Below are 57671 nucleotides of genomic sequence, written 5' to 3'. Positions count from 1 at the left end.
GTTTTCTCCACGCATACTCACCGTAAAACATGAGGAGAATACATGAACGAACTTTCCATATTGGCCACATTGGCTGGCGTACATTTTATGGCATTATTAAGCCCCGGCCCAGATGTGGCACTGGTGGTACAAAATGCCACCCGTTACGGTCGCAGAACCGGAGTTTTTATTGCGCTAGGGTTATCATGTGGCATTGTCATTCACTCATTGCTTAGCCTCACAGGGATAAGCTATTTGGTGCATCAACAACCCGCACTGTTTGCGATGGTGCAACTGGCCGGCGGGGGGTATTTATTCTATTTAGGCTTGGGCGCACTCAAATCCATCTACGCCACCTGGCGATCGCCACAAGCTGTCGGAGTCAACAATGAGCGCTACAAGCTGATCGAAAATCAACGCCAAGCCTTTTCCCGCGGTTTTATCACCAATATTTTTAATCCAAAAGCTTTGGTCTTTTTTATCAGCTTAATGTCGAGTTTAGTGCCTGTGGGGATGTCCTTTTCAGGTAAAGGTATCGCCTTGCTGATTCTTTGGGGGCTCTCTTTTATGTGGTTCTCAACCTTGGCGTGGATGCTCTCCACCGCCCGCCTACAAAAACGTTTGCAATCACTAACTGTGTATATTGATGCGGTATGTGGCATCATTTTTACGCTCATCGGTGGACTTATTTTATTGCAAGCGCTGCTTAGCCTTAGCTATTGATGCAGCGATTCGCGCCCATTTTTGTGCGAGATCTCTTACAAACGAGTGAGCAAATATCGCTTTTTGAGTAGGAAAATCAACACCAAAAAACCTAAATACTTGATTTTAAATAAAATAATAACCAACTAGAGAAACCCTTTGCGGAAAAAGCGTTTCTCTAGCATTGCCGATAAATTAGAGATGGGTAATATGAACCTTGTCGGAAGGATTCTGACACGGAACAGGAAAGCACCACGGATTGGTCATCTTCAGGATGAAGAGACGACTGCTCAGGATGAATGGTCGGCACGGAAAGCAAATTGGACATTGAATGGACGCAATAGTAGCTAGGATGGTTACTACTAAGGAAAGACGATGGACACCTCTGGACGAGGCAAGGACTGAACATCAGGATGATGTAAAGGACACCGCTCAAGGAACAAGTGAAGCGCGCTAACGTGGATGGTTAGCAGACTAGGAAGTCACCAAGGACACCGCTAGGAAGGCGAAGAACGGATTAAGCTGACGGAATTCAGCCACTATCATGGATTTGATGCATGGAGCACTTTCGTAGCTGGATTGCTGCAAGTAAGACTATAACCCCGCAGGGCGCAAGCCCTCGGGGTTTTTCTTTTGGATCGGATAAGCATATGAGTTATCCAGCTTTCATATCTTGAACGGCTAGGTTAGGTATTTGGTTTAAACAACGCCATAAACACCCCTCCCTGCCTCCCCCTCAAAGAGGGAGGAGAACAATCCAACCATCTCAGCAAAGAAAAGTACCCTTTCTTTGTACAAGGAAGATCATAGTTTCTCTAGCTTGGCATAAGCAGTCACTAGCCATTTAATGCCTTCACCGTTAAAAGCGACTTGCACTCGACTTTGGGGGCCACTACCTTCGAAATTAATGATGGTGCCTTCACCAAAAATAGGGTGTTTCACGCGTGCGCCCAAACTAAAGCCCGTCTCGTTAAAGTTCTCTTTGACCGCTGTTTGACTAAAACGCCCAGCACTGCTTGGTCGGCTCACTTGCGCTTTCATGCGCACTTCATCAAGGCAGTTTTCTGGCAGCTCACGGATAAAGCGTGACGGCTTATGGTATTTATCCTGACCGTATAAACGGCGAATTTCAGCGTAAGTAATGTAGAGCTTTTGCATGGCGCGCGTCATTCCGACGTAGCACAAACGGCGCTCCTCTTCCAATCGCCCCGCTTCTTCGGCCGACATTTGGCTGGGGAACATGCCCTCTTCAACGCCAACCATAAACACCAACGGGAACTCTAACCCTTTCGCGCTGTGCAGTGTCATTAACTGTACGGCATCATCAAATTCGTCAGCCTGCCCTTCGCCCGCTTCCAGCGCTGCGTGGGTTAAAAAGGCCGTCAACATGCTCATCTCATCCGCTTCTTCTGGCTTTTCAAATTGACGTGTTGCGGTGACTAGCTCTTCCAAGTTTTCAATTCTGGCTTTAGACTTTTCACCCTTTTCAAGCTGATACATCTCAAACAAACCTGAGGTTTTGATTACATGGTCGGTTTGACTGTGTAACGGCATCTCAGCGCTATCATCTTCAAGGGCATTGACCAGTTCAATAAACCGGCTTAATGCGCTTGCCGCACGTCCTGTGAGCACTTTTTCTTCCAACAGCACAAGGCTCGCTTGCCACAAGGTACAACCGCGATCTCGCGCCGCAAAACGAATGGTTTCCAGCGTTTTATCACCCAAACCACGCGGTGGCGTATTTACGACTCGCTCAAAGGCCGAATCATCATTGCGGTTAGACATCAAACGCAAGTAACTTAACGCATCTTTTATCTCTTGGCGCTCGAAGAAGCGCATGCCGCCGTAGATACGGTAGGGCAAGCCTGCTTGAATCAAGGCTTCTTCCAAAACACGAGATTGAGCATTGTTGCGATAAAGCATCGCACAATCCTCTAATGCGCCACCTTTATCTCGCCACTCTTTGATTTTATTGACGGTAAAACGCGCCTCATCAAGATCGTTGTAGGCCGAATAGATAGAAATTGGCTCGCCTTCGCTGCCATCTGTCCAGAGCTCTTTACCCATTCGCTCGGTGTTGTTCGCGATCAGTGCGTTCGAGGCTTGCAAAATGGTTTTGGTTGAACGGTAGTTTTGCTCTAAACGAATGGTATTAACGCTCGGAAATTCCTGCGTGAATTTTTCGAGGTTTTCAATTTTGGCACCACGCCAGCCATAAATGGACTGATCATCATCACCGACGATCATCAAGTGGCAATCGCGCCCAGCCATCATGCGCAGCCACGCGTATTGGATGTTATTGGTGTCTTGAAATTCGTCGACCAAGATGTGTTTAAAGCGCGCTTGATAATGTTCACGAATGTGCTGCTTATCACGCAACATCTCGTGGCAACGCAGCAAAATTTCGGCAAAATCAACCAAACCTGCGCGATCGCACGCCTCTTGGTACGCGGAATAAAGCTGCAAATAGGTTTGAGTCACGGGATCGCGGTACGCATCGATGTGCTTCGGACGAAGACCTTCATCTTTTTTACCATTAATCCACCAGCACACCTGGCGTGTAGGCCACTGCTTCTCATCTAGGTTTTGTGCTTTGATTAAGCGACGCAGCAAACGCAGTTGATCTTCAGAATCGAGGATCTGAAAATCCTCAGGCAGGCGAGCGTCAAGATAGTGAGCGCGTAAAATACGGTGGCAAATACCGTGGAAGGTACCATTCCACATGCCCGATGCACTGCCCATCATCAACTCTTCAATTCGGCCACGCATTTCCGCCGCCGCTTTGTTGGTAAAAGTCACCGACATAACTGAAAAAGGCGAGGCGTTTTCAACCGAGATAAGCCAAGCAATGCGATGCACCAATACTCGGGTTTTACCACTCCCCGCTCCGGCAAGCACCAGCAAGTTTTCTAAAGGCGCGGCAACCGCTTCGCGCTGTTTATCGTTGAGACCGTCGAGTAAGAGAGAAGGATCCATCATGGCTAAGCTACTGGTTATTTATACATAATTGCCCAGATTATAACCTCAAATCGCGGCAAGATGCTCGTCTCTATCACATTTTTCTGGGTATTCAAAAATGAAAAGCCCACCGCAAAGGTGGGCTAATTCGAGCTTCATCGCATTTTAAGCGCGTGACTACGCGGCGATCCCCGCATGACGCAGCAACGCATCAATTTGCGGCTCGCGGCCTCTAAAGCGTTTAAATAACTCCATCGGCTCTTCACTACCACCCATTTCAAGGATGTTGTTCAAGAAACTTTGCCCAGTCTGCGGGTTAAAAATCCCCTCTTCCTCAAAGCGAGAAAACGCATCCGCCGAAAGCACTTCTGCCCATAAGTAGCTGTAGTAACCTGCGCTGTAACCGCCAGCAAAGATGTGGCTAAAGCTGTGTGAGAAACGGTTCCATTCAAGACTTGGTAACACGGCCACTTTCTTTTTCACTTGAGCGAGAGTTTCCAACACTTGCGGGCCTACTTCGGGATCGTAAGTGGTGTGCAAGGTGAAATCGAACAAACCAAATTCAAGTTGGCGCAAAATAAACATCGCTGACTGGAAGTTTTTCGCCGCGAGCATTTTATCGAGCATTTCTTTCGGTAGCGGTTCACCCGTTTCGTAATGACCTGAAATAAACGCTAACGCCTCTTCTTCCCAGCACCAATTTTCAAGGAACTGACTTGGCAGTTCAACCGCATCCCACGGTACACCATTGATGCCAGATACCGCACCCACTTCAACTTGAGTCAACATGTGGTGGATCCCGTGTCCAAACTCATGGAACAAAGTGACCACTTCATCATGAGTAAATAACGCAGGTTTATCACCGATTGGGCGATTAAAGTTACAGGTCAAATAAGCCACTGGTGTTTGTAGCTCGCCATTTTGAGTGATACGGCGGCCACGGCAATCATCCATCCACGCGCCGCCACGCTTATGTTCGCGTGCATACAGGTCGAGATAGAAGCTGCCACGCAGTGATCCTTTCGCATCAAAAATATCGAAAAAACGCACCGATGGATGCCAAGTATCAACCCCAGAGCGCTCTTTGACGCTCATGCCAAATACGCGGTTGAGCACTTCAAATAGGCCGCTCACCACTTTCGACTCTGGGAAATAAGGGCGCAGCTCTTCATCTGAAATATCAAACAAGTGCTGTTTCTGTTTTTCGCTGTAGTAAGCGATATCCCACAACTCTAGCGTGGTCACGCCAAACTCTTGCTGCGCAAATTGACGCAACTCTTCTACTTCACGCTCACCTTGCGGTTTCACTTTGGTGGCTAAATCATTTAAAAACCCTAACACTTGATCGGGCGTTTGCGCCATTTTGGTCGCCAGTGATTTTTCACTGTAGGTATTAAAACCGAGCATACGGGCTATTTCATGACGCAGTTTGAGCTTCTCAGCGATGATTTCGCTGTTATCCCACTTGCCCGCATTTGGCCCGCGATCCGAGGCACGCGTAACATACGCTTCATAAAGCTCTTTGCGCAGAGCTTGGTTATCACAATAAGTCATCACTGGCAGATAAGAAGGAATGTCGAGCGTTAATAAATAACCATCGAGCTCTTTGGCTTGCGCCGCCGCTTGTGCAGCTGCCAACGCCGATTCTGGCATGCCCGCTAATTGATTGGCGTCGGTAATGTGCTTGGTCCAACCCATCGTGGCATCCAGTACATTGTTAGAGAACTTAGAACCCAACTCAGATTGACGTTTACTGATCTCGCCGTACCGTTTTTGCTCTGCCAATGGCAAGCCGATACCCGATAGCTCAAAATCACGCAGTGCATCATTGATGGTTTTTTGCTGCGCTTGAGAGAGCGAGGAAAAAGTATCGCTGGCTTTCATGCTCTTATAGGCTTCAAACAGGCCTTTATGTTGCCCAACCCAAGTGCCGTATTCAGACAGCAGCGGCAAACAACTTTCGTACGCATCACGCAGTTCATCGCTATTGAGCACGGAATTAAGGTGGCTCACTGGCGACCAAATGCGGCTTAAGCGATCATCCACCTCTTCAATGGGTGCAATCAAGTTTTCCCACGTTGGGGTGCTATTGCCAGCAAGGCGTTTTTCAATTTCGGTGCGGCAATCTTCTATCGCTTTCTCAACCGCAGGCTTCACATGCTCTGGCTTAATGGCGGAAAACGGCGGTAAATCCGTGAAAGTGAAAAGTGGATTAGACATAAAACATTCCTTTTAAGTTAAGACGCGCCTGCACGTTGATGCATTTCTCTGCAACAGTCACTGATTGTTTCACGGCAACCGTCGATTTTGTTTATCTGAAATAGTAAATATAGGTAGGTTCAGCAATTTTCAATAGTGGCGTATAATCAGCCAATACGTTTGATTGATGAAACACACTCCATTTGGGGTGTTTTGAGAGCCTATTTTGCTAAGTTATCGCCACAGTTTTCACGCGGGCAACCACGCGGATGTATTAAAGCATATTGTACAAAGCCTTATCCTCAATGCATTACAGCAAAAAGAGAAGCCTTTTGTTTATCATGACACCCACTCTGGCGTGGGCCGTTATGACTTAACCCATGAATGGTCAGAAAAAACCGGTGAATATAAACAAGGGATTGCTCGTATTTGGCAACAAAATGTAACGCCACCAGCCATTCAAACCTACCTTGAGGCAGTAAAAGCGCTCAATGAAAGCGAAGAGTTACGCTACTACCCCGGCTCACCGCGTGTGGCGCGTGCTCATCTACGCGCGCAGGATCGTATGGTGCTCACTGAATTGCATCCGAGCGATTACCCTTTGCTCGAGCAAGAGTTCCACCGAGATCGTCAGGTATCGATTTACAAAGAAGATGGTTTCCAACGCTTAATCGGTAGCCTGCCACCGAAAGAGCGTCGCGGCTTAGTGTTGATCGATCCCCCTTACGAATTGGCCAAAGAGTACAGCGATGTCGTAAGAGCCATTGCCCAAAGTTATAAGCGCTGGGCGACGGGTATCTACGCCATTTGGTATCCCGTAGTGAATCGCGACACCATTGAGGACTTGCTTGAAGGGCTGGCAAGCCTCGGTATTCGCAAAATCTTACAAATTGAATTGGGCGTATCGCCAGACACCCATGAACGTGGCATGACCGCTTCAGGCATGATAGTGATTAACCCACCGTGGACACTGGAAGGGCAAATGCAGGAAATTTTACCGTTTCTTCAGCAAGCGATTGCCCCGGTAACCGGTCATTTTAAAGTCGAATGGGTTGTACCAGAATAAACTGACCCAATCTATCAAAGAAGTAGAGAACCTTTTTCGCCTTGCTATGGTTGCCAACACCGTACAAAACCAAGGTCAAACAGGATGAAAAAAGAATAATGGAGAAAGTAATGACAACGCATTTTGATTATATCTGTATCGGTGGTGGCTCTGGCGGTATTGCTTCAGCGAACCGCGCGGCAATGTATGGTGCGAAAGTCGCACTGATTGAAGCCAAAGACCTTGGCGGCACTTGTGTCAACGTCGGTTGTGTTCCGAAAAAAGTGATGTGGCATGGCGCGCAAATTGCTGAAGCAATGCACCTTTATGCCAAAGATTACGGCTTCGATGTCGATGTCAAAGGATTGGATTGGTCAAAACTGATTGAGAGCCGCCAAGCGTATATTGGCCGTATTCATCAATCATACGACCGCGTATTGGGCAATAATAAAGTGGAAGTGATCCGCGGTTTTGCACGCTTCGTTGATGCAAAAACCGTAGAAGTAAACGGTGAACACTACACAGCAGACCATATCCTGATTGCCGTTGGCGGACGCCCAACGATTCCGGCGATCCCAGGGGCACAATACGGCATTGATTCCAATGGTTTCTTTGACTTGACCGAACAGCCTAAACGCGTCGCGGTTGTGGGCGCAGGTTATATTGCGGTTGAAATCGCGGGCGTACTCAACGCACTCGGCACTGAAACGCACCTTTACGTGCGCAAAGAATCACCACTGCGCAGCTTTGATCCCATGATCATCGAAACACTCACTGAAGTCATGGCGGCGGAAGGCCCAACATTACATACTCATTCAGTGCCAAAAGAAGTGATCAAAGAAGCCGATGGCAGCCTGACTCTACACCTTGAAAATGGCCAAAGCCAAAACGTTGATACGCTCATTTGGGCAATCGGCCGCCACCCAGCAACCGATGCGATAAACCTAGCAGCAACGGGTGTGGCAACTAATGCACAAGGCTATATTAAGGTTGATGAGTACCAGCAAACCAACGTCGCGGGTATCTACTGTGTCGGTGATATCATGGAAGGCGGTATCGAGCTCACACCAGTAGCCGTCAAAGCAGGCCGTCAACTTTCAGAGCGCCTGTTTAATGGCAAAACCGATGCGAAGATGGATTACAAACTAGTCCCGACCGTGGTCTTTAGCCATCCGCCAATCGGCACAATTGGCCTCACCACGCAAGAAGCCCAAGCGCAATATGGCGAAGAGAATGTCAAAGTGTATACATCTAGCTTCACGGCCATGTACACCGCCGTCACCTCTCACCGTCAACCATGCAAAATGAAACTAGTATGCGCTGGCCCTGAAGAAACCGTTGTTGGCCTACACGGCATCGGTTTTGCGGTTGATGAAATGATTCAAGGCTTTGGCGTAGCCATGAAAATGGGCGCAACCAAGGCCGATTTTGATTCAGTTGTGGCAATACACCCAACGGGTAGTGAAGAGTTTGTTACCATGTAGATCGGTGTCTGGAAAATCCACCCTGTAGATTTGTAAACTCTGGAAAACATACTAGCCTCTATGTATATCAAATACATTGGAGGCTGGTATGGTTACTGTCGTAAATTCGAACAATTTTGACGTTCCCCGAATCTATCCGCCTTCAAGTAAATCAACATCTATTCATCTAACTGGGTTTCCTACCTTTTACTCCAAAGACCACGAATATCTACTACCAGTAAACCTTTGGCTCAATTATTTAGTGAACATTCGAAAAGCAGCCGATATAACAGCAAGTGTTCGTGCCCTTAAGAGATATTGGCAGTTCTTAGAATCGAATAATTATTCCTGGGACAACTTCCCTGCGAACGACTACTTAAAACCGACCTATCGATTCCGAAATGATGATCTGTTAAAAGCGGCCAGATGTGGTGAGATTGCCTTTTCTACAGCGTCTATGTACATTCTTCATGTTATCAAATTCTATGAATGGGCAGCTCATGAGAGATTCATAACCTTCACTGAAGAGAACAAACCATTTAATTATCAGATAGTCCATATAGCTAACTCTGGGATGATGAGCCACAACAACCCTAGGTTTGCAGTACGTTCAACTGACCTCAGAATCAGAAAACCAGCAAGAAACGAACAACAAAAACTCAATCCATTATCTCAACAAGAACTACTTTTTTTCGCTGACTGCCTTAGAGAATGTTCCGACGAATTTATCATTCATCAATTACTCCAAATACAGTCTGGATTGCGCGTTGAAGAAGCTTGTACATTTCCATTTTCTATTGTTGAGATGCCTAACCCTCATATTCATAGATATGAAGTAGAAATTGGTATTCACAATGGTGTACACACAAAATTCAACAAAACACGTAAAGTCGAAATACCCAACCAGCTAATGCGAAAAATGTATGATTACTCGGTTAGTGAACGTCGACTAAAGCGAGAAAAGAAAACAGATGGTGTAAATAAAACACTACTTCTGAATAATCTTGGAAACCCTCTTTGCAGCAATAACATCCAACAACATTTTCGTCGATTAAGACATCATATTCAAAATAAACATAATATTGTTTTTAGTCATCGGACTCACGATTTAAGGGCTACTTATGGTACCTATCGCTTGGATTCATTGTTGGATCACCTTCCAGTTGGTGATGCTTTAGCTTTAATTATGGGATGGATGGGGCACAAAGATGATAAAACCACATGGAAATACCTTCGATATTTAAGAAAAGAAAAAGCAAATCAAAATGCAATTGTAATGCTTGACCAAATATTGGAGGAAGCAATGTTATGACTTACACGCCTCCTAAGCTAACAATCAAACTTCGCACAGGAATCAAACAAACGTTCACTTATGACTTCACTCGTTTTTTCTACAAAGGAGTTGCTTTTAAAAGAGACTTACAGCGAGCAGAATCTGCACATCGAGATGCTGATGTTCTGAGATGGTACAGAATATTTACTGAGACAAACGAATACTCTGATCTGACAAAACAAAGCTACCTAAGAGATTTTGCGAAATACGTTCGCTTTTGTGATACGAAAAGACTTAATCCGGAAAGCTCTGCCGCAGTTGAATCATGGGAGAGACACTTAATAGAGCAAGTTCGTATATCTTCAATGAACGTCAATTCTGCGCGGAAAATGATTTCTTGTTCAAAAAAATGCTTGGAAATGCTTGGTAACCCAAGCTCAGAATGGTTCTCTCCTTATGGATTATTTCGCTCTGAACCTAATCCTACTCAAGGTTATTCAGATCGAGAGCTGTCTTCCTTAATCAAAATTATCAACTCATTTTTCAGACAGATATACAAACAAATCATGACGAACCCAAGCATACATTTGAATGCCTCAACCAATAAAAGAACTGCGACCTTTACCTACAACAACCATACACATGGAATCGCCTCACCAATAACAAAATGCTTTAGTGCCGCCTACTTCATGTTGTCCTATTACACTTGGGGCAATACAACCGTCCTCCTCAACATGACAAAGCCGAAAGAAAAAATATTTGAAGGTGGTAAGTGGTTTGAGCAAAGTGTTTTAAAGCCTAGAGCAAATAAGTATGTATCTATATCGATTGGGGATAACGGTACATTTCATGTTCCCAAAATAGCACTTGGATTTTTTGAGCAGCTATTGCAACTTAGTAGCCTTATTTCTTCGGATCCTCACTTGCTCTGGCAAACCAAAAGAGGCCATATTGCACCTTTGGAACAAGGACATATACAAACCTTCTCTAAATGGCTGTATGAGACGTTTGATCTAAAATCTGATGATGGTGAGCCACTACGGCCAATGGCTTCGAAATTTCGTGCCAGTGGAAGTTACCGCTATTTAGCAAAAACGGGAAATGCAACTGAAACAGCATTGCTCTTAGGCAACACCCCATACACGTTATCAAAGCACTATTCTTCTGGCAATCAGGTTGAGAACCAAAAACAATTGCTTGCTGCAACTCACACAATTGAAGGCGCAGCTCGATGTTCAGATATTAATGCTGCAAAAGAATTTGCAAAAAAAGAGTTGGGGGTAGAAGTTCTTCCGTACGAGGAGTTCCTTGCAAAATATGCAGATAAGCACGGCGAAAAAACGATTATAGGAACAGGCTGTAAAAATGTCTATTCCAGTCAGGCTGACAAATATCGAAGGAGGAATCACTTCAGCCCGAAAGACTTTAACGTTGACCACCTGGCTTGTTCTGACATTCATAATTGCTTCAATTGTGAAAATCAGGTCATCATTGAAAGTGTTGAGGATATCTGGTGTTTACTGAGTTATCGAGAATCGATCATTGATTCAAAAGTTCACCACCTCAGTGAGCAGCATTTTAATAAAAACTATTCAGACCTTTTAAACTCGATCAATCGAATTGTCTTCACCATCCATCCCAAAGTAAAAAGATTAGCAGAAAAGAAACTGCAGAATGAAGGAAGACACCCTCTATGGCCAGAAGGAATCAACATCGATTTTTAAGGACTACCTATGACACCATTGTTTGAACTACCTAAAAATATACTCAAAGAAAACATTTCCGAATATAAAAAGGTAATAGAGTTGTATGTAAATAAAAATTTTAGAGAATTAGATAATGTAGTCGTAACTAAAAAATATGATGGAAGCCCTCAAAGCTACTTTGGCGATGAAGAATGGAACTTTTCCGCTTACTTAGATACCAGAATAGTCCATAAAAAACATACTGTATTTTCATCATTCTCAGATGAGAACTTGGCTAGAGAGATGAAACTTATCTGTTTCTCATGGCTTTACATATCCGGTCATCATAGAAAAGGGGCAGTTATTAAACCAACAACACTTCTCGCACGCTTTTCAAAACTATCTCAAGTATATAAATTTATTGAAAAAAATGGTTTTTCTTCTATTAACGATCTTTCATCAAATATTGTTTTTCTAGAATTTCGTAACCACCTTCAATCCCAAAATTATCAGCATGCTCAAGTAGCAGCAATCTATAATACATTGACCAGTATACAAAGAGTTAGTAGATACCTTCCTATAACATTCACCATACCACCAGATCAAAATTCGACTAAGTTCTCCTTTGAATTAACAGGAAAAAATAAAGAGGAAGGATCTAATCAATTTTATGCTATGCCAACTAGAATAATGGAAAGGATATACGGCTATTGTTTTAACATCATTGATGAATACTACCCATATAGAGAAGCACTTCACGAACTATTACATGACTTAAGAGAGAACTACGTCGAAGGAAAAAAGCGAGTTGATGAAAAAATTGAAAGTGGAATTTGGAAATGGATGAGCAAAGATTCTTATGACTACAGAGTAGAAGTCAACAAACATATGCCTTCAAAATATAAGTCCATAATAGATGCTCATTTAGAAAATACGCCTCTCGGCAATAAGCTTCCTAGAGATGCACGCAACCTCCAAAGTGCAATTATTGAATTACAAACGGTCTGCTTTATCACCTGTGGGGCTCTGACAGGAATGCGTCGTTCAGAATTATATTGTCTAAACTCGAATAGCTTTAGAGAAAAAGAAATATATGGTCGAAAATATTACGTTCTTCGCTCTGAGCATCATAAATTTACCCAAGGAAGAGGAAAACCTGCTGAGTGGGTAACAACTAAACTAGCTGGAAAAGCCATTGATATTGCAGAAGCTCTTTCTAGATACATGCGAATTCAGTTGTTAGAAGATGAAGATCCCATGAGTGAGTATAACTCTTCATGCTTGTGGTTGGGACAAGGACGAAAATCACAGAAACCAGTAATCACACAAGACAATAATATGAGGAAACATTTTCGTCGCATATGTCAAAAAGCAAATGCCATAATCACTGAAGATGATCTTGAAGAGTTTCGTCTCATCAATCCCAATAGAGAGCCACAAAGGGCCGCTGAGAATTTAAAAGTTGGTAATATCTGGCCATTAACTACTCATCAACTACGCAGAACTTTTGCTGTATTTTCAAAACGTCATAACCTTTGTCACGATATTGCGATAAAAGAACAGTTCAAACACCTAGATCTACCCACAACAGAATGGTATGGAGAAGGTGGTCTTGCCAGCAAAATAAAAGCACTACAGATCGATACAGAGCTTCAATCATTCCTCAATGACGTAATCCAAGAGTCTACGACACAAAAAATTCATGAATGGTATAAAGGCTGGGATTCAGGTCAACTGATGGGTCATATGGCCGGCTCAATCAATAAAAACCGAATATCTCTTCACAAAAAATATAAATCATGGGATGCGATTAATGGGCATGTAAAAGCTGGTCGATTAACCCTTGTAGGCACGCTACACTCTTACTGTATGGCTGGCTACGAATGCCAGATGCATAAGGTTAGTTCCCCAGCCAACTGTATGAGCTGTGAAAATCAGCTCATAGATAAAGAAAAAGCTGAAAACTGGAACAAACGCTATCAATGGGTATGCAAACAAGTTATTGATATGGAAGCAATCGGTTCGTTAACCGCTTCCATGTATTCACATTTTATTACCCAAATCAGAGCCGCTGAAAAAGTTCTCCACAAATTTCAGATTCCATTCACAAGGTTTGAGATAGGCAACGGTAAATATGAGCAAATCCCAAATTACGAAGGTTGAACTAGAGCAAGCACTAAAAAGAATCCTATCGGGAAAAACTCACCGCATTGATCCTGCGCGGAAGATTTCAGTTAAAGCGGTAGAAGAAGAAGCAGGGCTAGGCGATGGCTCTGCCTATTACTACAAAGACATAGTACAAAAAATAAAAGACTCAGCTATCCAAAACTCACCGAAAACCAAAGCTCAAAACGCATATGAAGATAAGATTTCCAGCTTAAGAGAACGGTTAAAAAAAGAAATAAGCCTGAAAGAAAAATACCGATCGCAAACAGAAGATTTAAAAGAACAACTCTCTAATATGGCGAGCCAACACAACCAACTCGCCTTAATGATTCAGCAGTATCAGTACAAGATTTCAGAACTTGAATCCGATATTGAACAACTTCCGAAGTACAGTGAATGAATTAGTACACCTAAGATTAGATTTTCTTAAATACAGTAATTAACTCTCTTTCTTTCTTACCAAGCCAAAAGCCCTTGCAACTAAGGGAAAATCAAGACCGTTAGTGAAGTCGAAGCACCAGTAGAAGACAAGATTTTTGGAGAGCACCCAGAGAAGGTTACCTTATCCGAAGAACTCACCAAAGAGAGTATGTTCAGGTTTATCATCGAATAGTTCTAGCACAGTTCCACCTATCTTCAATAGTAAGAACATCATCCTCTTGGTCAGTAGAGATAAGGTGAGTGCTAGGTATGCATAGCCTGTCTTAGCCAGAGTAACAAACCACCGTTATTGACTAACCTCTTTTTAACTCTCTTGGCAGAAAAGCGTCTATCTCAGCGTCTGAGAAAGTCATGTCCTCTTTGTTCTGCAAGGCATCCTGCGCTTTTGTATATGCAGTGAAGTTAGTGCTTGGTGAGCCTACGTATATTGAATGCAAGTCGCCCATCAGCCTATCTCTTTCTTCCTGTACCTGTTGTAGAGGTTTACTCCCAACCCTGAAATCTGTTAACAGAGATAAGTACTTTTCTCTTATCAACCAAATCTCATTTGCAGCATGCTTGTGCTTTTGGGCTATTTCGCCAAGATCGTAGTCCTTGGTATACGTATTGAGCACCAAGAGTACTATGGATGCGGTTCCGCCGACGAAGACCCCTATGTTCCATATGTCAAGAATTTCAGTGGCAAAACCACCTGTCGTTACAGTTGCCAAGATTATTTGCCACATTTTAATGCAAGCAAGTCTCGACAGCAGGATGTCAGAACATTTCTCGTGAGTCTTATGGCTATAGACCACTCGTCCATAGCACTCTCGAAGCTGACCCTCTAAAGCCAGCTCCTGATCTGACCAAGCGCAGCCAGTAGAACTATTAGTCATTTGTTACATATCACCTTTCATTATCACTGGATGGGTACAGCTATCTGGTCTCTCGCAACAACGACACCATTTTTTATCGCGTAGCATTCGACGAGGTGTTCGCCTTGGAAATCCGTAGACTCCTTTCGTTGCCTATAACCTTCATCTTCAAAAATTTGTCCGCGAATGCAGTCCCGGCGTTCGGCTTCCGCCCCCTGATTGAGAACCTTCCACTTCAACGTAAATGGCTCAGGAACAGAGCACTCAGTCACCGTAAACAACAGCTTTTTCTTGGCAAGAAGAGGGATCCGCCGAGCTAACATATGCCTTAACGAGCTCTCCCTAAAGCCGTTCTGCGAAACGTCACAATCAAGGACAAGGCTATACTTAACATCGAGTGAGTACAAGTCATCAATGAATTGCTCAGTGCCACGCCATGTAGTCGCAGCTTTCGCAACACAAGTCTTTTCCGCAGCAGGGAATGGACGACCAAATATGCTCTTCCACTTATTATGCCGAGTACTCTCGCTAGAAGCATCAATAGCCTCTAGAGCAAGCTCATATGCCTTCTTGGCCTTGCGTTGAAATTTCTTTTTTACAGTTACTCTTTGACGACTCCCCAATGCAGCATAAAATTCCTTATCAGGTTCATCAACCAGATACTTAAAGAAGTCTCGGCACATCCAACCGTAATACGCGTAACTCTTGTCGTCATAGTCGGTGCTGGACTTGAGGAAGTTATAAGCAAGCGTATCGATGAGGAGCCCCCCCATAGCAACGCCGCACTTGTTCTTCCAAGCTCTTCCCATTTTGCACAACTTCCGGAGGTTGCGGTTCTTCTGATCCACAAACTCTTTCATTGCTTCAATCTCTTCTCTGGGCTTAGTGATCTTCCATGAGCCTCCGTGATATGTATCCGGGTACTTGAAACTTCTATCTGCTTGCTCAAATACGGGTTGAACCTCAACCATAAAGTCCGTGTAAACGACCTGAACAACCAATCGATCTACTTTTACCTCAGTTTTGGGGTATCGGGCTTTGATAGCATCACGGGTATCAGTAAGGAGCTTGGACTGCTTGCCATCCTTATAGTCGTTCCACTTACCCGCAGGCATGATGTACAATATATCCAAGTCAGAGATACCTCGGATCCCTGTCCATCGACCATAGGAGCCAACCTGAAGGCTGTTGGCGGTTTTCGAGTCAGTATCTCTAAACTTTTTGTTCAAACTTGCCGTAATCTCACCGTACCTATCGCTTATCGCCTGACCGTTGTTGATAGTCAGATTTCCAAGAAAACTCTGGAACATCTCAGATGTAGTCAAAGTAATTTACCTCTTCGTTTACATTTAATTTGCAGGGCAAGAGCATGAAGCCCTTATATCTAAAGAGATACCAGCGCCTTTCCAAACTTTGCTGCGTAATTCGAGTTAACTAAATCAGGATCTTACGCTCAAAACGTATCCTACGGATGCCTAAAGCTGCCCTCCAATAAATTGTACTATTGGCCCGCTCCTACGGGCCAAAATATCCTAACTCACCATCAAACCATGTTGTGGCAAAAGCTCTCGCAAGACATACCAACGATGGTAAGACGCCGCCTGATAATAACGATAGATCGAATGCTCCATCGCCTCAGCACTACTTCCATGACTAAGAGCTTCAAACCCATCATTCCAATCTCGGTACTCTGGAATATCTTCCGCGATATTGAGTAATTCACCGTACTGAGCTTCACGTTTCCACTTTTCGATACGGTCATTACCCTTAGCTTGGAACGCAAGGACGGCTTCTACTTTTCCCTCTAGTACTGACCAATCCTGCTTCTGTTCTGGCTCCATGTATTCCACTGGTAATGCCGAAAGCATCGAATGTAGCTTTTGACAGTACTCTAGGAAAGTCGCAGGATTATCTCTCCAACCAGAATCGCTTCCACTGTCGTATTCAAAACGCCACTTCAAGTATGGCCTGTCAGGAAATGTCACCACGCCCCCATGACCTAAGGCACCAGACAACTCCTCAGCAAGGTGAGATTTAATGTTGCGAACAAAGGGGGTAAATCGTTCAAAAAAGGTGTCCTTTTTACCCACAACATAAGCTTCCATTTGCTCGTCTAAATCTCTGAACTCAAAAGAGTCATTGACTACCTGATTGTGACGAGAGCTTACCCCTGAGAAACCGTAGTGTGCGAATGTGTCAGCGTAGACGTGTGCCATTATCCCTAGTAATTCAAGGAAATAAGGTTTTGTGGCCTGCTCCATGTGGTTTTTACACATTTGCTGGGCAATCACGCTGTCTTTGCGACAAACCAAACGCTCAGTGAATGAACTACCTTCATTTCCCGGTAAGAAATGGAAAGGCACCCAAACTTGTCTTTGATCTTCAGGATCAATGTTGCTTACATCCGCAGTGTGATGCGCAGTTGCTTCGACTCGACAAGCCGAAGCGTCCGCTAAATCAATGCCGTTTCGCTGTGCGTTGTCGTCTACAAACTGAGCTGCGGTCGCAATAATACGAGCCGACTCTCGGTTTAAGCCTGCGGCGCGAGCCACACAATATGTCCCGTAATAGTGCATATCGATTTGCATAAGTCCTCCTAGCGAACTGCTTTGATAATGTCTTTTGCCAATAGCCAAGTCTCTTCACCAAGTTGGCGAACATTGCTTTCAAACTCAGCCACACTCAAATTACGTTCGGATGCCGTTTGTATCACATCCATCAAGGCTTGATATTGGCTATGGTCTTTAATCGCAGGACTTAACGTCTCTAGATCAAAACGAGTGTCTAACAATAACTGAAGCTCTCGCTCTGCCAATTGACTGTTTGCGGTGGCTACAGACTTCTTAATTCGGTTTCTCATACTCATTTGGCTTTCTCCAGGTAAGGTTGTGCTTTCTGATCGAGTTCACGAACCTTATCTAAGCCTTTAGAAGCCTGATTCGATAACTCACTAAGTTGTTGATTGATATTATTTCGTAATTGCTCTAAATCGACACTTTCAAGCAGGTCATGCTGCACATCTTGCACCTCTCGAATGCTATTAAGATGAGCAGTAATGGTCTGATTTCCCTGTCTCATTAATGTAAAACTCTGGCGTATATCAGCTAACATTACAGACTCAGCCTTTTCCAATGGCACTATGAGCTCACGGCGTTTAGCCTCTATTTCTTCAGTAGCAACAAGCGCCCATTCCTTCACACCATTTAACTGAACCAACCTATTAGGCGTATCCACGGCAACAAAATCATCTACTTGGTTGTCATAGACCACTTTCCCCTGAGCCATTTCAATCAGCATTCCTTTGACTATCCAGTCTTCCAACAATGCAGGCACCCACTCGTTGTACAAGTAGTCTTCTCGCTGCTTTTTAAGAACAGCCATGTGCTGACGAACCAAGTCCATATAGGCCTGTTCGACATGCGTCATGTCCTTATCCATTTTGTAGGACAGCTCAACGATTTCTTTAGGGATCGAGGCCGAACAAGCAGAAAGAAGCAAAGAAAACATGACTATCCATAATGACTTCATATGGCTTTTCCTATAAAAGTTATGATCTGGGCATTCACAGCCTCAAAATTAAGTAGATACAACGGCATTGCTAATGCTATGACCATCACACCTATCTTTTGAAGATTGTTTAGGAACCTCTGCTCTACAGATGTTGTTCGAATCGCATGAGACGCAAACACCGTGAGAAACAGAGCCCCCGCTTGACTTATCGCAGTTAAAATTATTTGGAAAGGTAGGTAATCCAAGCGAATAGCCTCGATATAAGCTTTTAATCCTTGCCCCTTTAGCGCTTGGACGACACTGACGTAGTAAGGGTCTATGGGCGATCGATAGATGGAATAAAGAATGTAAAACAGAACACCATAGGCTAAGGTCTTAATAACTTTTGTGTTCTTGGATTCAAAATGGCCGAGAGTGAAAGCTGCATTAAAAAGAAGGAACAATAGACTAAACCCGAGAGCCCACTCTCGATGGCGGATATAGAGAATAGCGGCGATTACACCTAGTAATCCAAAGATGAACACCTCACCGTCACCTTGCGATTTCGGTGGCTGAGCGCCGTTGTAATTATGGTTGTGATTGGTAACGTTGTTGCCATGACCAATCTGGATATTACTATCATCGCTAGCGGATATTGTCCCGCTATTCGAGACTCTAACATGGTCCTTTGACAGCCCCTCGCCATTGCGAAAATCTGCATTAAGTATTTTTGTCCAAACAATACCAGCGATCGGGCCAATGAGAACCGCGAGCACGATTGGATCTGTCAGTAGATCTAACATAGGTGTTGTACCTTTCTATAGGGCGGGTAACCCCGCCAAACTAAATTGATGTAACTTATCGTGGGTATGAACGTTTATGCTTACAAACGTTTTCGAGTCGGCCGAAACGGCGACGCACATACGCGCAAACATCAACGAGTTTTGGTCGAATACTCATGAGAGATTCCTCCATACTTCTTAACAAAGAGGGAACTCAACGATTGAAGTGAATGCTATAGAAAGGTAGTATCGCAATTCTCACCGAGCGATTGGGTTTCTATAGAGACCTGAGACCTCTTAGTGTTGGGTCTTGTAATCGATCACGCCAATGACGACTACATTTCACTTCGCTAGTAAAAAGGCACTTTTAGTATTTTACTGAAAGTGCCTTTTTATTTTTCTTTACGAACGCCTTTGAATGGTGTGCCATCTTGCTTCACATCCGTAAAACGCCCAGTATTCGCATCACGCTTGACCCAATGACCCGAAGGTGTTTGAGTTTGTGAACGTTCGCGAACCATACCATGACGTCGGTTATCGCCTGTTTTTCCGTTAGTTGCCATACGGTTCTCCTGCAAATTCAAATAAAGTATCTTGGGTCAAGGCTATCTAGCATTGACCATACTATTACTATGCCATAAAAATTGAGCAGCGATCAACCAAAAGTTAAAAAATTAACCTGCATGGATTAATTTTTTAACTCTAAATAATTAAATACCACTAACAATAACCAGGATTAAACTCTATTTTTTGCTATACTATGGTTAAATTTAGTTGGTAACAAACTGAAAGAGACATACAGAATGTACACTATAAGTGACTTAATCGAAGAAACCGGTAACCAACCAAGAGCAGTGCGACTCGCGTTTATCGACTTTAAGGTTAGATTTAGTGGAAGAATATATAGGACAGAAATAGTAGATGAATTTGGTGTATCTGAGCCTTTAGCAACAAAAGACCTTAATGAGTATAAACAACTTACTCAACAAAATAATATTCACCCGAAGTCTCACCAGATCAAGCTCGATACTTATTCCCCCTTGGTTGCTATAGATGCCCGTAAGGCCCTCGAAATGCATTTTGAAGGTTTCTGTCGCCATAAGCTACATAGTCACAAATCCCTGTATTATAAACGAGCTTGTGATTTGAAGACCGATTTGGATCCAGATGCAGTAGCTGTAATTACTAGGGCTATTACAGACAAAAAACGTGTTGTAGGAGAATACATATCTGCTAATAGTCATGATCGTAACATCCGGACATTGGAGCCCTCTACAGTTTTCTTTGATGGTTTAAACTGGGTTTTTCGAGCAAAAGATATTAAAGAAGCCCCTCATCTTTCAATATTCAAAAGTTTCCATTTTTCGCGCTTTGAAAGAATAACACATACTAATGAAGACTCACTATCATCAGTTAATGATGATAGTGAGTGGAATACACTGATCCCGATCCAATTAAGCCTGCACCCCAATCTCGATGATAAAGGAAAAGAAGCTATTCGTATCGAGTTTGGAATGGGTAACAATGAAGACCTAGTTGTGGTTGAAAAAGCCGTATTTGCTTGGTCATTGCTAGAAAGGTGGGCAGTTGACTCAGGGACAACTCCTTGCAAAGTTCCTACGAAAGCGAACAGGTTCAAATTCTACTTAAAGAATGCGGATATGTTACGGCACGTAAATAGTGTAGAACGAATGATGCATGACTATGTGATAACAACTGAAATGTAGATGGGTCCTGTCTAAAATATACTCCCACCACGACCACAGCTGCGCCATTAACTTTCAAGTGAAAATCTAATGGCGTAGCACCCAGCCCACCGATAGCACCATTTATGGATTGGGCAATCACGGGATGCTGGTTTATCAACATAATCCGATAAGTTTGAGCAGGGCAGACGCGAGTTACAACTGAGCTTTATCTTTGCTCAGGCAACCATTGCAAAAATTACAACAGTTCAACTACCGAGGAATTCCTCGATAGTTGATTGATAAGCAATGTGCATACTTTGCACATTAGCTAGTTCTATATCGAAAACGACGCGCTCTGAAACGTTTCGGGGCAGAAATGAGCTTACCAACATCGTCCTATTTGATCCCAATCAGAAAAGAAAACACTGCTCCTATAAGAACTATGCTTTCTTTCAGTTCACCCACGTAATCTTAGATATTAACTATTAAGGTAGGTGTTACACTTTTAAGGACTTATAACAAACCATATTGTCCGCCTACAAATGCAATTGATGCTTTAGTAATTTTAGTTCAATCATTACTGGCCGTTTCGTGTATAAACATCAATGTCAGAACGCCATGGTGCTGAAGCAGAAATAGTTTTTTCCAATGTATACCCATGAGCTACTAAATGATCGGCCATTAGCGGTTTTAGAAAAATACCCATGGCTAAAGAAAGTGAAACAGCAACAATAGGAGTATATATACCTATCGCTTTTCTCATAGGCTGTGAAAGCTTCATTCTTTTATTAAAAAATAATGAATACGTGCCTACGATAACAATACCTAGAATCCAAAATAGGATGGGGGAAATAGCAAAAAAGTAGCTTAACTCTATGGTTTTACTACCAAGTTTATAAACATTCAAAAGGTCTTCTAAACTCAAGTAAAGTGCGAAGGGCAAGCCAATTAAACTCACTAATGCACCGTATGAATACATAAGCTTATTAGCTATTTGTGGCATTTCTCAATCCTTCAACAATAGTATCTTCAATTTTAAATGATTCCCAAATTTCATTTATTGCCCAATCAACACCAACCCACAGTACAACACCTGCTAATATCGGTAGAGCAATACCCAAACCTACAGTTAAGCTAACCACATAAGCACTAGTAGAAAGAACGGTCATTGCTTTGAAAAAATCACTGCCAACATGCCCAAACCAATCAGCCAAATGATAATCATCATTAAATACTAATTCATTTGTATTTATTCCGGCGGAGATAATCATGCTTAACACCGCTCCTTTTTTAAAGCCATTCACAGTATCTTTTGCCAAAACACCTAATTGTTTTACCGTTGGATTAGATATTGGATATGGATGGTTTTTCTTTATATTTAAACCATTAACAACTGCATAGTGCATTTTTTTATCATTCCAAAGGCTAGATATGATGATTTTTTCCTTGCCTTTAGCATCTAAGTATTGTTTGACGGTCACCCCTAAACCACCCAGAGCTTTTGTTACTTTTGTAGCAGCAACAAGGCCAACACCGATATCAAATTTAGAATGAATCTCTTCTAACAATTTCAATGTTTCAGTGCCAATAGTTTCACCATCTATATTTTTTTGCTGCCAAATGTTTATCGCGCATTTAGCTGCATCATCGACAGTGAAAATGCAAACCTGTGTATGTCGTTTCTCTAAATAGGCTTTTAAATCTTCCTTTAGATCTTTATTCCATTCTTTCTCTGTAAGATTATAAGCAGCTTGAGCTTGTCGAGCTAATTGGTCCGCTCGTTGCGCGGCGTAACGCTCTTTATTGGCTTGTACATATTTCCAATTATTTTCACGCTGTGCAAGGTTTTGCCTACTTTGTGCTTCTAGCCTTTCTTTCATCGTCATTTTAGGCAATTCAGGTTCAAGCATTGGTTGCATACTTGGAATTGCAGTTCCCGATGATCTGAAATTGTTAGCTTCAGCGACATTAAGTGCGGCACTGCTTCTATCCCATTCTCTTTGGTTATAGCAGGATGCGCAATTGCAGGTTTCAGGGTCTTTCCAAAATGGACAACAATAAGAACGCTGTTTGTCAAACATAGGGATGATGTACCATCATTATTTAGGATTGCCTATGATAACCCAAAAAAATCACAGGCAAAAACTTGCCCAGCATCTTGTTGCACAATTAGAATGTAAGTTTTAGTTCAGTAACCGACTTATATGTAAGGCTTTTCTACATCATTAATTGCAGACCAAACAAAGTAGAAACTCCACCACCATTATCGGTCAAAAACTACACAAACGCCGATATCACTCGCTGCTTAAAGCGCCCTAAATGTAACTCATCAAAGGGCTCATTTGAGCCATCAACTGACGTTCCATTTTTAATTGAAGAGTTCCAACCCAGAGTGGGGACGATTATGTCATCCTGTTCAGAAGTGGTCGATTGCAGTGGTCGGATATTCGAACCGTCGATGTGGAAAGCTTCGTTTTGACCCATTTTCGCAAACAGGCAGGTTTCAGGAATATCTTGCTCAATGCGTTCGGAATATTCGATAAGGCTTTGCTCTGCAAAAGTGAACAGCCAAGCCTCTTGGTTCGGCTCATCGTTCACTCTCAAAATACGGCCAAGTACTTGCCTAAAGTACAATTCGGTTTTCACTGAGCTGATATGGCAACAAACTTGCAATCTTGGGATATCGGTCCCCTCACTAATCATACCGACACTGACAATCCACTCGGTATTACCATGACGGTAAGCATTAATTTCAGACAGCGGCTCATCATGGCGATAGGTAACAATCGCAGCCGATTGATGAAACTGAGTCACTAATATTTTTTGGATTTTCTTTGCATGTTGTACCGACGCCGCCACAACTAACCCTCCGGCATTGGGCGATTCCAGACGAATATTCGCCAGTTTGTTACAGCCCAAACCAAGGAGATATTCCATCGCTTCATCATTATGGATGATGCTCTGGTATGACGTTTTTGTCTGTTTCAGTAACTCTAATATAGAAGAAAACGATTGAGCCTCTTTGCTACCAGTAATGGTGAGATGTTCGTTATCCACCAAAACAATCTTTGGTGAACGGCACACTTTGTCTTCAATCGCCTGTTTCAAGCTGTATTGATAATCGACGAGCAGTTGGCCATCAGGGTCACTGTATTCCGCCATCACAATCGGTAAGGAATCCGAGCGCCATGGCGTTCCAGATAGCGCTAACGTATAAGTGGCGAGCCCTTGAACTTTGGAGAGTATTTGCTGACCCCATGCATTCGCGCCTTCTATTTCAGATCCGGAACAATGATGGATTTCATCAAAAACGACAAACACTCGGTATTTAGTCAGGATCCGCCAAAATTCATCATTTAAAAATTGAATAGATTGATAGGTCAGTGATTGCCCAATGGAGCCTAAGCCACCATTGAACGTACAATGTAATGTCTTGGAGAAGGTTCTTTTTATACTGTCGGCCACACTGAGCGTTGGGGAGAAGCACAACACCAAGTCAATTAAGTTGCCCGCCAATAAGCGTTTAGCAATTTCGGCGGCTAGGATAGTTTTACCGGCTCCCGGGGTTGCTTGACAGAAAAAATGAGACTGTTCGCCTTGATACTTTGTTAACGCTCTCATCGCACAGTCTCTTTGCCAATCTCTTAACATCGAGCGCATCCTTCTGATAACGACGTTAGTACATTGGTTAATACATTGATTTTACCCAGTAATAATGCGGAACGTTCTCTCGCTATCTTAAGCAGTGGTGTGATTTGAGTACTCAATTCAGGAAAACGTTGACTCAACGACTGATATTCTTCTATTTCACCGAGAATAATTTCTAACTCACCCTGATGTTCACCACGCTCTGTCATCAAGACCGAGTATCCATCCATGGCTGAAGTTGACGGTTGGGAAATCCGAACTTTAGGCGATGAGCTCTCTCGGCAGATTATATCGAGTCCTCGAAAGAGTTCCGTTTGGAAATACTTTTTTTGCCTTCCGATCCCTTCACAACTCAGCCAACCTTTTTTCTCAAGTACTAAAATTTGACGATAAATGAACTTCCGGGCTTCTTCAGGATCGGGATCAACACCTTCAAGCAACAGCAATGCATCTCGAATTTCCACAACCGAAAAATTATCCATCTGTTTTTCAATCAACAGTTGATGCATAAACGCATTCATTTTTTGAGAACGATTCATTGACTATTCTAAAACCATAAAACTAAGGATTGCTTAGTATACATAAATCAGTAAAACTAAGAAAATCTTAGTTACATTGAGCCTAGAGATATGAATCCTAAGTGTCGTTCGACAACCCAATCCCAATACGCCTCAAAGAAGCGCGTAAAAAAGCCAAACTCTCACAAAAAATGTTGGGAGTTCGCATAGGTATGGATGAAAGTTCAGCTAGTCCTAGGATGAATCAATACGAAAAGGGAAAACACACACCTGACGTCCACACGCTTAAGCTGATTGCTGATGAGCTTGGAGTTCCGCTCAACTACTTTTTTTGTGAAGACGAATTATCAGCTAACATCGCGATAGCAATAGGTAGACTATCTAAAGTACAGAAACTACATATGCTTGAAGTTATTAATCAATTAGGTCTAGAAACAACGAAAGACAAATAGCCTTCATTTGATATATCATCCATCATGCATATGAAAGGATATATTGCTGAAAATGACCCATATAGACCTACACTCAACATTGTTAGATAGCACTAAAAGCTTTTGTGCTGAATCACTAATATTCACGTGCCCTGACGAACAAAATGCAGCTCTGACAGAGTTGGTTTTTAATATATCTAGATATCAAGAAGAAGGCACAAAACTTCACCCTAAAGTCTATCTCACTAATAATCTTCAGCTTGCACTTAAAATGTTGCCTGGACAAGATTCGATGCAGATTGGAAGTGAAAACAACTTGCCAAATGCAATTAAGGCTGCCCTTAAAAAGTGTGCTCCTTTGGCTAACAGTGGATGGTGCATATACATTGCCCAAGAAGAATCAAGCGTCCAATACGGTATATTTAGAGGCGACATTAATCCAATAGCGATCTCTATTGATGAAACAATCCTTGCTAGTGATGTTCCATATAACACAATTAAAATACACCAAATTACACCCGATAGGGTCGAAGTTAGATCTAACCAAGGCTCTACTTTATATATATCATTGAGCCCGTCTAGCAGCACTCATCCAGCAACACAAAGCCAGCTTTCACAATTAGTTTGCCACCTAACTAGAGAAGTTACGAAGCATAAGGAGTTTGTGGAAAAGGTCCTAACGAATGCTCTTTCAGAGGCGATCAAAAAGAGCCATGGTTGCTTAATCGCAGTCACAAATGACGAAGAAATCCCTGATACCTTCAATGGAGATGGTATTCAATTATCTCCAACAATCGACTTCCAAAAATTGGTAAGTCTATGTGTAAATGAAGATAAAGAGGCTGGAGCATTAATCAGCTTTAGTCACATTTTAGAAAATATGCTAAATACTGACGGCATAGTCATCTTCAATCAAAAAGCACAACTATTAGGTTTTAACTTCTTCATTCAATCTTCCCACGCAAACTCATTTGGCGGAGCGAGAAGTAGAGCATTTGATGCTCTGTGCTCACACCTAAATACAAAACTTTGCGCAGCTTATATGCAATCACAAGATGGCTTAACTCAATTTAAAGGAGCTAACAATGAGTAATGTTGTACTCTGGCAACCAGATAACCTCGTCACAATTCCGGAAACAGCAGTCACGGCTGCCGATATCGCAGAGTGCGCACTACAGCTAACTTCAAAAGACAAAAACCAAATATCTTTTGCTTTGGATAATGGCTACTATGAAATGGGCATGAATTACCTTTGGTCTCGCACAATACATGCCCTCAAAGCTGAGCTATCCACTGTTGGTGTTAGTTTGATCGGTGAAATGCTAGGTAAAACTGATGTCACTGAAGATGATGATATAAATGACATCATAACAACACGAGAGTCGATAAAGATTGCAGAAGAATTGGGAATGATCAGCTCAACAGAGGCCATGAGATTAAGGCACTCTCATGAACTAATTACCCACTTCTCAACTCTCGAAATGGCAGAAAGTGAACAGCAAGATATAAACAAAGAAGAGGCTATAATGTCTCTAAAAGCTTGCATAAAAGCAGTGCTGGGAAAACCAAAGATTCCTGTTGCCGCTCCGTTTATAGAGTTTCGTGAAGCACTTGAAACAATAACACTTTTACCCACCGACCCTAAAGTCGATATGCTAAAAAGTTCTCCTTACTTTTTCTATAAACTAACTATAAGTGTTCTAATGAATGCCGCTAAAAAATCTAGCGGAGCATCATTGGAGCACACTCTAGCCAATAGTAATTTGCTAATACCACTAATGTGGCCAAGTTTACTAGATTCTGAAAAATGGCAAGTAGGTCATACTTACGCGGAGAGCTTTGCAGCAGGAAAAAATATATCTGTTAGTGGTCTTAAGAAAACTCTTTTAAAAGTACAAGGGTTTGATTATGTCCCAGAAAACTTAAGAAGTGACTCTTTCGTTAAAGCTGCTGACGAGATAATCAAAGCTCATGAGGGTACAGATAATTTTTACAACGAAGTTGCTCCTGTTAGAAACTTAGCCAGCTTAGGTTCCACAATTCCTACACCAGCACTACCTGCATGCATCTCCGCTTTACTATGTGTCGTTCTCGGAAACTCATATGGTGTATCTTGGTCTGCAAGAGCTGACGCGCAACGCTTGCTGGATTTATTAACGCCTGATCGGTGGGAATATTATCTAAACCATGTTCTACCTAGCGACACTCGAATTCTAAACAAACTTTCTCTTTCAAAACCAAGTGAGAATTGGGTTGATGATATAGTAAAAAAATATAAACTTGATCAGGTTACAATTAAAAATAAAACTGTAAGCTCCTTAATCAACGTATCTAAACGTGCTAGCTATACTCGAATTAGAGCTCTTGCTGGAGAGTTAACTACTGCGTACTACGGGAAAGGACGTAAGTAATGAAATATCTGATACCTAGCTGGAAGGCATTGAGAGTTCTTGGGGAAAGCAATACCGTTAAACTAACTATACTGACACCCATAATGGGATACATGATTATATTTAGTGAAAAATTCCAAGAGTGGTTCACTTTAGCGTCATCCGTTCTTGGAGTTGACTCCACGCAAGCAGCCGAAGCCACGATCTCAAACAGTTACTTTCTTTACTTCGGATTGATCTCTATTGCACTTGCGTCTGGGCTATACAGTTTATCAGCGCCTTCACTGGCTAAAGAGTACCATTCTAATCGTGAGTATTTACAAGAAAACATTGAACATATTACACCATCCAGACTGTTAGGACTCTCGTCTTTTGTTGAAAAACAATACGGTGGTACAAAGGAAAGGCATGATGTTTTTGTCAATATTTCACAATTTGAATCATCTTCAAAATCAACAGAGAGCATAGATGAATCAACACTAAGGACTCTTACAATAGATCTTCACAATCATTTCTGGAACTGTACGGTATACAGCCGAGATATGCTTAGGGCTCTGATTTCTCTACTGTATATATCTGGATTTATATTGCTGATGATACCGACCGTAAAATTATTATGGAACGTTGTCTTTTAAATCTGTTCTGTAGTCTGGAAAATCGATTTTCCAGACTTAAATATTCTTAAATTTTAACCCATTTTTTGTCTTTTCTGGAAAACTGTCCTTATAGCTTGCTATCACAAGGTTTCCAGAAAATTTCCAGAGAAGAATATAAATGGTATGTTTGTACCATGAGAAACTAAATATATTCTTTATCGTAAAATAGCAGCGAGTCATAAACCGCCTCGCTGCTGTTTAAATTACGAATAGATATATCGCAATGAAATATAAAAATAAAAAGTAATATTCCTCAATCTACTCTTTCTGAATTGGGGCTTCTAAGTTATAAGATTCGTATATCCTAGTAATCTCTCCGGAACGACGCATTTCAGCTAAAATACTCTCTAGCTGATCGATATACTGATAGTTCGTCGATCGTTTAGGCACACTAAAAAAACGACCATTTAGGTAAATGTTTTTATAACTTATTTTCTTTAATTTAGGGTCATTTTCAAAAAGATTAAGCCCATGCTGTTCGGAGGTGATAGCAAGATCGATGCGACTAGCCTCTAGCATATTAATAATTTGTTCTACGCTAGTGACAAAACTGATTTTTAATTTGTCTGTATTTTGGTTAAATTGGTCACTATAAAAACTGCCATTGAGTGCACCAATAACAAAACCTCGGCTGACAATTTCATCAAAACTATTCGCATCAATATCCGAGTTCGTCCGAGTAAAATAAAACACCTCTCTTTCACCATACCCCATTAATAATGGGTGAAGAAACTGTTCTCTCTCTTCATCCATAGAGTGCAGAGGAATAAGATCAACTCCACCCTGTGGAGCGACACCAATAGTTCTTGCCCAAGGAACTTTTGTCCAATGGACTTTATGCCCCAACTTAAGAATAACCTGGTTAATCACATCACCACCAGGGCCTTTACACTCACCATTTTCAAAATAAAGATAGGGCTTTCTATCTCGGCAATGCCCCTCCCACGTAACATTCGCTAAAAGTGGGGCTGACATAAATAGGCTTAAGCAACCAATGATGAATATCCGTATAAACTTTATCATATCGCTTCCTTTAATTAATCAATTAATCCTAATGTTAAATACTTTTAGGAATAACTTAAATATAGTCACTAAGTGGCAATTTTGCTTATATCTCATGAATAACGGCTCATCAATATCATCTAAGAATATACCCAATAGCAAAAATCATCCTGTCATAAAGATAACCTCAGAATATGCTCTTAAAGATGATTAAAATCCCACCAAGGTAATTTTTCCTTGGGCTAACGCCCCCATTTGGCAGGAAAAATCGACCCGTTTATCCGCTTCTTTGGCAAATAGGGTTTCTAGCTTTTCAAACGATTGAGGGATAAAACTGATGTTTTTTAACTTCAAGCTTTTGCGGGTTTGATTATCAAGAAACGCTAATGCGGAAGCACTTAACACTTTCTGGCAAGTATCGAGAATATCCTTACTGACCATTTTGCTGTGTACCGCTTGTTGTAGCTGCTCTTTGGTAATGCTGGGGTTGCCTTTAGCAAAGACACAAACGGCGTAGATATCAAGCAGTGCCACCGCGCGCGGCTTTTGCGTTTCGCCATCTTCATAGACTGCCATCAAACAAGGAATTTTACTCTCATCAAACAATTGGCGACGAATATTATTCAGCACGATATCAGCACCTACCGCTCTTTTTAGCAGCTTCTCTAACTGCGAAAGCTTTGGTAAAGCCAACTCATCTTGCAGCTCAACCATTTCATCTAATTCAATGCAGCTCTCTTCCGCTCCTTGCACTAAAGGAAGCAACTTTTGGTGCAGTTCACCATCGTCAAACGGTTTCGATAACACAAACGACGCTCCAGCTTCAAGCGCCTGTTTGATTTGTTGCTCATCGGCCACCGTGGTGAGCATTGCCACTTTTATCCCGAGCTTACGTTTGGTTATCGCTTGTGTCAGCTCCAGCCCCGTCATGCCGGGCATATGCCAATCTGTTAAGACAATATCCGGCTGCCAACTGCCAATCAGCTTGAGTGCGGCCTTACCATTGTCTGCCTTTTGAATGGACAAACGTCGGTAGCCAAACGCCTCTAAGGCACGTCTGACTATTTCAAGTGTCGCTTTACTGTCATCAACAATGAGAATCTTCACAGCATATTTTTCTATGACCTAACTTGTTCAAAGTATAGGCACATTTTTTTACAACAACTAAACTTACCTGAAAATACAGCAACAAAAGTGGGTTTATGTGATGCCAATACAAGAGTTCCTCACCGAAAAGGTTTTATCGCTCTTAGCGATCGATCTCGGGCTTATTATCTTGTTGGCTTGGTTTTTTATCCTACTGCTGATCCTGCGTGAGTTTAGGAAATTTGCGCATGGTTTTACTCGTAATAAAAGTGATAGCGATGAAGACACGCTTCATTTATGCCAACAATCCGTTGAAAATGCGTTGAACTACACCGCAGAGCATAGCTCGACTCTGAATGATTTAATCATCATTCAAAAAGCGCTCGAGCAACAGGTTTCTCTCATCAAAAATTCCTCTTCTCAGGGCATTAGTGCAGAAGATCAGGCTTCAATTGATGAGCTCAATGAGAAATTGAGTAAATCGCATAAGTTGATCCGCAAACTGAAAGGCGATCTCGATAAAAGTGTGAAAGGGCTACGAGTGACTCGTAAAAAACTCTTTGCTCAAGCTGATACCGTTGACAGTTTGAAAGAAGAAAAAGCCACCATCGAAAAAGAGTTTGAACAGTTAGAAGCGGAATACATTAAGATCAGTAAAGCAGGTGATTTCTACGAAATGGCAAAAAATTATCAAGCCGAGAAAAAAGAACTACTAGAGACCATTGAGAAATACAAAGAGCAAGCCAAACAAAGTGGCACTTCTGTCGATGTCGAAGCGATGAAAAAACAGTTGTATCACATCAGTAAAGAAAAAGATTTTATCGAACAACGCTATCTACAGTTACTCGAAGAGGGAAAGAAAGAGTAGCGCTGCCGCCATTTCTGACGGCAAACTGAGACACTTATTTAACGCAAATCACATTGAGTAATGAGGAACCTTTCAGTTGGCTGACTTTACCGTTGGTAAAAAGCCCTTTTTGCGACCATCCCCAATAAGGTAAGTGCATTGGCCATTGGTTACTGTCCATCTGTTTTGAATCCAAAAGGCGTTGCCACTCTTCTTCCGTTACCAAGCGCATCGCCATTTTTTGGCAGGTTTTTTCTGCCACCTCATAGTTTAGGCGGCTCCATGCTAGGCCATGTTCCATATAGAACTGTTCATCACTCGAACGTAAATGAGGCACTACAAACTGCAAACCGTTTGCGGTGGTGCTCAAACGAATTTCAACCGCTGGCGGAACATTAAGAGCTGGCGCTTTGGTTGATGGTTTCGTTGATAATGGCGAACTCGCCATTTCCACTTGTGGTTTCGGTAAAGACTTTTTGGTGATTTGTTTTGCGGCAGACGTTGCTTGAACGGAAGTTGTCTTTTTTATCGGCGAGCTAGACTGCGCGCGCCCTTTGACAACCTCACGAATGAAAGCTTCTTTGTAACCGGGGATTTGCTGGATAAGAGGCAGTTCTTTTTTTACTTGCTCATAATCAGTATAAGGACCGATTAAGCAACGATACGTTTTCGCTTCTGGTTTTAGCCATACATCGGTAGAAATATGGGTATAAAACGCTTTGGCTTTCAGCAAAGATAATGGCTTATTTAACACGCCACACTGAATCCAAAAAGTGGATGATTGCCCTTTGGGCTTTTTCTGTCCCCATAAACCTTGCCCTATTGGGCATGCTTTATCAAGAATGGGCAACTGATCGACAGAAGCTTGAGTCGCATCACAAAGAAAATCTTCCGCCCAAGCGGGTTGAAATAAAGCCAGCGACGCCAACACCGTTAGGCTTGATGTCACACACAGGATCGTTTTCCGCATCAGGGTCATCATATTGAGTCCATATACTTGCTTAATAGTAGTGACAACATTACCGATTCAATGTTCCCTAGTTCAATGGATTTGGGTTGGGTATAACAAAAATACTAGCAAAAAAAGAGCCGCATTTGACGGCGGCTTTTAGTTTAGGGATTTTCTTTAGCAAAAATCAATTGCCACATCACCCTTTGTAAATTTTTGGGTTAAAAACATCGCGTAGCCAGTCACCCAACAGATTGATCACCAACACTAATGTGACGAGTACAAAACCAGGGAAAGCCGTAATCCACCAAGCGCCAGAGAAGATGTAGTTAAAGCCCATGCTAATCAAAGCACCCAATGATGGCTGATCGACTGGCAAACCTAAACCTAGGAAAGAGAGTGCCGCTTCAGACATGATCGCATTGGCAATTTGCACAGTTGAGATAACCAAAATAGGCGATAAACAGTTAGGTAAAATATGGCGAAACATGATGCGTGGCGATTTAAAACCCATCACACGAGCCGCTTCCACATACTCTTTTTTCTTCTCGGCGAGCACTGACGCACGAATTGTCCGCGCGTATTGTGGCCACTCAGCCACGCCGATAATCACCACCAACATCACAACCGCATACTGACTATAAAATTCACTCCCAAAACTGGCTTTGAAAATTGCCGAAACAATGATCGCCACCATCATGGTTGAAAACGATAGCTGTACATCGGCAAAACGCATCAAAAAGCTATCAATACGTCCGCCAAAGTAGCCAGCAGAAAGGCCAATCACGATACCAAGTAGCAACTGTAAACCGACCGCCAAAAAGCCAATCGTCAGTGATAGACGCGAACCATACAGTATGGTCGATAAAATATCGCGCCCTTGCTCATCCGTGCCGAGAACAAAGCGCTCATCGGCTCCGTCCATCCAAGAGGGAGGTAATTCTGCATCCATCAGATCAATCGATGATAGGTCGTACGGGTTACTGGGGGCAATGAGTGGCGCAGCGACAGACAAAGTTAAGAATACCAAAAAGATGACGAAGCTGGTCATCGCCACTTTATCACGCAAGAAATAGTACAAAAAATCAGACTGTTTAAAACGCTCCCAACGAGATGGAGCAGCAGCAAATTGGCTCATGATTAAGCTCCTTTTCCAGTAAGGTTCACAGTCGGGTTAATCAGACCGTATAACAGATCGACAATGGTGTTGGTCACAACAAAAATCAGGCCAACGAATATGACGTAAGCGGTGATCAGCGGAGTATCAACTCGGTTGATCGCTTCAAGGAAAAGAAAGCCCGTACCCGGCCACTGAAAAACAGTCTCGGTTAAGATGGTGTAGGCCACCATAGTCCCAATTTGTACACCGCCGACGGTTAGCACCGGTAACATGGTATTTTTAAGTGCATGTTGGTAGTAAATTTTGTTCAATGCCAAGCCTTTAGCTTTAGCAAATTTGATGTATTCCGAGCTCAGCACTTCCAACATTTCAGAACGCACTAAACGAATAAACAGCGGCAGCATGATCGACGCCAGTGAAACACAAGGCAGCACCAAGTGTGCTAATCCATCAGCCGTGAAAAAGCCAGATTCCCAACCCAACCAATTGGCGGTTTCTCCTCGTCCATACGATGGTAACCAACCTAACGTGATCGAGAAAACATACATCAACATAATCGCAGTTAAGAACACTGGGATAGAAATACCAATACTACTGCCCGCCATCACCACTTTGGTAAAGAAGCTTTTGGGATGAATGGCTGTGTAAACCCCTAATGGAATGGAACAGACAATGATGATTACGGTCGCACCGAGCACAAGCTCTAACGTTGCGATTAATTTATCGAGAATAACGTCTACCGCAGGACGTTTGAAAAAGTAGGACGTGCCTAAATCACCCTGCACCGCGGCCGTAATAAAACGAGTATATTTGGCAATGAAAGGATCATTCAGTCCAAGTTCATCGCGCAGCGCTTGGCGCTCGCTTTCTGAAACAGACTGCCCAACAAGCTCACGCAATGGGTCGCCTAAGTTATCCTGAATGGCAAACGCCACCAGACTGATCACAAACATCACTATCAGTGCCTGAAACAGGCGCTTGACCAGAAACGAAAACATTCCTTGCCCCTTAAACTATCCATGATGGTTCTTTTTAAAATTGAATTAACTTTAATAGGAACGAAAAAATTCAGCCTAAAAAACGACACTCGACCCGACTGAAATAAAGCAAAGTGCAGAGATCTTAATAAGGCATCCAAGCGGATGCCTTGAGTGACTTAAGCGCCGCCCACATTACATGAGCGGCCAACTTAAGTAATTACTCGCTAACGACTAGGTCGCCGAAATAAGGGAATTCCATCGCGTTAACAATCGGTTTGATATCTAAAGTAGATTTCGCACCCCACGCTAGGTTTTGCCAATGCAGTGGAACAAATGCTGCGTCGTTGTACAAAGTCACTTCGACTTTTTGCAGCATCTGTGCACGTTTCGCAGGATCGGTTTCTACGTTTGCCGCTTCAACCAACTTATCCACTTCTGGATTTGAGTAGTGACCACAGTTGTACTGGCCTTTACCACTCTCTTCGTTACGTGTCATGGTTAAGAACTCGGTGAAGTTTGCTGAGTCTTCAGTATCTGAGTGCCAGCCAATCATTAACAGATCCGCGGCGCACTTATCAAACTCAGGCCAATATTGCGCTTTTGGCATGGTTTTAAGATCAACCTTAATACCAATTTTCGACAACATCGCCGCTGCAGCTTGTGCAACTTTCGCATCGTTCACATAACGGTTGTTTGGCGCGATCATGGTGAGCGTCAGCCCTTTCTCATAACCAGCCTCTTTCATCAGCTCTTTCGCTTTTTTCAAATCAAAACGAGGCACAAGGTTCGCGTCATAACCAGAATAACCCGCTGGGCCTTGTTGGCCAGCTGCTGTCGCAAAACCTTTCATGATTTTGTCAACGATACCTTGGTTGTTGATGGCATGAACAATGGCTTGACGCACGCGAACATCTTTCAGTGCTTCATTGCTGTTTTGGTTCATTTGGAAAGTGATGATGCGCGTACCCGGCAAGGTCACAAGATCAATACCTTTGGCTTCTTCCACACGTTTATGATCGTTTGGCGCAACAGGTGCAATCATATCCACATCACCCGAAAGGAGCGCCGCAACACGAGTGGCATCTTCTTTAATCGGTACTAAGGTCAGTTTGTCTACGTTGCCTTTTGATGCGCTATCCCAATAATCTTTAAAGCGTTCAAATTCCACTTTTACGCCTTGTTCGCGGAAAGTCACTCTAAATGGGCCAGTACCAGAAACGTTGGTCGAAGCAAACGAGTTGCCGTGCTTCACAATTTCAGATTTCTCTTTACCATCAGCCGCTTTGCCCGAATAGAACTTGCTGTCCATAGGGAAGATGTAGGTTGCGGTTTGCAGAACCAGCGGATAAGCGCCTTTGGATACGATCTCGACGGTGTAATCATCCACTTTGACCATCTTTTCATACGGTTCAAAAATAGCTTTGAAATCAGGAGAATCTTGTAAACGATCGAACGTCCAGACCACATCGTCTGCCGTCATTTCGTTACCTGAATGGAATTTCACCCCTTTACGCAGCGTAAAACGGAACGTTGTATCATTGACACGTTCCCATTTCTCAGCAAGGCGAGGTTCAAAATCAAATGTCTGGGTGTAACGAACGAGAGGATCAAACACCATGTGAGACATTTGTAGCGTACCACCAGATAGCTGCTCATGCGGGTCAAGTGACACTGGGTCAGCATCATAAGCGACGGTAATATTGGCCGCGCTAGCTGCAAAGCTTAAGCCTGCCGCCATCAAAGCTACTGTTAGTTTGCTTTTCATGGTTTTCATTGCATAACTCCTTATGCGGGAATCCAAATCCCTAGTTGTTGTAATTGCTTCTGTTTATTCATTCCAAGCACGCTTGGTCATGATATCTCTATCTGTAACTTTTTTGGCTTACGCCGTTACTGCATCTTCTCTTAAGCCCGTAAACTCAGGCATTAAAGAAATCAAATGCTGGCTGTATTGGTGTTGAGGTGACTTAAACAACTGCTCTGTAGGGGCGACCTCCAGTAAGGTCCCCATTTGCATGACCCCGACACGATCGCACATTTGGCGGATCACAGGTAAATCATGGCTGATGAACAGCATGGTCAAATTGAGCTCATCTTGCAGATCTTTCAATAGGTTTAAGATCTGCGCTTGCACAGACACGTCGAGCGCGGACGTAGGTTCATCACAAATCAATAAGCGAGGACGCGTGGCGAGTGCGCGAGCAATCGAAATACGTTGACGTTGACCGCCGGAAAACTCGTGCGGATATTTCACTCCCGCCATCTTACCTAGGCCTACGTGCTCTAAAAGATCATGCACAATTTGCCGTGTTTCCGCTTCGCTACGGGTTAATTTATGAAAACGAATCGGCTCGGCAATGATATCGAAAATCTTCATTCTCGGATTCATTGAGGTATAAGGGTTTTGAAACACCATCTGCATCTGGCGGCGCATCGGACGGCGCTCGTTTTCCGATTTCAGCGCAGTAAGATCAATCCCTTCAAAACAGACTTTGCCTGAGTTTGGAGCGTACAGACCCGCAATCACGCGTGCGATGGTTGATTTACCGGAACCTGATTCCCCAACCAAACCAAAAGTTTCCCCTTCAAACACCTCAAAACTGACGTCATTTGAAGCTTGGACATATTCACGGCGACTTTCAAACAATGAGTCTTTGGTCGTAAAGCGTAAATTCACGTTTTCTACTGTCAGCAGTGGGCCTGTGTATTGGCGATTATCTTGGCTCTGACCTAACCAATGGTTTTTAACATCCAGTGGTTTTAACTCACTTGCCTCTTCGATATAGCTCACCAGCGGAAAGCGATCGAGTTTTTTATCTGAGCGAGGAACGGCGGAAATCAAACTGCGCGTATAGGAGTGATCCGGAGCGCCCAACACTTTAGCTGTCGGTCCAAATTCAACCAAGTCACCGCGATACATCACCGCGACGCGATCCGTCACATTCGAGACCACACCCATATCATGGGTGACCAGCATACAACCAACATTGTTTTTAATGCATAGCTCGCGGATGAGGCTCAAGATTTGATCTTGAATAGAAACGTCTAATGCAGTGGTCGGTTCATCGGCAATAATAAGATCAGGTTCACCCGCCAGCGCAATGGCAATCACAACACGTTGACGCATGCCACCAGAGAATTGGTGTGGATACTGCTTCAAACGGTTTTCAGGCTGAGGAATACCCACTTGCTTCATCAAAGAAAGTGCACGCTGATACGCTTCTTCCTCAGTCACTTTCATATTGGCGTGGATGGTTTCTGTCAGTTGATGTTCAACCGTAAATAGTGGATTAAGCGACGTCATTGGGTCTTGAAAAATAAAACCAATTTTAGAGCCGCGAACTTGGCGCATCTGCTCAGGCGATAGGCCTGAAATCTTCTCACCATCTAAGAACACATCGCCACTGGCAATAAGACCGGGTGGGCTCAATAAATCGATAACCGCATTACCTACGGTCGATTTTCCGGCGCCTGATTCTCCCACAACCCCAACAATTTCACCCCGCTCGATATTAAACGAAAGCGATTTCACAGCAACGTGAACACCATGACGCGATGGGTATTCAATACGCAGGTTTTTTACTTCTAAAAGTGACATCCCAGACCTCTACGACTTGGGCAGTGTTGTGCCCTGTCTGTAACTACCTTTGAACAACAAAGCGTTCAAAGCCAGTAAAAATGAATCCATTCATACCAGTACAATATTCTGGTAATTAACAAGGCCATCAATTTGGCAAATATTTCACAGAAAAGCAACATCGATAGGATAAAAAGTCGATATCAAATCAAACCAAAGCAGTAACATCGTATTTTTATGCACCACATATGCATTAATCATTGGTATGACCAATATTCTAGCACGCAGTAATACACCCCAAAACATAGACGTTAAGCCTAAGAAAATGCCAATTTACCATGCATTCTAAAAAAGAATGCAGAATAAAATTTCAAATTATATTGCGGCATATCACGTAACACATTAGAAACAAAAACCAGAATAACCAACAAAATGCCAGACTAAAAACTAATGAAAAGGCAGAAAAGCAGTGAATTCATCTGAACGGAAAATTTAGGGTTTAGCCTTTAAACATGATAATTCACTGACTTAATGAGATAGGAGTCAATAAGAAATCGAACATTGAATAGAGAGAATGGTCTTTCGACTGAGGCTTATTAAGGTGGTCGGTGAAGAGCCCGGTTTTGAAAATCAGACGAACCCCACTTTGGCTCTCATTACCTTGATTAAGGCTCCAAACACCAGATGTTAAAAAGCCCCAGTCTTTCGACTGAGGCTTATTAAGGTGGTCGGTGAAGAGGGATTCGAACCCCCGACCCTCTGGTCCCAAACCAGATGCGCTACCAAGCTGCGCTATTCACCGATATATTTCTTTCTTCTCGACTTTCACCAAGAACGGAAACCGAAGTTACCGAATAATGGGGTGGCTAACGAGACTTGAACTCGCGACAACCGGAATCACAATCCGGGGCTCTACCAACTGAGCTATAGCCACCATCAAACTTTGCAATAACCGCTTGCTTGCCGTTATTTTTCTTTTCATTTTTAACCAATGAGAAGAAAAGAAAAGTGGTCGGTGAAGAGGGATTCGAACCCCCGACCCTCTGGTCCCAAACCAGATGCGCTACCAAGCTGCGCTATTCACCGATACAAATTCATTTTTTGGAATAAACGAGAGAGAACTCTCTGCTCCGCTATTCCTAACATCATGATGCACTATCAAACTAGTCTATTCATCGATGTAAATCTTTTTTCTCGACTTTCACCAAGAAAGGAAACCGAAGTTACCAAATAATGGGGTGGCTAACGAGACTTGAACTCGCGACAACCGGAATCACAATCCGGGGCTCTACCAACTGAGCTATAGCCACCACTGTTTTGCCAATTTGCTACTTATTTACATAAGCATCCGGATGGCGCGCCCGAAAGGATTCGAACCTTCGACCTTTGGCTCCGGAGGCCAACGCTCTATCCAGCTGAGCTACGGGCGCATGCCCTATCGGCGGAGTGGAATAATACGGAGTTCACACTAGGGCGTCTAGTACTTTTTCAACTTTTTTTATCGTTTGACGCCTTTTTCATCAGATAACCATTATTACCTCTATAATAAGGATGTGACTCACCCCTTGAAGATCGCAACTTGTTGTTTATTGCAACAACTTATCGGGATATAATCACCCAATATTTACATTGATTTAACAGCTTGAATGGCTTTTAAATCAGCCACACTCTAAATCTAAGTATAAATAGGTAAGCATGAACTTACCTTTGGAATATAAAGTGAGTTTAATGGATATGTCTCGACGAATCATAAGCGTGTTATTCGCTGCTTTAACCTTTTCTAGTGTTGCATTGGCAACCAGCCAAGCTGAATACGATGCCATTGCTGATCGCATCAAACCTGTAGGTGATGTTTACTTAGCGGGTAGTGAACCCGTTGCGGCAGAGCCGACAGGCCCTCGTGATGGCGCGCAAGTTTATGGTACATTCTGTATCGCTTGCCACTCTACAGGCATCAGTGGCGCACCTAAAATTGGCAATGCTGAAGAGTGGGCTCCACGTATCGCCCAAGGTAAAGATGTATTGAAAAATCATGCACTGCAAGGCTTTAATGCCATGCCAGCTAAAGGAACCTGTATGGATTGCTCTGACGACGAAATCGTTGCCGCCATTGATCATATGATTGCAGGTCTTTAATACATTAACCCCTATAAAACAAAGGATTGGCTTTAATTCCAAACCTTTGTTTTTATTATTTTTTAAGCACTATTTCTTAAACATGGCAGCGCGCAAATTGGCAATATGACTTTGTCCTTTCGCCATTCGCTCTTCTTGACTTACTGGCTTTTTACTCTGTTCCCACTCAACATCGTCAAAGGGTAATTCATCCAAAAAACGACTTTGTGTGGGTTTAAGCAGTTCCCCGTATTGACGACGTTCTTTACACATAGTAAAAGTCAGTTCTCGCTGCGCGCGAGTTATCCCGACATACATCAAACGACGCTCTTCTTCGACGTTGTCCTCATCGATACTGGTTTGATGAGGAAGAATACCTTCTTCAGTGCCAATCAAATAAACGTAAGGAAATTCAAGGCCTTTCGATGCATGCAGTGTCATCAACTGAACGGCATCACTCTCATCCTCTTCTTCACTTCGCTCCATCATGTCGCGTAGGGTTAAGCGCTGTACAACTTCTTTGAGTGATTTTTCTTGTTGGTCATAGTTGTCACCTTCAAGGTCGGCCACAATCCAAGAATAGAGATCAGAAACGTTTTTCATACGCATTTCGGCCGCTTTGGGGCTAGAAGAGGTTTCATACAGCCAATCTTCATAATGAATATCTCGGATTAACGATCGCACCGCTTCAACGGTATTGCCTCGTTCAGCTTGATCTGAGATAGCTACTAACCATTGCGTAAACTGACGCAAGTTGTCGAGCCCTCTTCCAGACAAATGATGCTCTAAGCCAAGTTCAAAACTGGCCGAAAACAAGCTTTTGCCACGCATATTGGCGTAACTACCCAATTTCTCTAACGTGACTGGGCCAATTTCTCGTTTTGGCGTGTTCACAATGCGTAAAAAAGCATTGTCATCGTCAGGATTCACCAATACTTTGAGGTAAGCCATGATGTCTTTAATTTCGGCTCTGGCAAAAAATGACGTTCCACCGGATAACTTATAAGGCACGCGGTTTTGCAGCAGCGATTTTTCAATTAAGCGTGACTGATGATTACCGCGGTACAATATCGCGTAATCACGATATTCGGTGCGATTGAGAAATTTATGCGCAATCAGTTCACCAGTGACCCGCTCCGCTTCATGATCTTCATTTTTCGCTAGCAAAACTTTGAGTTTTTCACCCTCAGGGATCTCAGAAAAAAGCGTTTTCTCATACACGTGTGGGTTGTTAGCAATCAGAATATTGGCCGCTCTCAAAATACGGCTGGTTGAACGGTAGTTCTGCTCAAGCTTAATCAGTTTAAGATTTGGGTAATCTTGCCCCAGCAACACGAGGTTTTGCGGTTTCGCCCCTCGCCAAGAATAGATGGATTGATCATCATCACCCACCACGGTTAAACGGCCACGTTCTCCAACCAACAGTTTCACTAACTCGTATTGACTGGTATTGGTATCTTGATATTCATCCACCAGCAAGTAGCGAATGCGATTTTGCCAACGCTGACGAACTTCGGCGTTGTTTTGCAATAACAGCACCGGCATTAAAATAAGATCATCAAAATCGAGCGCGTTATACGCTTTCATTTGCTTTTGATAAAGATCGAAGCAGTAAGCGAACAGCTGTTGTTGTTCACCTTGAGCAAAACCTTTCGCTTGCTCTGGCGTCAACATGTCGTTCTTCCAGTTGGAGATGGTGCTGAGCAATTGGCGCAGCAGATCTTTATCGCCCTCGAGCTGTTTCTCTGTCAACTCTTTGAGCAGCGCAAGCTGGTCTTGGTCGTCAAACAGAGAGAACCCCGCTTTCAAGCCCAAAAATTTATATTCCCGACGGATAATATTGAGGCCTAAAGTATGAAATGTGGAAACGAGCAGCCCTTTTGACTCAGCTTTTCCAAGCGTTTGTGCTACCCGCGCCTTCATTTCTCGAGCGGCTTTGTTAGTAAATGTAACGGCAGCAATGTTGCGCGCTTTATAATCACACTGTTGAACCAAGTAAGCGATCTTGTTGGTAATTACGCGCGTTTTACCCGAGCCAGCCCCCGCCAATACTAGACATGGGCCCGATACATATTTGACGGCTTCGTCTTGTCTTGGATTCAGCTTCATGAGGTACTCGTATCACTTTTATTTGGGCCGTCTATGATAATGCCGCGCTTTACTGATTACTACGTCATTCACCATAAGATTTTTGTCATTTTACTACACTAGTGTATTGCATAAGGGGCTATAGTTTGGTCTATAATGAATGAACGTTCATTCACTGTGGGATGTCAGCATGTCTAACTGTATTCACGTGGATAAGTACCAGCAGATATTGGTGGCCGCTGAAAAGCTGATCGCTGAATCTGGATTTCAAGGCTTATCGATGCACAAATTAGCCAAAGAAGCCGGTGTCGCAACGGGAACAATTTACCGTTACTTTGATGACAAAGATCATCTTCTCGTGACAGTTCGCTTACACGTTTGTCAGCACATTGCTGACGCGGTGCAAGCCAATATTGATGATGAGATGCCTTTGAAAGAACGCTTTAAAATGATGTGGCTTAATATCTGGGAATTAGCACAATCAAGCAGTGCAACACTCAGCAACCGAGTTCAATATGAATCATTGCCAACAACAATCAGTTGCAATGTTAAGGAACTTGAGCGAAAAATGTTTGCCAAAGTGGATTTACTATTTGATCAAGGTAAAGAGCAGGGATTATTCAAGCCGTTGGATAACCAGATTTTGTCTGCTTTAAGCTTCGAAACAACGGTCGCCCTTGCCCGTAAAAAAGCGATGGAATGTTATCAACTGGATGACAGCGCACTCAGTGCTGTGATTGACGCCAGTTGGGATGCAATTACTCAACACTAACTTGGAGTTCTGACTAGAATGAAAAAGTGGACATTCTTTATGTTACTTATCGCCTTCCTACTGTTTGGTAGCGTGATAGGTTTTAATCTGTTTAAACAACAAAAAATTGCCGAATTCATGGCCAACCGTCCTGAACCTGAATTTCCAGTGACAGTGACTGATGTAACTCCTGTTGATTGGATCCCAGTGATTGAAGCGATTGGTTTTATTGAACCCAATCAAGGCGTGACACTGACATCTGAAACCAGCGGCGTGATCGATAAGATTTCATTTGAATCAGGGACACAAGTTGAGGAAGACCAACCTTTAGTTTTACTTGATTCTGCGGTTGAGAAAGCTAATTTAAAAAGCTCACAAGCTCGCCTACCTGCTGCAAAAGCGAAATACGAACGCTATAAAGGTCTATTCGCTAAAGGGTCGATTTCAAAAGAAGCTTATGATGAAGCCGAAGCAAACTACTACTCTTTGTCTGCAGATATTGAAAGTTTAAAAGCTTCCATTGATCGTCGTGAAATCAAAGCTCCCTTTGCTGGTGTGGTGGGTATCCGTAATGTGTATTTAGGCCAATACCTACAGCCAGGCACCGATATTGTTCGCTTGGAAGATACCAGTGTAATGCGTCTGCGCTTTACCGTTCCACAAACGGATATTTCACGTATTTCATTAGGCCAGCAAGTAGATATTTTTATCGATGCTTATCCTAATGCAGCGTTTACAGGATCCATTACTGCGATTGAGCCTGCCGTTAGCGTTCAAAGTGGTTTAATCCAAGTGCAAGCCGATATTCCAAATAGTGACGGTAAACTACGCAGCGGTATGTTTGCTCGTGCCAACATCATCCTGCCGAAATTAGAAAACCAAGTCACGCTTCCTCAAACCGCCATTACCTTCACCCTGTATGGTGATAATGTTTACGTGTTGAAAGAAGAAGATGGCGTTAAACGAGTAGAGCAGCGCGTTGTAAAAGTAGGTGAACGCAAAGGTGCTGTGGCGCATATTTTAGAGGGCGTACAAGATGGAGACATCGTGGTCACTTCAGGTCAAGTGCGCTTAAGTAACCATTCGAAAGTTCGGGTAGTCGAAAGTAATGCGACTACACCACCTGCTGAAACACCGATGCTGTAATTGGAGGAATCATGCGTTTTACTGATGTTTTTATAAAACGTCCAGTGCTCGCGGTATCGATCAGCTTTTTGATAGCTCTGCTTGGTTTTCAAGCTATTTTCAAAATGCAGGTTCGTGAATACCCTGAAATGACGAATACCGTTGTTACAGTGAGTACAGGCTATTACGGTGCAAGTGCCGACTTAATCCAAGGTTTTATCACTCAACCTTTGGAACAAGCAGTCGCACAAGCCGACAACATTGATTATATGACTTCTTCTTCGGTATTGGGTAAATCAACGATTACCGTAACGATGAAGCTCAATACCGATCCCAACGCTGCACTTTCAGATGTGTTAGCAAAAACGAACTCGGTACGCTCACAGCTTCCTAAAGAGGCCGAAGATCCGACGGTAACTATGTCTACCGGCTCAACCACCGCGGTGCTGTATATTGGTTTCACTAGTGATGAACTTAGTTCAAGCCAAATTACTGACTATCTTGAGCGTGTATTTAACCCTCAAATATTCACCGTCAACGGCGTCTCTAAGATTGACTTGTATGGTGGCATGAAATACGCCCTTCGTATTTGGCTTGATCCAGCAAAAATGGCAGGACTACAGCTCACTGCGGGCGATGTGATGAACGTGCTGAATGCCAACAACTATCAATCAGCAACAGGACAAGCCACTGGCGAATTCGTGCTGTATAACGGTAGTGCCGATACGCAAGTGTCAAATGTCGATGAGCTGAAAAACCTGGTGGTTAAAACGGGCGACGGCAATGTTATTCGCCTAGGTGATATTGCAAACGTCACGCTAGAAAAAAGCCATGATGTTTACCGCGCAAGTGCAAACGGCCGAGAAGCGGTTGTAGCAGCCATCAACGCAGCACCTAGCGCAAACCCAATCAACATTGCTCAAGATGTGCTGGATCTATTACCGCAGTTAAAGCGTAATCTACCAAGTAACATCGAAATGAACGTGATGTATGACTCCACGGTGGCGATCAATGAATCGATCCACGAGGTCATAAAAACCATCGCTGAAGCCGCCTTGATCGTACTTGTCGTCATTACTCTATTCCTAGGCTCTTTACGTGCCGTTATCATCCCGATTGTTACCATTCCACTCTCCTTAGTTGGTGTTGCTATGGTAATGCAGGGAATGGGCTTCTCATGGAACTTGATGACACTGCTAGCGATGGTATTGGCTATCGGCCTTGTGGTGGATGATGCAATCGTTGTACTAGAAAACGTTGACCGCCACATTAAGCTGGGTGAATCACCATTTCGTGCCGCGATTATTGGTACTCGTGAAATCGCCGTTCCGGTAATTGCGATGACGCTGACACTGGGCGCCGTTTATGCACCGATAGCGATGATGGGTGGCATAACAGGCTCACTCTTTAAAGAGTTTGCACTCACACTGGCTGGTGCTGTATTTGTTTCAGGTATTGTTGCACTGACACTTTCACCCATGATGTGTTCTAAAATGCTTAAAGCGCACGAAGAGCCCAACAAGTTTGAACAAAAAGTGCATGGATTGCTTGATTCAATGAGTAACCGCTACGCGAAATTACTCGAGAAAGTAATGCAGCGCCGTCCTGTCGTGATTGCCTTTGCGGTGATCGTGTTTGCCAGCCTGCCTATGCTGTTCAAATTCATTCCAAGTGAGCTTGCCCCTTCTGAAGATAAAGGCGTGGTCATGTTAATTGGTACGGGTTCCTCGAATGCGAACTTGGACTATTTACAAAACACCATGAATGACGTGAATACGATTCTGTCTGAACAGCCAGAAGTTCAGTTTGCTCAAGTCTTTACCGGTGTTCCAAGCTCCAACCAAGCGTTTGGTATTGCCTCAATGGTACCTTGGAGTGAACGCCAGGCAAGCCAAGCTGAGGTTGCTACTCGAGTCGGCACCTTAGTGCAAGATATTCCAGGCATGGCCGTGACGGCCTTCCAAATGCCTGAACTTCCCGGTGCAGGCTCTGGATTGCCAATTCAATTTGTCATCACTACACCCAATAGCTTTGAAAGTTTGTTTGCTATTGCCACTGAAGTGCTAACAGAAGTGAAAGCAAGCCCGATGTTTGTGTACTCCGATTTAGACCTCAATTACGATTCTGCGACGATGAAAATTAATATCGACAAAGATAAAGCTGGGGTTTATGGCATCACGATGAAGGATATTGGCACGACATTAGGGACCATGATGGCGGATGGCTATGTCAACCGCATCGATCTCAATGGCCGCTCTTATGAAGTGATCCCGCAGGTTGAACGTAAATATCGCCTCAACCCTGAATCGATGAATCACTACTTTGTGCGTGCCGTTGACGGAAAAATGATCCCATTAGGGAGCCTAATTACCATTGATGTGATTGCAGAGCCGCGCTCACTGCCGCACTTTAACCAGCTAAACTCGGCAACCGTCGGAAGTGTACCGGGCCCAGGAGTTGCAATGGGTGATGCGATTACGTGGTTTGAGGATGTTGCCGCGACTAAACTGCCCGCAGGCTACAACCACGATTATATGGGTGAAGCACGTCAATACGTGACTGAGGGAAGCGCACTCTACGCGACCTTTGGTTTGGCACTCGCCATCATCTTCTTGGTACTGGCGATTCAATTTGAGTCGTTAAAAGATCCATTGGTTATCATGGTATCTGTACCTCTCGCCATTTGCGGAGCATTAATTGCATTGGCTTGGGGCGCAGCAACCATGAACATCTACTCGCAAGTAGGGTTGATTACACTGGTTGGTCTTATCACCAAGCACGGTATTCTTATTTGTGAAGTGGCGAAAGAAGAGCAGCTACACCATAACAAGTCTCGCATCGAAGCGGTGATGGAGGCAGCTAAAGTGCGTCTTCGCCCAATTCTAATGACGACAGCAGCGATGATTGCAGGTTTGATCCCGTTGATGTACGCAACGGGTGCAGGTGCAGCTCAGCGCTTTAGTATTGGTATTGTGATTGTGGCAGGTCTTGCGATTGGTACACTATTTACGCTATTCGTACTGCCTGTGATTTACAGCTATCTAGCCGAAAAACATAAGCCACTGCCTGTGTTTGTTGAGGATAAAGACCTCGAAAAGCTAGCCAGAGTTGACGAGGCCAAAGCAGCACAACGCCGACTCGCTGAAAATAAATAACACCATATAATTAAGACTGCTTCAAAAAAGGCCACCTCAGTGGCCTTTTTCTTACCTTGAATAACGACATTCTCAGCTCAATTGCTTAGAATGGAGACAAACTGACAGGAGTGTAAGCCGCTATGTTTGATCCTAAAAAACTTGAGCAAATTGCCAAACAAATTCACGATTCAATGCCTCAACCCGTAAAAGATTTGGGTGCCGACGTTGATCAAAAAATCCGCCAAGTGATCCAAGGCCAATTAAATAAATTGGACGTGGTGAGCCGTGAAGAATTTGATGTACAGACTCAAGTATTGATGCGTACTCGCCAAAAGCTCACTGAAATGGAGCAAAAATTGGCCGAGCTAGAAGCGAAAATCACCACCAAATAATATTGCCCGGTGAGATAAAAATTTCCCAATAAAAAAGGCTTGGTCAACGGCGACCAAGCCTTTTGTTTTATATTGTGTTTGCTTTTGTATTTATTCTCTCCAGTCAGTCTGGAGCTTTACGTCATCATTCTCGTCATTGAAAAGGGGCGAACTCTCGGCCCCTTCTTAACCACCGGAAGGTGAATTAGCCTTTAGCCACCGACAGCGATGCGTTTCATATCTGTCATGTAACCGCGCAACTCTTCACCGATGTACTCAACCGGATGGTTGCGAAGAATTTCGTTAACTTCAATCAAGGTCGCGTTATCAACGAAATTCGAGCTTTCACCAAGGCCTTTACCAATCACATCAGTAGATACTTTTGGCATGAACTTTTCGCGCAGTAACGGTGTTGCGACATTGGCAAACAGGTAATTACCATACTCTGCCGTATCAGAAATAACCACGTTCATTTCATACAAACGCTTACGTGCTACTGTGTTGGCAATCAGTGGCAACTCATGCAGGGATTCATAGTAAGCTGACTCTTCAACAATACCGGAGGCCGTCATAGCTTCAAATGCCAGCTCAACCCCAGCGCGAACCATGGCAATCATCAAAATACCTTTGTCGAAGTACTCTTGCTCAGTGATCTGTACATCAGACTGTGGGTAGTTTTCAAACGCAGTTTCACCGGTTTCAGCACGCCAACCCAGTAAATCAGCATCATCGTTGGCCCAGTCAGCCATCATAGTGCTAGAGAAATGACCAGAAATAATGTCATCCATATGTTTGTTGTACAGTGGGCGCATCAAGTCTTTAAGCTCTTCAGACAGCTCAAACGCTTTGATTTTTGCTGGGTTTGATAGGCGATCCATCATGTGAGTGATGCCACCAAATTTCAGCGCTTCGGTTACCGTTTCCCAACCGTATTGCAGCAGTTTACCTGCGTAACCTGGGTCAATACCTTCTGCTACCATCTTCTCATAGCACACAATCGAACCCGCTTGTAGCATGCCACACAAGATGGTTTGCTCGCCCATAAGGTCCGATTTTACTTCGGCAACGAAAGAGGATTCCAAACAGCCAGCACGATGACCGCCCGTTCCCGCCGCCCAAGCTTTTGCGATATCCCAACCTTCACCTTGAGGGTCATTTTCTGGGTGAACAGCAAGCAAAGTCGGCACGCCGAAACCACGCTTATACTCTTCACGCACTTCGGTTCCCGGGCACTTAGGCGCCACCATCACAACCGTGATGTCTTTACGGATCTGCATCCCTTCTTCAACCACGTTAAAACCGTGAGAATACCCTAATGCTGCACCTTTTTTCATCAGCGGCATGATGGTTTCGACAACATTGCTGTGCTGTTTATCTGGCGTTAGGTTAATGACCAAGTCTGCTTGAGGGATGAGCGTTTCATAGCTACCCACTTCAAAACCATTCTCTTTAGCATTTTTATAGGACTGACGCTGTTCGTCGATCGCCGCTTGACGCAATGCATAAGAGACATCAAGGCCAGAGTCTCGTAAATTTAGACCTTGGTTTAAACCTTGCGCACCACAACCGACAATCACCACTTTCTTACCTTTGAGGTACTCGGCTTCGCTTTCAAACTCAGAGCGATCCATAAAGCGGCAACGACCAAGTTGGTCAAGTTGTTGGCGTAGATTTAGGGTATTGAAATAGTTAGCCATGTTAGCGCTCTCCTTTAAAGATTCTTTCCATCAGGTCGGTTTCTAGAACCGAATAAACTGATACTAAAGCAGACATCAAGTTGCTTAAAGTGATATATTCACAATTAGTTATTGCAATTTATGCAACGTGATGTGATTAACTTATGAACATTAAAAACCTGCAGATGTTTATCCATCTGTGTGAGAGTAAAAACTTCAGTAAGACCGCCGCCGCGATGCACATCAGCCCATCCGCGCTCAGCCGGCAGATCCAGAAGCTGGAAGAAGAAACTAGCCAAAGCTTATTTGTGCGTGATAATCGTAGCGTTGAGCTAACGCCAGCAGGCAGTAAACTGGTTCCTGTTGCACTCAAAATCATTACAGAGTGGCAGCAATATAACGTACAAATGAAAAACCAAAACAGCGTATTACAAGGTGAAATTCGTTTGTTTTGCTCAGTCACCGCCAGCTATAGCCACCTGCCTCAGTTACTGTCCGATTTTCGAGTTCGCCATCCGTATATTGAGTTCAAACTCTTGACTGGCGATCCTGCTCAAGCGATTGATAAGATTTTGAATGATGAAGCGGATATTGCCATTTCAGCCATGCCCGAACAGCTACCAGCTCGCGTTGAATTTGAAACGATTGGTGAAATACCCTTATCGGTGATCGCGCCGCTCGGGATCAGTAGCTTTATCGAACAACTGCAAAATGACACACCCGATTGGTCAGTTGTCCCTTTTATTGTTCCTGAAGCGGGAACGGCAAGAGATAGAGCCAATGCCTGGTTTAAACAAATGAAGATCAAACCCAATATTTACGCGCAGAGCTCAGGGCATGAAGCGATTGTCAGCATGGTCGCGCTCGGTTGCGGTATCGGCATTGCGCCGGATGTAGTGATCAACAATAGCCCGGTGAGAGATAAGATCCAGCGCCTTAAATTAGCGCCCGTGAAACCATTTCAGCTCGGTGTGTGCTGCAAACGCTCGCAGCTTGATAACCCATTAATCAAAGCATTGTGGGATGTTGCAGCGAATAAATACCTGACGCCATAACTCATCCCTCTTTTCAAAGAAAAAGCCACTGACAAGCAGTGGCTTTATGATTCATGGTAAGGGCGTTAAATTACCCGCGAAAATTGTTGCTGACGAGCACGAACACGCAAGTATTTATCAAAGCACATGCAGATGTTGCGGATCAACAACCGCCCGCGCAAAGTAACGCGGATCTCTTTTCCATCGACTTCCACTAACTCATCATCAATAAAAGTTTGTAGCAACTCAAGATCTTGCTTGAAGTAGTGATTAAACGTCACGTTAAACTGTGCTTCAATTTGGCTTTTATCCAATTTGAAATTGCAGATAAGCTGCTTGATCACTTCGCGACGAAGTAAGTCATCACTATCCAGTGCCACCCCTTTCCAGAGTGCATGACGTAACTCATTAACTTGCTCATAGTATTTTTTCAGCTCTTTTTGGTTCTGCGCATACGCATCCCCAATCATTGAAATGGCTGAGACACCAAAGCCAACTAAATCGCAGTTACCTTGCGTGGTATAACCTTGAAAGTTGCGATGTAAAACACCTTCACGCTGCGCAACGGCCAACTCATCATTGGGCAGAGCAAAATGGTCCATGCCAATGAACTGATAACCAGCACCCGTTAAGGTCGCGATCGTGTCTTGTAATATGGCCAGTTTTTCTTCCGCCGTAGGTAGATCTTCATCTTTAATCTTACGCTGCGCAGCAAATAGCTGCGGCATGTGCGCGTAGTTAAATACCGACAATCGACCCGGCTTCATCTCCAACACTTGCGCTAATGTTTTAGCAAAAGAGCCTTTAGTCTGCTTAGGCAAGCCGTATATGAGATCAAGGTTGGTTGAGCGAAAACCCAGTTGTTTAGCTCGTTCCGCCATAGCAAAAATAAAGGTTTCATCTTGCTCGCGGTTCACCAGCTTTTGCACTTCTTTGTTGAAATCTTGTACGCCGATGCTCAGGCGATTAAATCCTTCGCTGCGCAGGTGATCAAGCATCTCTAACTCGATTTCACGCGGATCAACTTCAATACTGATTTCTGCGTCATCTTCAAAGCGGAACTCACCACGCAAAATGGCCATTAAACGGCTAATTTGCAATTGAGTTAAAAAGGTTGGTGTGCCGCCACCGAAATGCAGTTGTGTGACTCTACGGCCATGCAGCAAAGAGGCTCGTTGGCGAATCTCATGTTCAAGCACATCCAAATAGTCGTCGGCTTTATGCGAATGACGGGTAATCACCTTGTTACAACCACAGTAGTAACAAAGTTTGTGACAAAACGGGATATGAATATAAAGCGAAAGTGGCCTGTCAGGGTATTGGGCACACGCCATATCATAATCGGCAATAGTAAATGCTTCATGGAATTCAAGTGCTGTAGGATAAGAGGTATAACGCGGGCCTGAATAGTTATACTTATCTAAAACAGCTTGATCCCATACGATCTGTTGGCTGGGTACGACTTGCGAAGACATGCTGTGCTTTCCGTTCGAAACTTTGACGGGCTATTTTGCCACATGACAATGATGGACGTCGGGTGACAAAACGAAATTTGTGTATAAATGTTCTAAACTGCTAACGCGATCACTCACTCGAAAGAGGCAGTCGAGCCATTACATCATTTGAATCGGAATTTGACTATTCAAAGGGGCAATGCGTTTTTGCAGAACTTTTAACTCTTCAACAATCGCATCCATTAAACGGGCCTCCGCCTTTTGGCGCACTAAGTTATGCTTCATTCGCTCTTGTTTAGCGAGTTGGCTGCGCTCTTCGCCACGCGGCATATCCTTCACTATATAATAAAGTTCGGAAATAGCGGGATACAAACTATCAAAGTCGATTCTCTGTTCGCCTTGAACATAATCCATAATGCAGTAGACACGGATGCTGATCTCGGAGAGATCACATTGGCCTTGAATCCCAGCCATGCAAAGCGTATTTACGCTATCAAAAATATTTGCATTGCGTTTTTCAATGGCCAATGTTTGATGTTGAAGCTGCAAATCCTTTTGCTTTTTCAGTTGCAGCAGAAGGTAACCAGCGTAAGACGCTAAGCCGAGAATAATGATTCCACCAGCAATGGCTAACAAGGTTACATTCATGGCACTTTCTATCCTTTTAAATCATTTAGGTCGAAGCCTTCAAAATCTGATAATAAATCATCATCTGAACGTGATTTTTTGGCACTACCGCCAGTCACGATTGGCTCGAAAACATCTTCTTGCTCTTCAGCATACAGACCAAGTTGCTTCATCAGTGCTTCAATACGATCGAGTTTCTCATCAACGTATTTTTGTAAGCCGGCACCTAGGTTTTCGCCATTATCAATACGATCGAGCAACACGTTCAATTGCGCATCATTTTCCAGCATTTCGAGCTCTTGCTCAGCCGACAAACGACGCTCTTGCTTGGTCATTTTCTTCGCTGGCTCAACCACCAGAGGAATTTTTTTCTTGCTGCCTAAACGTGGATCGCGCGCTTTAGCGGCTTCTCGCTGCTGCTGATCTGAACCATCGGAATGGCGGCTACCCGCTTTCAGACCTTTCTGTTTTTTAACTCGCTTACGCAAACGACCTTCAACATCTGCCTCACTGCGATTACGCGTGACAATCACGTCGCCTTCACCGGCTGAACCCGGCTTTCTCGATTTTTTACTACGGCTCATTACTGGGGTTTCCTCAGTAAAATTACATCATTACCAATAAATTCAAGTTCAAGCTCATCCCGCTTGGCCAAGTACTGGAAGGTTTCACGACTAAAAAAGATCACATGTGTGAGATCATTTTTGTAGTGCCACCCAGCAAACGCCTCCACGTCTTTGACTAGTTTGGTCATTAACCCAATCCAGCCTCCTGGCTTAACTAAATTTAACCATTGCTGCCAAACTTGGTGCGGCTTATGTAAATGCTCAATCACTTCAGTGGCAGTCATAAAATCATAGGTCGCCTGCAACACCTTTTCATCTGGATGAAAAAAGATATCGTATAACGACATTGTGTGCCCAGCCTCTTCCAACATAATGGATAAGGTTGGCCCCGGCCCACAACCAAAATCTAACCCGTTAGATGCCGGAGAAAGCCTCTCCAACATCGGCGCACAAACGCGTGACAAAAACTGGCGATAACCCCTATCCTGCGGGTTATTTTCATGCAAATCATAAAATGCTTTTTCCGCTTTTTCGTCAAGACGATGTTCAGGACTAACAAACACAAGTGCACAGTGTTGGCACTGCAGATAAGGGCGAACTTTATCGGCAAAATAAGGAACTATTTGTTCACTAAAACATAATGGGCAAATGTGCATGTAACATCCTCAAACAGGGATGCGCAACATACCAGAAAGTGGCATTAGAGTGGAGAGTCAGCGCGTATTTTTTCACCAGCTAGGCAAAAAAAGATAAAAAAAGCGATAGGTAAGCCGATCATTGAGCAAAAAATTACGTTTTCTTCAGCACAAAAGAAAACGCCCTAGCTCAGTGCTAAGGCGTTTTCAAACAACAGTGCTCGAACGGTGTAGGGTTTAGTGAAGGCCGCCAACGTATTTAGAAAGTATTTCGATGTCAGTGTCGCTGAGCTTTTTCGCGACATCACGCATCATGGCATTCATATCATTATTACGAGCGTCATCGCGGAATTTTTGCAGTTGAGCTTTGATGTAGTCAGCATGCTGACCAGAAATTTTAGGGAAACCTGAAAGCTCAGTACCATTACCACGTGGACCATGACACGCAATACAAGCGGTTAAACCACGCTCTGCATCACCTGCGCTATAAAGTGCTTTTCCTTTCACTGCAACGTCTTCAGGCGTTGAGTTCGCTGAAATAGTTTGTGATGCAAAATACGCTGCAAGATCAGCTATATCTTCGTCGCTAAGAGGCATCGCCATGGCACTCATTACGGGATCGTAACGACCTTGTTTGCCACCGCTTGTCATTCCCAGCTTGAGATCATGCAATTGCTTCTCTATGTATTTCTGATGCTGACCAGCAATTTTAGGATAGATTGTAAGTAGACTATTGCCATCAGCACTGTGACAGGCAACACACGTTTGGGATTTTGCTTTACCAGCTTCAATGCTGCCTTGGGCCCACACTGAGCAGCTGGCTAAAAGACTCAAGATTAGCGCTAATTTCTTCATGACATTCCATTTATAATTATCAAGCTTCCAGTACCACTTTGCAGTTGCTACTCACTCTCAGTGGCGACTCATGGTACAATAGGCGACCTTATGCCGAGCACGGTTATTTTACACAATTTCACAAAAAAGTAATCAATCGACTACACAAAGTCGAGATGGAGTTAACAGTGAGCGTAAAAATTCATTATCAAAACACGCATTTCATTACCAGTGCGCCTGACATTCGTCATCTACCTGATGATGAATGGATCGAAATTGCGTTTGCAGGACGCTCCAATGCAGGTAAGTCGAGTTCGTTGAATCGCTTAACGAATCAGAAGAGCTTGGCTAAAACCAGTAAAACTCCGGGTCGAACCCAACTGATCAACCTATTTAAAGTCACTGAAGGTTGTCATATTGTGGATTTACCGGGCTATGGTTTTGCTCAAGTTCCTTTGGAACTAAAGAAAAAATGGCAAAAATCATTAGGTGAGTACCTACAAAAGCGCAAGAGCTTAAAAGGGCTGGTTGTGCTAATGGACATTCGCCATCCGATGAAAGATCTCGACCAACAATTGATTTCTTGGGCTGTCGATTGCTACATCCCAGTACTAGTACTACTGACTAAAGCGGACAAGCTAAAAAGTGGCGCACGTAAAGCTCAAGTGTTAAAAATTCGTGAAGAGGCACGCTCTTTTGGCGGCGATGTCACTGTCGATGCTTTTTCATCATTGAAAGGCTTAGGCGTCGATGTGCTGCGTAACAAATTGGATACGTGGTTTGCACCCGCACTCGCACATTTAGCCGAGCAAGAAACAGTGGAAGAGATGGATGAGTGTGACTCAACTCACTTAGAAGAGATAGAAGAGAATCCAGACCATTCTGAAGAACACTAAACATCGTGACTCCAACAGAGCCCTACCTAATCGTGGGGCTTTTTTATAGGCTTTAAATCCAAATGCGAACGGCAAAGAGAAAAATCCCCACCATCCTGGTGGGGCAACGGGAGAGAAGTAGGAGGTAATTTATTATTGTTTTGCTAAGCATTCCTTAATCCCTCCAACTTTTCAATAGGTCAAAGAGTCATCAATTCACTCACCCACAGAACACTCCTCTGGCTCACCGCAATAAAATCAACATAACATAATGAATATTAATGAGATTTAAACATGTTCTTTGTGTTTGAGGCGAACTTGATTTCTCATTAGAAATAATCAAAGTGTGACTGTTAGCCAGTTACAGAATTGGGTGTTTATAAAAGAAATAAAGTAACTACTCAGCAATAGAATAGTGTGTTTGTATCACCTAAATTCTCGTAAAAAAACAGTGATGAATATTTTCTTTGGCCCAATAAAAAACGCCCCAGTCAAATACTGACTGGGGCGGCTGAATCAGCCTAATCCAATAACGTGAAACAAAAGGTCTGAAAGATAGAACATCTTACCTCTGTACCCTACGAGAGTTAATGTATAACAAATGGTCAGAAATGAAAACTATTTTTGTAGTTTTTTTTCATTAAAATTTTATTAAACAACACAAAGTTTAAAATCAAGAACACTTGTTTCTAGGCCATAAAAAAGCCGACATTTGTGCGTCGGCTCATATAAATTAGCTAATTCTGCTTAAAAAACAACTAATGCGCCTGATCCCAGTTGTCTCCATGACCAGTATCCGCGACCAATGGCACCGCTAGCGTTGCCGCTGATTCCATCAATTGTTGTACTTTACTTTCAATTTCGGCTAAAGCCGTCTCTTGCACCTCAAACACCAGTTCATCGTGCACTTGCATCAAGAGTTTAACGCGTCCCTGTCCATGCTCCTCAATCCAAGCATCGACTAATAGCATCGCTTTTTTGATGATATCCGCAGCCGTACCTTGCATTGGAGCATTGATCGCGGCACGTTCAGCGGCTTTGCGGCGCATCCCATTACGCGATTTAATTTCAGGCAGATGCAAACGGCGACCAAATAAAGTTTCAACATAGCCAAGTTCACTAGCCGTAGAGCGTGTATCTTCCATGTATTGCATCACGCCAGGATAACGCTCAAAGTATTTATCCATATATTCTTGGGCTTCATAACGAGGAATGCCGAGCTGCTTGGCTAAACCAAAGGCGCTCATCCCGTAAATCAAACCAAAGTTAACCGCTTTCGCACGGCGACGCTGCTCACTGCTGACTTGCTCAATACTCACTCCAAGAATTTCAGCCGCGGTCGCTGCATGGATATCTTTCCCTTGCTGGAATGCTTCAAGCAGCGCTTTATCGCCGGACAAATGCGCCATAATGCGTAACTCAATTTGCGAGTAATCGATGGCCAGAATTTTCCAGCCATGAGGAGCGATAAAGGCTTGACGGATCCGGCGTCCTTCTTCGTTACGGATCGGAATGTTTTGCAAATTTGGATCGGTTGAAGACAAACGACCAGTGGCGGTTACAGCTTGGTGATACGAGGTATGCACTCGCCCTGTGGTTGGGTTGATCATTTTAGGCAGTTTATCGGTATAGGTTGATTTCAACTTAGCTAAACCACGATGTTCAATGATTACTTTAGGCAGAGGATAACCGTCGAGTGCCAACTCTTGCAGTACTTCTTCATTGGTGGAAGGTGTACCTGTTGGCGTTTTCTTAATCACCGGTAGCCCCATCTGTTCAAACAAAATGGTTTGCAGCTGTTTTGGTGAGCTTAGGTTGAAAGGTTGACCCGCGATATCAAACGCTTGCTGTTCTAGTTGCTCTAAACGAGCAGCGATTTCATGCGATTGCGCGCCAAGCAACATATCATCGATCATCACGCCTGTGCGTTCCATACGTGACAACACGGGAACAAGAGGTACTTCTATCTGTTGGTAGATGCGATTGAGCTTCTCATCTTGCTCAATATGACTCATCAAACGGTGATGAAGTCGCAACGTCACATCAGCATCTTCCGCAGCGTACGGTGCCGCTTGCTCAAGTTCGATTTGGTTGAAGGTCAGCTGGTTTTTACCTTTGCCCGCCACCTGTTCAAATGAAATACAGCTGTGTTGCAAGAATCGTAGCGCCAAACTGTCCATATCATGTTTGCCACCGACGCTGTTGTACACATAAGATGCGAGCATCGTATCGTGCTTGATGCCTTTCATATTGATACCGTAACGCGCAACAATGCTGGCATCGTATTTGAGGTTCTGCCCCACTTTGGCTTGGCTTTCATCTTCTAAAATGGGTTTAAGTTGGGCGAGTACCCAATCACGGTCCAGTTGCTTTGGTGCGTCAAGATAGTCATGCGCAACAGGAACATACGCTGCAACGCCCTCTTCGATTGCAAAAGAGAGGCCAACTAAATTCG

Annotated in this window: 49 protein-coding genes and 5 tRNA genes (1 of these 54 cut by a window edge); 20 read left to right on the top strand and 34 right to left on the bottom strand. The window is 43.5% G+C overall.

From position 1 onward, the window contains the following. The first annotated feature begins 42 nt into the window (after positions 1–42). On the top strand, positions 43–702 hold the full coding sequence (locus AACT42_RS19480) for a LysE family translocator (protein ID WP_094133971.1): 660 nt from the start codon (positions 43–45) through the stop codon (positions 700–702). A 783-nt stretch (positions 703–1485) separates the two neighbouring features. On the opposite strand, the gene uvrD is transcribed toward AACT42_RS19480, so the two are convergent. Continuing rightward, a complete protein-coding gene (uvrD, locus tag AACT42_RS19475; protein WP_094133972.1) occupies positions 1486–3660 on the bottom strand; it encodes a DNA helicase II in 2175 nt (724 codons plus the stop codon). Between the two features lie 156 nt (positions 3661–3816). Continuing rightward, a complete protein-coding gene (gene prlC, locus AACT42_RS19470) occupies positions 3817–5859 on the bottom strand; it encodes an oligopeptidase A (RefSeq protein WP_094133973.1) in 2043 nt (680 codons plus the stop codon). A 205-nt stretch (positions 5860–6064) separates the two neighbouring features. Between prlC and AACT42_RS19465 the strand changes: the two genes are divergently transcribed. From AACT42_RS19465 to AACT42_RS19440, 6 genes are all read left to right on the top strand, one after another. Then, entirely contained in the window at positions 6065–6904 is an 840-nt protein-coding gene (locus tag AACT42_RS19465; protein WP_094133974.1) for a 23S rRNA (adenine(2030)-N(6))-methyltransferase RlmJ, read from the top strand. 110 nt (positions 6905–7014) lie between these two features. Then, positions 7015–8367 carry a glutathione-disulfide reductase gene (gene gorA, locus AACT42_RS19460; protein WP_026028187.1) on the top strand — a complete coding sequence of 451 codons (1353 nt, stop codon included), beginning with the start codon at positions 7015–7017 and terminating at the stop codon, positions 8365–8367. Between the two features lie 88 nt (positions 8368–8455). Beyond that, positions 8456–9658 (top strand): site-specific integrase, encoded by a 1203-nt coding sequence (locus AACT42_RS19455; protein WP_161441890.1) that lies wholly within the window; start codon positions 8456–8458, stop codon positions 9656–9658. After that, positions 9655–11343, top strand: coding sequence for a hypothetical protein (locus tag AACT42_RS19450; RefSeq protein ID WP_094133976.1), 1689 nt, complete (start codon positions 9655–9657; stop codon positions 11341–11343). Before AACT42_RS19455 ends, AACT42_RS19450 begins: the two co-directional genes overlap by 4 nt. 9 nt (positions 11344–11352) lie before the next feature. Next, positions 11353–13467: an integrase gene (locus tag AACT42_RS19445; protein ID WP_094133977.1), complete on the top strand. Its 2115-nt coding sequence runs from the start codon at positions 11353–11355 to the stop codon at positions 13465–13467. Continuing rightward, on the top strand, positions 13439–13870 hold the full coding sequence (locus AACT42_RS19440) for a hypothetical protein (RefSeq protein ID WP_094133978.1): 432 nt from the start codon (positions 13439–13441) through the stop codon (positions 13868–13870). The genes AACT42_RS19445 and AACT42_RS19440 overlap by 29 nt, the downstream gene beginning before the upstream one ends. Before the next feature lie 334 nt (positions 13871–14204). On the opposite strand, the gene AACT42_RS19435 is transcribed toward AACT42_RS19440, so the two are convergent. From AACT42_RS19435 to AACT42_RS19405, 7 genes are all read right to left on the bottom strand, one after another. After that, the gene (locus AACT42_RS19435; RefSeq protein WP_094133979.1) at positions 14205–14786 is read right to left on the bottom strand and encodes an SLATT domain-containing protein; all 582 of its coding nucleotides are present in this window, start codon (positions 14784–14786) and stop codon (positions 14205–14207) included. 23 nt (positions 14787–14809) lie between these two features. Further along, complete coding sequence (locus AACT42_RS19430; protein ID WP_176429056.1) at positions 14810–16090, bottom strand: nucleotide-binding domain-containing protein; 1281 nt, start codon at positions 16088–16090, stop codon at positions 14810–14812. A 207-nt stretch (positions 16091–16297) separates the two neighbouring features. Then, positions 16298–17353, bottom strand: coding sequence for a DUF6765 family protein (locus AACT42_RS19425; RefSeq protein ID WP_094133981.1), 1056 nt, complete (start codon positions 17351–17353; stop codon positions 16298–16300). An 8-nt stretch (positions 17354–17361) separates the two neighbouring features. Next, positions 17362–17631 carry a hypothetical protein gene (locus tag AACT42_RS19420; RefSeq protein WP_094133982.1) on the bottom strand — a complete coding sequence of 90 codons (270 nt, stop codon included), beginning with the start codon at positions 17629–17631 and terminating at the stop codon, positions 17362–17364. Continuing rightward, the gene (locus AACT42_RS19415) at positions 17628–18293 is read right to left on the bottom strand and encodes a hypothetical protein (RefSeq protein WP_094133983.1); all 666 of its coding nucleotides are present in this window, start codon (positions 18291–18293) and stop codon (positions 17628–17630) included. The genes AACT42_RS19420 and AACT42_RS19415 overlap by 4 nt, the downstream gene beginning before the upstream one ends. Then, positions 18290–19057, bottom strand: a complete 768-nt coding sequence (locus AACT42_RS19410) for a hypothetical protein (RefSeq protein ID WP_094133984.1) — start codon at positions 19055–19057, stop codon at positions 18290–18292. The genes AACT42_RS19415 and AACT42_RS19410 overlap by 4 nt, the downstream gene beginning before the upstream one ends. A gap of 371 nt (positions 19058–19428) precedes the next feature. Beyond that, complete coding sequence (locus AACT42_RS19405) at positions 19429–19599, bottom strand: hypothetical protein (RefSeq protein WP_176429057.1); 171 nt, start codon at positions 19597–19599, stop codon at positions 19429–19431. Positions 19600–19839: 240 nt separating this feature from the next. Between AACT42_RS19405 and AACT42_RS19400 the strand changes: the two genes are divergently transcribed. Next, a complete protein-coding gene (locus AACT42_RS19400) occupies positions 19840–20763 on the top strand; it encodes a hypothetical protein (protein WP_094133985.1) in 924 nt (307 codons plus the stop codon). Between the two features lie 538 nt (positions 20764–21301). On the opposite strand, the gene AACT42_RS19395 is transcribed toward AACT42_RS19400, so the two are convergent. The 4 genes from AACT42_RS19395 to AACT42_RS19380 all read right to left on the bottom strand — a co-directional run bounded on the left by AACT42_RS19395 (position 21302) and on the right by AACT42_RS19380 (position 24911). Further along, positions 21302–21727, bottom strand: a complete 426-nt coding sequence (locus tag AACT42_RS19395; protein ID WP_094133986.1) for a hypothetical protein — start codon at positions 21725–21727, stop codon at positions 21302–21304. Then, entirely contained in the window at positions 21711–22805 is a 1095-nt protein-coding gene (locus AACT42_RS19390) for a hypothetical protein (protein WP_094133987.1), read from the bottom strand. Before AACT42_RS19390 ends, AACT42_RS19395 begins: the two co-directional genes overlap by 17 nt. A 196-nt stretch (positions 22806–23001) precedes the next feature. After that, on the bottom strand, positions 23002–24384 hold the full coding sequence (locus AACT42_RS19385; RefSeq protein ID WP_094133988.1) for a DEAD/DEAH box helicase: 1383 nt from the start codon (positions 24382–24384) through the stop codon (positions 23002–23004). Continuing rightward, complete coding sequence (locus AACT42_RS19380) at positions 24369–24911, bottom strand: hypothetical protein (protein WP_013855668.1); 543 nt, start codon at positions 24909–24911, stop codon at positions 24369–24371. The genes AACT42_RS19385 and AACT42_RS19380 overlap by 16 nt, the downstream gene beginning before the upstream one ends. A 101-nt stretch (positions 24912–25012) precedes the next feature. Between AACT42_RS19380 and AACT42_RS19375 the strand changes: the two genes are divergently transcribed. From AACT42_RS19375 to AACT42_RS19360, 4 genes are read left to right on the top strand one after another with little or no spacing between them, the layout of a single operon-like run. Beyond that, positions 25013–25342: a helix-turn-helix domain-containing protein gene (locus AACT42_RS19375; protein ID WP_094133989.1), complete on the top strand. Its 330-nt coding sequence runs from the start codon at positions 25013–25015 to the stop codon at positions 25340–25342. Between the two features lie 43 nt (positions 25343–25385). Next, a complete protein-coding gene (locus AACT42_RS19370) occupies positions 25386–26414 on the top strand; it encodes a hypothetical protein (RefSeq protein ID WP_141192798.1) in 1029 nt (342 codons plus the stop codon). Then, on the top strand, positions 26407–27732 hold the full coding sequence (locus AACT42_RS19365; protein ID WP_094133991.1) for a hypothetical protein: 1326 nt from the start codon (positions 26407–26409) through the stop codon (positions 27730–27732). The genes AACT42_RS19370 and AACT42_RS19365 overlap by 8 nt, the downstream gene beginning before the upstream one ends. Further along, the gene (locus AACT42_RS19360) at positions 27732–28346 is read left to right on the top strand and encodes a hypothetical protein (protein ID WP_094133992.1); all 615 of its coding nucleotides are present in this window, start codon (positions 27732–27734) and stop codon (positions 28344–28346) included. Before AACT42_RS19365 ends, AACT42_RS19360 begins: the two co-directional genes overlap by 1 nt. A gap of 279 nt (positions 28347–28625) precedes the next feature. Here the strand turns inward: AACT42_RS19360 and AACT42_RS19355 are convergent, their stop codons facing one another. After that, entirely contained in the window at positions 28626–29390 is a 765-nt protein-coding gene (locus AACT42_RS19355) for a substrate-binding periplasmic protein (RefSeq protein WP_094133993.1), read from the bottom strand. Between the two features lie 189 nt (positions 29391–29579). Further along, positions 29580–30476 (bottom strand): response regulator, encoded by an 897-nt coding sequence (locus AACT42_RS19350; RefSeq protein WP_094133994.1) that lies wholly within the window; start codon positions 30474–30476, stop codon positions 29580–29582. 97 nt (positions 30477–30573) lie between these two features. On the opposite strand from AACT42_RS19350, the gene AACT42_RS19345 reads away from it, so the two are divergent. Then, positions 30574–31323, top strand: coding sequence for a chromosome partitioning protein ParA (locus AACT42_RS19345; RefSeq protein WP_094133995.1), 750 nt, complete (start codon positions 30574–30576; stop codon positions 31321–31323). A 34-nt stretch (positions 31324–31357) separates the two neighbouring features. Here the strand turns inward: AACT42_RS19345 and AACT42_RS19340 are convergent, their stop codons facing one another. The 10 genes from AACT42_RS19340 to AACT42_RS19295 all read right to left on the bottom strand — a co-directional run bounded on the left by AACT42_RS19340 (position 31358) and on the right by AACT42_RS19295 (position 39358). Then, positions 31358–32284: an SPOR domain-containing protein gene (locus AACT42_RS19340; RefSeq protein ID WP_094133996.1), complete on the bottom strand. Its 927-nt coding sequence runs from the start codon at positions 32282–32284 to the stop codon at positions 31358–31360. 166 nt (positions 32285–32450) lie between these two features. Further along, the gene (locus AACT42_RS19335) at positions 32451–33389 is read right to left on the bottom strand and encodes an ABC transporter permease (protein ID WP_010319654.1); all 939 of its coding nucleotides are present in this window, start codon (positions 33387–33389) and stop codon (positions 32451–32453) included. 2 nt (positions 33390–33391) lie between these two features. Next, positions 33392–34369 carry an ABC transporter permease gene (locus AACT42_RS19330; RefSeq protein WP_013855660.1) on the bottom strand — a complete coding sequence of 326 codons (978 nt, stop codon included), beginning with the start codon at positions 34367–34369 and terminating at the stop codon, positions 33392–33394. A 199-nt stretch (positions 34370–34568) separates the two neighbouring features. Further along, the gene (locus AACT42_RS19325) at positions 34569–36125 is read right to left on the bottom strand and encodes an ABC transporter substrate-binding protein (RefSeq protein ID WP_026027967.1); all 1557 of its coding nucleotides are present in this window, start codon (positions 36123–36125) and stop codon (positions 34569–34571) included. Positions 36126–36233: 108 nt separating this feature from the next. Further along, a complete protein-coding gene (locus AACT42_RS19320; protein WP_047688450.1) occupies positions 36234–37949 on the bottom strand; it encodes a dipeptide ABC transporter ATP-binding protein in 1716 nt (571 codons plus the stop codon). A 704-nt stretch (positions 37950–38653) separates the two neighbouring features. Further along, positions 38654–38730, bottom strand: a tRNA-Pro gene (locus tag AACT42_RS19315). A 56-nt stretch (positions 38731–38786) separates the two neighbouring features. Further along, positions 38787–38862, bottom strand: a tRNA-His gene (locus AACT42_RS19310). Positions 38863–38937: 75 nt separating this feature from the next. Beyond that, a tRNA-Pro gene (locus tag AACT42_RS19305) sits at positions 38938–39014 on the bottom strand. Between the two features lie 148 nt (positions 39015–39162). Further along, positions 39163–39238, bottom strand: a tRNA-His gene (locus AACT42_RS19300). 43 nt (positions 39239–39281) lie between these two features. Further along, a tRNA-Arg gene (locus AACT42_RS19295) sits at positions 39282–39358 on the bottom strand. Positions 39359–39656: 298 nt separating this feature from the next. On the opposite strand from AACT42_RS19295, the gene AACT42_RS19290 reads away from it, so the two are divergent. Next, a complete protein-coding gene (locus tag AACT42_RS19290; protein ID WP_094133997.1) occupies positions 39657–40064 on the top strand; it encodes a c-type cytochrome in 408 nt (135 codons plus the stop codon). A gap of 69 nt (positions 40065–40133) precedes the next feature. Here AACT42_RS19290 and rep read toward each other — a convergent pair whose 3' ends face one another. Then, on the bottom strand, positions 40134–42152 hold the full coding sequence (rep, locus tag AACT42_RS19285; protein WP_094133998.1) for a DNA helicase Rep: 2019 nt from the start codon (positions 42150–42152) through the stop codon (positions 40134–40136). A 139-nt stretch (positions 42153–42291) separates the two neighbouring features. Between rep and AACT42_RS19280 the strand changes: the two genes are divergently transcribed. The 4 genes from AACT42_RS19280 (at position 42292) to ubiK (ending at position 47536) form a co-directional block, all read left to right on the top strand. After that, on the top strand, positions 42292–42903 hold the full coding sequence (locus AACT42_RS19280) for a TetR/AcrR family transcriptional regulator (protein ID WP_013855653.1): 612 nt from the start codon (positions 42292–42294) through the stop codon (positions 42901–42903). Positions 42904–42921: 18 nt separating this feature from the next. Continuing rightward, a complete protein-coding gene (locus AACT42_RS19275) occupies positions 42922–44028 on the top strand; it encodes an efflux RND transporter periplasmic adaptor subunit (protein WP_017042454.1) in 1107 nt (368 codons plus the stop codon). An 11-nt stretch (positions 44029–44039) separates the two neighbouring features. Then, the gene (locus AACT42_RS19270) at positions 44040–47162 is read left to right on the top strand and encodes a multidrug efflux RND transporter permease subunit (protein WP_013855651.1); all 3123 of its coding nucleotides are present in this window, start codon (positions 44040–44042) and stop codon (positions 47160–47162) included. 122 nt (positions 47163–47284) lie between these two features. Further along, positions 47285–47536 (top strand): ubiquinone biosynthesis accessory factor UbiK, encoded by a 252-nt coding sequence (ubiK, locus tag AACT42_RS19265; RefSeq protein ID WP_064626069.1) that lies wholly within the window; start codon positions 47285–47287, stop codon positions 47534–47536. A gap of 191 nt (positions 47537–47727) precedes the next feature. Here ubiK and ilvC read toward each other — a convergent pair whose 3' ends face one another. Beyond that, the gene (ilvC, locus tag AACT42_RS19260) at positions 47728–49212 is read right to left on the bottom strand and encodes a ketol-acid reductoisomerase (RefSeq protein WP_013855650.1); all 1485 of its coding nucleotides are present in this window, start codon (positions 49210–49212) and stop codon (positions 47728–47730) included. 143 nt (positions 49213–49355) lie between these two features. Between ilvC and ilvY the strand changes: the two genes are divergently transcribed. Next, positions 49356–50246, top strand: a complete 891-nt coding sequence (gene ilvY, locus AACT42_RS19255; RefSeq protein ID WP_094133999.1) for an HTH-type transcriptional activator IlvY — start codon at positions 49356–49358, stop codon at positions 50244–50246. 65 nt (positions 50247–50311) lie between these two features. Here the strand turns inward: ilvY and hemN are convergent, their stop codons facing one another. The 5 genes from hemN to AACT42_RS19230 all read right to left on the bottom strand — a co-directional run bounded on the left by hemN (position 50312) and on the right by AACT42_RS19230 (position 54362). Next, the gene (gene hemN, locus AACT42_RS19250; protein WP_094134000.1) at positions 50312–51700 is read right to left on the bottom strand and encodes an oxygen-independent coproporphyrinogen III oxidase; all 1389 of its coding nucleotides are present in this window, start codon (positions 51698–51700) and stop codon (positions 50312–50314) included. Positions 51701–51838: 138 nt separating this feature from the next. Then, positions 51839–52327: a DUF2489 domain-containing protein gene (locus AACT42_RS19245; protein ID WP_094134001.1), complete on the bottom strand. Its 489-nt coding sequence runs from the start codon at positions 52325–52327 to the stop codon at positions 51839–51841. A gap of 8 nt (positions 52328–52335) precedes the next feature. Further along, positions 52336–52890, bottom strand: a complete 555-nt coding sequence (gene yihI, locus AACT42_RS19240) for a Der GTPase-activating protein YihI (RefSeq protein ID WP_013855646.1) — start codon at positions 52888–52890, stop codon at positions 52336–52338. Next, entirely contained in the window at positions 52890–53528 is a 639-nt protein-coding gene (locus AACT42_RS19235) for a class I SAM-dependent methyltransferase (RefSeq protein WP_013855645.1), read from the bottom strand. Before AACT42_RS19235 ends, yihI begins: the two co-directional genes overlap by 1 nt. Positions 53529–53744: 216 nt before the next feature. After that, on the bottom strand, positions 53745–54362 hold the full coding sequence (locus AACT42_RS19230) for a c-type cytochrome (RefSeq protein WP_064626071.1): 618 nt from the start codon (positions 54360–54362) through the stop codon (positions 53745–53747). Between the two features lie 167 nt (positions 54363–54529). On the opposite strand from AACT42_RS19230, the gene yihA reads away from it, so the two are divergent. Beyond that, positions 54530–55237, top strand: a complete 708-nt coding sequence (gene yihA / locus AACT42_RS19225; RefSeq protein ID WP_094134002.1) for a ribosome biogenesis GTP-binding protein YihA/YsxC — start codon at positions 54530–54532, stop codon at positions 55235–55237. 495 nt (positions 55238–55732) lie between these two features. Here yihA and AACT42_RS24850 read toward each other — a convergent pair whose 3' ends face one another. Together AACT42_RS24850 and polA are read right to left on the bottom strand one after the other, a co-directional pair. Beyond that, a complete protein-coding gene (locus AACT42_RS24850; RefSeq protein ID WP_438356636.1) occupies positions 55733–55780 on the bottom strand; it encodes a hypothetical protein in 48 nt (15 codons plus the stop codon). 194 nt (positions 55781–55974) lie between these two features. Next, positions 55975–57671: the 3' portion of a DNA polymerase I gene (gene polA, locus AACT42_RS19220; protein ID WP_094134003.1), read on the bottom strand. Its footprint extends 1096 nt past the window's final position; only the last 1697 of its 2793 coding nucleotides appear in the window; its start codon lies off the right edge, out of view; the stop codon is at positions 55975–55977.

The organism is Vibrio sp. V15_P4S5T153, from assembly GCF_963874485.1.
Taxonomy (GTDB): domain Bacteria; phylum Pseudomonadota; class Gammaproteobacteria; order Enterobacterales; family Vibrionaceae; genus Vibrio; species Vibrio anguillarum.
Note: the sequence above shows the minus strand (reverse complement) of the source record. Positions and strands in the feature narration are given on the sequence as shown.

Coding starts and splice junctions, on each gene's coding strand:
- AACT42_RS19480 (WP_094133971.1), top strand. CDS start 43: ATGAACGAACTTTCCATATTGGCCACATTGGCTGGCGTACATTTTATG.
- uvrD (WP_094133972.1), bottom strand. CDS start 3,660: ATGATGGATCCTTCTCTCTTACTCGACGGTCTCAACGATAAACAGCGC.
- prlC (WP_094133973.1), bottom strand. CDS start 5,859: ATGTCTAATCCACTTTTCACTTTCACGGATTTACCGCCGTTTTCCGCC.
- gorA (WP_026028187.1), top strand. CDS start 7,015: ATGACAACGCATTTTGATTATATCTGTATCGGTGGTGGCTCTGGCGGT.
- AACT42_RS19455 (WP_161441890.1), top strand. CDS start 8,456: ATGGTTACTGTCGTAAATTCGAACAATTTTGACGTTCCCCGAATCTAT.
- AACT42_RS19450 (WP_094133976.1), top strand. CDS start 9,655: ATGACTTACACGCCTCCTAAGCTAACAATCAAACTTCGCACAGGAATC.
- AACT42_RS19445 (WP_094133977.1), top strand. CDS start 11,353: ATGACACCATTGTTTGAACTACCTAAAAATATACTCAAAGAAAACATT.
- AACT42_RS19440 (WP_094133978.1), top strand. CDS start 13,439: ATGAGCAAATCCCAAATTACGAAGGTTGAACTAGAGCAAGCACTAAAA.
- AACT42_RS19435 (WP_094133979.1), bottom strand. CDS start 14,786: ATGACTAATAGTTCTACTGGCTGCGCTTGGTCAGATCAGGAGCTGGCT.
- AACT42_RS19425 (WP_094133981.1), bottom strand. CDS start 17,353: ATGCAAATCGATATGCACTATTACGGGACATATTGTGTGGCTCGCGCC.
- AACT42_RS19420 (WP_094133982.1), bottom strand. CDS start 17,631: ATGAGTATGAGAAACCGAATTAAGAAGTCTGTAGCCACCGCAAACAGT.
- AACT42_RS19415 (WP_094133983.1), bottom strand. CDS start 18,293: ATGAAGTCATTATGGATAGTCATGTTTTCTTTGCTTCTTTCTGCTTGT.
- AACT42_RS19410 (WP_094133984.1), bottom strand. CDS start 19,057: ATGTTAGATCTACTGACAGATCCAATCGTGCTCGCGGTTCTCATTGGC.
- AACT42_RS19405 (WP_176429057.1), bottom strand. CDS start 19,599: ATGGCAACTAACGGAAAAACAGGCGATAACCGACGTCATGGTATGGTT.
- AACT42_RS19400 (WP_094133985.1), top strand. CDS start 19,840: ATGTACACTATAAGTGACTTAATCGAAGAAACCGGTAACCAACCAAGA.
- AACT42_RS19395 (WP_094133986.1), bottom strand. CDS start 21,727: ATGCCACAAATAGCTAATAAGCTTATGTATTCATACGGTGCATTAGTG.
- AACT42_RS19390 (WP_094133987.1), bottom strand. CDS start 22,805: ATGTTTGACAAACAGCGTTCTTATTGTTGTCCATTTTGGAAAGACCCT.
- AACT42_RS19385 (WP_094133988.1), bottom strand. CDS start 24,384: ATGCGCTCGATGTTAAGAGATTGGCAAAGAGACTGTGCGATGAGAGCG.
- AACT42_RS19380 (WP_013855668.1), bottom strand. CDS start 24,911: ATGAATCGTTCTCAAAAAATGAATGCGTTTATGCATCAACTGTTGATT.
- AACT42_RS19365 (WP_094133991.1), top strand. CDS start 26,407: ATGAGTAATGTTGTACTCTGGCAACCAGATAACCTCGTCACAATTCCG.
- AACT42_RS19360 (WP_094133992.1), top strand. CDS start 27,732: ATGAAATATCTGATACCTAGCTGGAAGGCATTGAGAGTTCTTGGGGAA.
- AACT42_RS19355 (WP_094133993.1), bottom strand. CDS start 29,390: ATGATAAAGTTTATACGGATATTCATCATTGGTTGCTTAAGCCTATTT.
- AACT42_RS19340 (WP_094133996.1), bottom strand. CDS start 32,284: ATGATGACCCTGATGCGGAAAACGATCCTGTGTGTGACATCAAGCCTA.
- AACT42_RS19335 (WP_010319654.1), bottom strand. CDS start 33,389: ATGAGCCAATTTGCTGCTGCTCCATCTCGTTGGGAGCGTTTTAAACAG.
- AACT42_RS19330 (WP_013855660.1), bottom strand. CDS start 34,369: ATGTTTTCGTTTCTGGTCAAGCGCCTGTTTCAGGCACTGATAGTGATG.
- AACT42_RS19325 (WP_026027967.1), bottom strand. CDS start 36,125: ATGAAAACCATGAAAAGCAAACTAACAGTAGCTTTGATGGCGGCAGGC.
- AACT42_RS19320 (WP_047688450.1), bottom strand. CDS start 37,949: ATGTCACTTTTAGAAGTAAAAAACCTGCGTATTGAATACCCATCGCGT.
- AACT42_RS19290 (WP_094133997.1), top strand. CDS start 39,657: ATGGATATGTCTCGACGAATCATAAGCGTGTTATTCGCTGCTTTAACC.
- rep (WP_094133998.1), bottom strand. CDS start 42,152: ATGAAGCTGAATCCAAGACAAGACGAAGCCGTCAAATATGTATCGGGC.
- AACT42_RS19280 (WP_013855653.1), top strand. CDS start 42,292: ATGAACGTTCATTCACTGTGGGATGTCAGCATGTCTAACTGTATTCAC.
- AACT42_RS19275 (WP_017042454.1), top strand. CDS start 42,922: ATGAAAAAGTGGACATTCTTTATGTTACTTATCGCCTTCCTACTGTTT.
- AACT42_RS19270 (WP_013855651.1), top strand. CDS start 44,040: ATGCGTTTTACTGATGTTTTTATAAAACGTCCAGTGCTCGCGGTATCG.
- ubiK (WP_064626069.1), top strand. CDS start 47,285: ATGTTTGATCCTAAAAAACTTGAGCAAATTGCCAAACAAATTCACGAT.
- ilvC (WP_013855650.1), bottom strand. CDS start 49,212: ATGGCTAACTATTTCAATACCCTAAATCTACGCCAACAACTTGACCAA.
- ilvY (WP_094133999.1), top strand. CDS start 49,356: ATGAACATTAAAAACCTGCAGATGTTTATCCATCTGTGTGAGAGTAAA.
- hemN (WP_094134000.1), bottom strand. CDS start 51,700: ATGTCTTCGCAAGTCGTACCCAGCCAACAGATCGTATGGGATCAAGCT.
- AACT42_RS19245 (WP_094134001.1), bottom strand. CDS start 52,327: ATGAATGTAACCTTGTTAGCCATTGCTGGTGGAATCATTATTCTCGGC.
- yihI (WP_013855646.1), bottom strand. CDS start 52,890: ATGAGCCGTAGTAAAAAATCGAGAAAGCCGGGTTCAGCCGGTGAAGGC.
- AACT42_RS19235 (WP_013855645.1), bottom strand. CDS start 53,528: ATGCACATTTGCCCATTATGTTTTAGTGAACAAATAGTTCCTTATTTT.
- AACT42_RS19230 (WP_064626071.1), bottom strand. CDS start 54,362: ATGAAGAAATTAGCGCTAATCTTGAGTCTTTTAGCCAGCTGCTCAGTG.